Origin of the sequence: Streptomyces sp. NPDC046977 (assembly GCF_040644455.1) — a bacterium.
Classification (GTDB): Bacteria; Actinomycetota; Actinomycetes; order Streptomycetales; family Streptomycetaceae; genus Actinacidiphila.
On the sequence record NZ_JBEYWO010000017.1, the window covers coordinates 170,037 to 219,409 of the forward strand.

55 protein-coding genes are annotated in these 49,373 nt (G+C 73.5%); 31 read left to right on the forward strand and 24 right to left on the reverse strand.

Annotated features, from left to right (window positions below; genetic code table 11):
* Positions 1–69: 69 nt before the first annotated feature.
* Positions 70–441, forward strand: a complete 372-nt coding sequence (locus ABZ883_RS24600; protein ID WP_360909490.1) for a low affinity iron permease family protein — start codon at positions 70–72, stop codon at positions 439–441.
* Between the two features lie 8 nt (positions 442–449).
* On the opposite strand, the gene ABZ883_RS24605 is transcribed toward ABZ883_RS24600, so the two are convergent.
* Complete coding sequence (locus ABZ883_RS24605) at positions 450–2,480, reverse strand: phosphocholine-specific phospholipase C (protein WP_360909607.1); 2,031 nt, start codon at positions 2,478–2,480, stop codon at positions 450–452.
* A 275-nt stretch (positions 2,481–2,755) separates the two neighbouring features.
* Between ABZ883_RS24605 and ABZ883_RS24610 the strand changes: the two genes are divergently transcribed.
* Positions 2,756–3,217, forward strand: a complete 462-nt coding sequence (locus ABZ883_RS24610) for a DUF5709 domain-containing protein (protein ID WP_360909492.1) — start codon at positions 2,756–2,758, stop codon at positions 3,215–3,217.
* A 4-nt stretch (positions 3,218–3,221) separates the two neighbouring features.
* Here the strand turns inward: ABZ883_RS24610 and ABZ883_RS24615 are convergent, their stop codons facing one another.
* Entirely contained in the window at positions 3,222–4,817 is a 1,596-nt protein-coding gene (locus ABZ883_RS24615; RefSeq protein ID WP_360909494.1) for an MFS transporter, read from the reverse strand.
* Positions 4,818–4,938: 121 nt separating this feature from the next.
* On the opposite strand from ABZ883_RS24615, the gene ABZ883_RS24620 reads away from it, so the two are divergent.
* Both ABZ883_RS24620 and ABZ883_RS24625 read left to right on the forward strand, forming a co-directional pair.
* A complete protein-coding gene (locus ABZ883_RS24620; RefSeq protein ID WP_360909496.1) occupies positions 4,939–5,979 on the forward strand; it encodes an MsnO8 family LLM class oxidoreductase in 1,041 nt (346 codons plus the stop codon).
* Between the two features lie 206 nt (positions 5,980–6,185).
* On the forward strand, positions 6,186–7,355 hold the full coding sequence (locus ABZ883_RS24625; RefSeq protein WP_360909498.1) for a serine hydrolase domain-containing protein: 1,170 nt from the start codon (positions 6,186–6,188) through the stop codon (positions 7,353–7,355).
* A 29-nt stretch (positions 7,356–7,384) separates the two neighbouring features.
* Here ABZ883_RS24625 and ABZ883_RS24630 read toward each other — a convergent pair whose 3' ends face one another.
* From ABZ883_RS24630 to ABZ883_RS24640, 3 genes are all read right to left on the reverse strand, one after another.
* Positions 7,385–7,603: a hypothetical protein gene (locus tag ABZ883_RS24630; protein ID WP_360909500.1), complete on the reverse strand. Its 219-nt coding sequence runs from the start codon at positions 7,601–7,603 to the stop codon at positions 7,385–7,387.
* Positions 7,604–7,716: 113 nt separating this feature from the next.
* On the reverse strand, positions 7,717–7,956 hold the full coding sequence (locus tag ABZ883_RS24635; protein WP_360909502.1) for a DUF397 domain-containing protein: 240 nt from the start codon (positions 7,954–7,956) through the stop codon (positions 7,717–7,719).
* Positions 7,957–7,961: 5 nt separating this feature from the next.
* Entirely contained in the window at positions 7,962–8,825 is an 864-nt protein-coding gene (locus tag ABZ883_RS24640) for a helix-turn-helix transcriptional regulator (protein WP_360909504.1), read from the reverse strand.
* A 124-nt stretch (positions 8,826–8,949) separates the two neighbouring features.
* Between ABZ883_RS24640 and ABZ883_RS24645 the strand changes: the two genes are divergently transcribed.
* Positions 8,950–9,384: an ATP-binding protein gene (locus tag ABZ883_RS24645; protein ID WP_360909506.1), complete on the forward strand. Its 435-nt coding sequence runs from the start codon at positions 8,950–8,952 to the stop codon at positions 9,382–9,384.
* A 270-nt stretch (positions 9,385–9,654) separates the two neighbouring features.
* Positions 9,655–9,825: a hypothetical protein gene (locus ABZ883_RS24650; protein ID WP_319660588.1), complete on the forward strand. Its 171-nt coding sequence runs from the start codon at positions 9,655–9,657 to the stop codon at positions 9,823–9,825.
* 84 nt (positions 9,826–9,909) lie between these two features.
* Here the strand turns inward: ABZ883_RS24650 and ABZ883_RS24655 are convergent, their stop codons facing one another.
* Genes ABZ883_RS24655 through ABZ883_RS24665 form a run of 3 tightly spaced genes read right to left on the reverse strand, consistent with a single transcriptional unit; the run spans position 9,910 to position 11,192 of the window.
* Entirely contained in the window at positions 9,910–10,287 is a 378-nt protein-coding gene (locus ABZ883_RS24655) for a (2Fe-2S) ferredoxin domain-containing protein (RefSeq protein ID WP_360909508.1), read from the reverse strand.
* Entirely contained in the window at positions 10,284–10,670 is a 387-nt protein-coding gene (locus ABZ883_RS24660; RefSeq protein ID WP_360909510.1) for a PPOX class F420-dependent oxidoreductase, read from the reverse strand. The genes ABZ883_RS24655 and ABZ883_RS24660 overlap by 4 nt, the downstream gene beginning before the upstream one ends.
* Positions 10,671–10,679: 9 nt before the next feature.
* Entirely contained in the window at positions 10,680–11,192 is a 513-nt protein-coding gene (locus ABZ883_RS24665; RefSeq protein WP_360909512.1) for a GNAT family N-acetyltransferase, read from the reverse strand.
* Positions 11,193–11,261: 69 nt separating this feature from the next.
* On the opposite strand from ABZ883_RS24665, the gene ABZ883_RS24670 reads away from it, so the two are divergent.
* From ABZ883_RS24670 to ABZ883_RS24695, 6 genes are all read left to right on the forward strand, one after another.
* Positions 11,262–12,062 carry an exodeoxyribonuclease III gene (locus ABZ883_RS24670; protein WP_360909514.1) on the forward strand — a complete coding sequence of 267 codons (801 nt, stop codon included), beginning with the start codon at positions 11,262–11,264 and terminating at the stop codon, positions 12,060–12,062.
* 306 nt (positions 12,063–12,368) lie between these two features.
* Positions 12,369–12,992 carry a GntR family transcriptional regulator gene (locus tag ABZ883_RS24675; RefSeq protein WP_360909516.1) on the forward strand — a complete coding sequence of 208 codons (624 nt, stop codon included), beginning with the start codon at positions 12,369–12,371 and terminating at the stop codon, positions 12,990–12,992.
* 127 nt (positions 12,993–13,119) lie between these two features.
* Positions 13,120–15,825 (forward strand): pyruvate dehydrogenase (acetyl-transferring), homodimeric type, encoded by a 2,706-nt coding sequence (gene aceE / locus ABZ883_RS24680; protein WP_360909517.1) that lies wholly within the window; start codon positions 13,120–13,122, stop codon positions 15,823–15,825.
* A 141-nt stretch (positions 15,826–15,966) separates the two neighbouring features.
* Positions 15,967–16,446 carry a MarR family transcriptional regulator gene (locus tag ABZ883_RS24685; RefSeq protein WP_360909519.1) on the forward strand — a complete coding sequence of 160 codons (480 nt, stop codon included), beginning with the start codon at positions 15,967–15,969 and terminating at the stop codon, positions 16,444–16,446.
* 68 nt (positions 16,447–16,514) lie between these two features.
* Complete coding sequence (locus ABZ883_RS24690; protein ID WP_360909521.1) at positions 16,515–18,239, forward strand: MFS transporter; 1,725 nt, start codon at positions 16,515–16,517, stop codon at positions 18,237–18,239.
* 159 nt (positions 18,240–18,398) lie between these two features.
* Complete coding sequence (locus tag ABZ883_RS24695; protein ID WP_360909522.1) at positions 18,399–19,925, forward strand: glutamate synthase subunit beta; 1,527 nt, start codon at positions 18,399–18,401, stop codon at positions 19,923–19,925.
* Here the strand turns inward: ABZ883_RS24695 and ABZ883_RS24700 are convergent.
* Genes ABZ883_RS24700 through ABZ883_RS24715 form a run of 4 tightly spaced genes read right to left on the reverse strand, consistent with a single transcriptional unit; the run spans position 19,894 to position 23,966 of the window.
* Positions 19,894–20,931 carry a Gfo/Idh/MocA family oxidoreductase gene (locus ABZ883_RS24700; RefSeq protein ID WP_360909524.1) on the reverse strand — a complete coding sequence of 346 codons (1,038 nt, stop codon included), beginning with the start codon at positions 20,929–20,931 and terminating at the stop codon, positions 19,894–19,896. The genes ABZ883_RS24695 and ABZ883_RS24700 overlap by 32 nt on opposite strands.
* Positions 20,928–21,932, reverse strand: coding sequence for a Gfo/Idh/MocA family oxidoreductase (locus ABZ883_RS24705; RefSeq protein WP_360909526.1), 1,005 nt, complete (start codon positions 21,930–21,932; stop codon positions 20,928–20,930). The genes ABZ883_RS24700 and ABZ883_RS24705 overlap by 4 nt, the downstream gene beginning before the upstream one ends.
* A gap of 57 nt (positions 21,933–21,989) precedes the next feature.
* Entirely contained in the window at positions 21,990–22,766 is a 777-nt protein-coding gene (locus ABZ883_RS24710; RefSeq protein ID WP_360909529.1) for an SDR family oxidoreductase, read from the reverse strand.
* A gap of 9 nt (positions 22,767–22,775) precedes the next feature.
* Positions 22,776–23,966, reverse strand: coding sequence for a phytanoyl-CoA dioxygenase family protein (locus tag ABZ883_RS24715; protein WP_360909531.1), 1,191 nt, complete (start codon positions 23,964–23,966; stop codon positions 22,776–22,778).
* Positions 23,967–24,075: 109 nt separating this feature from the next.
* Between ABZ883_RS24715 and ABZ883_RS24720 the strand changes: the two genes are divergently transcribed.
* Positions 24,076–25,116, forward strand: a complete 1,041-nt coding sequence (locus ABZ883_RS24720; protein WP_360909533.1) for a LacI family DNA-binding transcriptional regulator — start codon at positions 24,076–24,078, stop codon at positions 25,114–25,116.
* A 28-nt stretch (positions 25,117–25,144) separates the two neighbouring features.
* On the opposite strand, the gene ABZ883_RS24725 is transcribed toward ABZ883_RS24720, so the two are convergent.
* On the reverse strand, positions 25,145–25,459 hold the full coding sequence (locus ABZ883_RS24725) for a hypothetical protein (protein WP_360909535.1): 315 nt from the start codon (positions 25,457–25,459) through the stop codon (positions 25,145–25,147).
* Positions 25,460–25,816: 357 nt separating this feature from the next.
* On the opposite strand from ABZ883_RS24725, the gene ABZ883_RS24730 reads away from it, so the two are divergent.
* From ABZ883_RS24730 to ABZ883_RS24740, 3 genes are read left to right on the forward strand one after another with little or no spacing between them, the layout of a single operon-like run.
* A complete protein-coding gene (locus tag ABZ883_RS24730) occupies positions 25,817–26,689 on the forward strand; it encodes an aldo/keto reductase (RefSeq protein ID WP_360909537.1) in 873 nt (290 codons plus the stop codon).
* A 28-nt stretch (positions 26,690–26,717) separates the two neighbouring features.
* Positions 26,718–27,566, forward strand: a complete 849-nt coding sequence (locus ABZ883_RS24735) for an oxidoreductase (RefSeq protein WP_360909539.1) — start codon at positions 26,718–26,720, stop codon at positions 27,564–27,566.
* Positions 27,547–28,170, forward strand: a complete 624-nt coding sequence (locus ABZ883_RS24740; protein ID WP_360909541.1) for a TetR/AcrR family transcriptional regulator — start codon at positions 27,547–27,549, stop codon at positions 28,168–28,170. The genes ABZ883_RS24735 and ABZ883_RS24740 overlap by 20 nt, the downstream gene beginning before the upstream one ends.
* A 44-nt stretch (positions 28,171–28,214) precedes the next feature.
* On the opposite strand, the gene ABZ883_RS24745 is transcribed toward ABZ883_RS24740, so the two are convergent.
* The 4 genes from ABZ883_RS24745 to ABZ883_RS24760 are packed head-to-tail and all read right to left on the reverse strand — an operon-like array spanning position 28,215 to position 31,644.
* Positions 28,215–28,625 (reverse strand): hypothetical protein, encoded by a 411-nt coding sequence (locus tag ABZ883_RS24745; protein WP_360909543.1) that lies wholly within the window; start codon positions 28,623–28,625, stop codon positions 28,215–28,217.
* Between the two features lie 30 nt (positions 28,626–28,655).
* The gene (gene opcA, locus ABZ883_RS24750; protein ID WP_360909544.1) at positions 28,656–29,651 is read right to left on the reverse strand and encodes a glucose-6-phosphate dehydrogenase assembly protein OpcA; all 996 of its coding nucleotides are present in this window, start codon (positions 29,649–29,651) and stop codon (positions 28,656–28,658) included.
* Entirely contained in the window at positions 29,648–31,183 is a 1,536-nt protein-coding gene (gene zwf / locus ABZ883_RS24755) for a glucose-6-phosphate dehydrogenase (RefSeq protein ID WP_360909546.1), read from the reverse strand. The genes opcA and zwf overlap by 4 nt, the downstream gene beginning before the upstream one ends.
* 47 nt (positions 31,184–31,230) lie before the next feature.
* Positions 31,231–31,644 carry an ankyrin repeat domain-containing protein gene (locus ABZ883_RS24760; RefSeq protein ID WP_360909548.1) on the reverse strand — a complete coding sequence of 138 codons (414 nt, stop codon included), beginning with the start codon at positions 31,642–31,644 and terminating at the stop codon, positions 31,231–31,233.
* 358 nt (positions 31,645–32,002) lie between these two features.
* Here ABZ883_RS24760 and ABZ883_RS24765 point away from each other — a divergent pair, with 358 nt between their 5' ends.
* Together ABZ883_RS24765 and ABZ883_RS24770 are read left to right on the forward strand one after the other, a co-directional pair.
* Entirely contained in the window at positions 32,003–32,197 is a 195-nt protein-coding gene (locus ABZ883_RS24765; RefSeq protein WP_018534760.1) for a hypothetical protein, read from the forward strand.
* Between the two features lie 103 nt (positions 32,198–32,300).
* Complete coding sequence (locus ABZ883_RS24770) at positions 32,301–33,890, forward strand: hypothetical protein (RefSeq protein WP_360909551.1); 1,590 nt, start codon at positions 32,301–32,303, stop codon at positions 33,888–33,890.
* 19 nt (positions 33,891–33,909) lie between these two features.
* Here ABZ883_RS24770 and ABZ883_RS24775 read toward each other — a convergent pair whose 3' ends face one another.
* Positions 33,910–34,413, reverse strand: a complete 504-nt coding sequence (locus tag ABZ883_RS24775; RefSeq protein WP_360909553.1) for a metallophosphoesterase — start codon at positions 34,411–34,413, stop codon at positions 33,910–33,912.
* A gap of 111 nt (positions 34,414–34,524) precedes the next feature.
* Here ABZ883_RS24775 and ABZ883_RS24780 point away from each other — a divergent pair, with 111 nt between their 5' ends.
* Both ABZ883_RS24780 and ABZ883_RS24785 read left to right on the forward strand, forming a co-directional pair.
* Entirely contained in the window at positions 34,525–34,974 is a 450-nt protein-coding gene (locus tag ABZ883_RS24780) for an ATP-binding protein (protein WP_360909555.1), read from the forward strand.
* 104 nt (positions 34,975–35,078) lie between these two features.
* Positions 35,079–36,095: a GlxA family transcriptional regulator gene (locus ABZ883_RS24785; RefSeq protein WP_360909557.1), complete on the forward strand. Its 1,017-nt coding sequence runs from the start codon at positions 35,079–35,081 to the stop codon at positions 36,093–36,095.
* Between the two features lie 23 nt (positions 36,096–36,118).
* On the opposite strand, the gene ABZ883_RS24790 is transcribed toward ABZ883_RS24785, so the two are convergent.
* The 3 genes from ABZ883_RS24790 to ABZ883_RS24800 all read right to left on the reverse strand — a co-directional run bounded on the left by ABZ883_RS24790 (position 36,119) and on the right by ABZ883_RS24800 (position 37,588).
* Positions 36,119–36,757 (reverse strand): HD domain-containing protein, encoded by a 639-nt coding sequence (locus tag ABZ883_RS24790; RefSeq protein WP_360909559.1) that lies wholly within the window; start codon positions 36,755–36,757, stop codon positions 36,119–36,121.
* 149 nt (positions 36,758–36,906) lie between these two features.
* Positions 36,907–37,215, reverse strand: coding sequence for a DUF4326 domain-containing protein (locus tag ABZ883_RS24795; protein ID WP_360909561.1), 309 nt, complete (start codon positions 37,213–37,215; stop codon positions 36,907–36,909).
* 70 nt (positions 37,216–37,285) lie between these two features.
* Complete coding sequence (locus ABZ883_RS24800; protein ID WP_360909563.1) at positions 37,286–37,588, reverse strand: antibiotic biosynthesis monooxygenase; 303 nt, start codon at positions 37,586–37,588, stop codon at positions 37,286–37,288.
* A gap of 171 nt (positions 37,589–37,759) precedes the next feature.
* Between ABZ883_RS24800 and ABZ883_RS24805 the strand changes: the two genes are divergently transcribed.
* From ABZ883_RS24805 to ABZ883_RS24815, 3 genes are read left to right on the forward strand one after another with little or no spacing between them, the layout of a single operon-like run.
* Positions 37,760–38,719: a helix-turn-helix domain-containing protein gene (locus ABZ883_RS24805; RefSeq protein ID WP_360909565.1), complete on the forward strand. Its 960-nt coding sequence runs from the start codon at positions 37,760–37,762 to the stop codon at positions 38,717–38,719.
* Positions 38,720–38,778: 59 nt separating this feature from the next.
* Positions 38,779–39,396 (forward strand): hypothetical protein, encoded by a 618-nt coding sequence (locus tag ABZ883_RS24810; RefSeq protein WP_360909567.1) that lies wholly within the window; start codon positions 38,779–38,781, stop codon positions 39,394–39,396.
* Positions 39,397–39,430: 34 nt separating this feature from the next.
* Positions 39,431–39,889, forward strand: a complete 459-nt coding sequence (locus tag ABZ883_RS24815; protein ID WP_360909569.1) for a hypothetical protein — start codon at positions 39,431–39,433, stop codon at positions 39,887–39,889.
* Here the strand turns inward: ABZ883_RS24815 and ABZ883_RS24820 are convergent.
* Positions 39,874–40,926 carry a GTP-binding protein gene (locus ABZ883_RS24820; protein ID WP_360909571.1) on the reverse strand — a complete coding sequence of 351 codons (1,053 nt, stop codon included), beginning with the start codon at positions 40,924–40,926 and terminating at the stop codon, positions 39,874–39,876. The genes ABZ883_RS24815 and ABZ883_RS24820 overlap by 16 nt on opposite strands.
* Positions 40,927–41,102: 176 nt before the next feature.
* Between ABZ883_RS24820 and ABZ883_RS24825 the strand changes: the two genes are divergently transcribed.
* A complete protein-coding gene (locus ABZ883_RS24825) occupies positions 41,103–41,312 on the forward strand; it encodes a hypothetical protein (protein ID WP_360909573.1) in 210 nt (69 codons plus the stop codon).
* A 114-nt stretch (positions 41,313–41,426) separates the two neighbouring features.
* Positions 41,427–41,642, forward strand: coding sequence for a hypothetical protein (locus tag ABZ883_RS24830; protein WP_360909575.1), 216 nt, complete (start codon positions 41,427–41,429; stop codon positions 41,640–41,642).
* Here the strand turns inward: ABZ883_RS24830 and ABZ883_RS24835 are convergent.
* Complete coding sequence (locus ABZ883_RS24835) at positions 41,615–42,607, reverse strand: hypothetical protein (RefSeq protein ID WP_360909577.1); 993 nt, start codon at positions 42,605–42,607, stop codon at positions 41,615–41,617. The two genes, ABZ883_RS24830 and ABZ883_RS24835, sit on opposite strands and share 28 nt — an antisense overlap.
* A 96-nt stretch (positions 42,608–42,703) precedes the next feature.
* Here ABZ883_RS24835 and ABZ883_RS24840 point away from each other — a divergent pair, with 96 nt between their 5' ends.
* From ABZ883_RS24840 to ABZ883_RS24850, 3 genes are all read left to right on the forward strand, one after another.
* Complete coding sequence (locus ABZ883_RS24840) at positions 42,704–43,387, forward strand: hypothetical protein (RefSeq protein ID WP_360909579.1); 684 nt, start codon at positions 42,704–42,706, stop codon at positions 43,385–43,387.
* Positions 43,388–43,425: 38 nt separating this feature from the next.
* Positions 43,426–43,620, forward strand: coding sequence for a hypothetical protein (locus ABZ883_RS24845; RefSeq protein WP_360909581.1), 195 nt, complete (start codon positions 43,426–43,428; stop codon positions 43,618–43,620).
* Positions 43,621–43,692: 72 nt separating this feature from the next.
* Positions 43,693–44,478 carry a hypothetical protein gene (locus ABZ883_RS24850; protein ID WP_360909583.1) on the forward strand — a complete coding sequence of 262 codons (786 nt, stop codon included), beginning with the start codon at positions 43,693–43,695 and terminating at the stop codon, positions 44,476–44,478.
* Here ABZ883_RS24850 and ABZ883_RS24855 read toward each other — a convergent pair.
* Positions 44,432–45,418: an EamA family transporter gene (locus ABZ883_RS24855; protein WP_360909585.1), complete on the reverse strand. Its 987-nt coding sequence runs from the start codon at positions 45,416–45,418 to the stop codon at positions 44,432–44,434. The two genes, ABZ883_RS24850 and ABZ883_RS24855, sit on opposite strands and share 47 nt — an antisense overlap.
* A 359-nt stretch (positions 45,419–45,777) precedes the next feature.
* Between ABZ883_RS24855 and ltaE the strand changes: the two genes are divergently transcribed.
* The 3 genes from ltaE to ABZ883_RS24870 all read left to right on the forward strand — a co-directional run bounded on the left by ltaE (position 45,778) and on the right by ABZ883_RS24870 (position 49,247).
* Positions 45,778–46,890, forward strand: coding sequence for a low-specificity L-threonine aldolase (gene ltaE, locus ABZ883_RS24860; RefSeq protein WP_360909587.1), 1,113 nt, complete (start codon positions 45,778–45,780; stop codon positions 46,888–46,890).
* A 169-nt stretch (positions 46,891–47,059) separates the two neighbouring features.
* On the forward strand, positions 47,060–47,707 hold the full coding sequence (locus ABZ883_RS24865) for a L,D-transpeptidase (protein WP_360909609.1): 648 nt from the start codon (positions 47,060–47,062) through the stop codon (positions 47,705–47,707).
* A 250-nt stretch (positions 47,708–47,957) separates the two neighbouring features.
* Positions 47,958–49,247 carry a family 16 glycosylhydrolase gene (locus ABZ883_RS24870; protein ID WP_360909589.1) on the forward strand — a complete coding sequence of 430 codons (1,290 nt, stop codon included), beginning with the start codon at positions 47,958–47,960 and terminating at the stop codon, positions 49,245–49,247.
* Positions 49,248–49,373: the final 126 nt, after the last annotated feature.

The window sequence follows — 49,373 nt, forward strand, 5'->3', positions numbered from 1 at the left end:
GCGCCCGGCCGTCCGGGGCAGCCGGGGGAGGACGCGGCGGTGCCGCAACCGACGCCCGAGGAGGACGGCATGACCTTTCAGCACCCGGTGGAACGCACCGACGAGCGCGGCCGCGGCGGCCGCTTCGAGCACCTGGCCGAGTGGGCCTCGAACTTCACGGCCTCCCCCGCCTTCTACGGGCTGTGCGTCGCCATGGTGACCGCCTTCGTCGTCGTGCACGTCCTCGGGGTGCCGCTGAGCTGGCAGTTGTTCACCGCGGACGTGATGACGGCCGTCACCCTGCTCCTGCTGGCGCTGCTGAAGAACTCCGAGCGCCGTGCGGAGCACGCCCTCCAGACCAAACTGGACGCGATCGCCGCCGCCCTGCTGGAGCAGGGCGGCAGCTCGCACGAGGCGCGGGACGCGCTGCGCAAGGTGATCGGCATCCACGAGGAGGCCTGAGGGGAGGGTCAGCCGGTGACGCTCGCGGCGCCGGTCTCCAGGTGGCCGGTGAAACGCCGCGACCAGGACGCGTCGGAGCCGACGGTGACCGTGAAGTCGTACCAGCCGGAGGAGTACGCGACGGCGTTGAACCAGTCGTCGGTGCTGCCGCCGGCGGGCACGGTGTAGGTCCAGGGACCGTCGGTGCGGTACTGGTTCGCCTTGATGGTGAAGGTGACGGCCGCGGCCGAGGTGTTGGTCATACGGAACCAGACCGCCTGCTTGCCCGTGTCGGGCGCCGCCGCGTACGACGGGACGACCTCGCAGGCCTTGCCCGCGGCCTTGGCGTCGCCGGTGAAACGGCGCAGGAAGCGGTTGGGGCCGACGAGGGTCAGGTCGTACTTGCCGTCGCCGTAGCCGGAACCGATGTTGAAGTAGTCGCTGCCGGTGCCGCCCGCGTCGATCGTGTACTGCCACGGCACACGGCTGCGGTAGGCGTTGGGGTGGATGGAGAAGTGCGCGGCGCCGGTGGCCTGGGCCCCCTGGTTGCTCATGGCGATCCAGGCGAGGATCGTGCCGCCGCTGCCGAACTCGAGCCGGTCCAGGTAGCCGTTCGGCTGGTACGGCAGCGCGCGGGCGGGCCGGGTGCCCGCCTCCTGGGCGGGCAGCGCGTTGGTGGTGGGCTTGGGGTTGGGCAGCGGCGCGCAGGTATTGATGCCGATGACGGAGGTCGCGGGCAGGGCGGGCAGGCCGCTCACCGGCGCGGTGAAGTCGAAGCAGCGGGTCAGGTCGCCGGTGACCCTGCGGCGCCAGTCGCTGATGTTGGGGCTGGTGGCGGGCGTGCCGAGGGCGGTGGTCCAGCGCTCCATGAAGCGGATGACGGAGGTGTGGTCGTACACCTCGGAGGACACCCAGCCGCCGCGGGTCCAGGGCGAGACGACGATCATCGGGACGCGGAAGCCCAGCCCGTACGGCGTGCCGCTCAGGAACTCCCCCGCGGTGCCGGCCGGCGGTGACGGCGGCGGGACGTGGTCGAAGTAGCCGTCGTTCTCGTCGTAGTTGAGGAACAGCACGGTCGAGTCGAAGACCGCGGGGTTCGCGCTCAGGGCCTGCAGCACCTGGTGCACGAAGTGCGCGCCGTCACCGGGCGGGGCGTAGGGGTGCTCGGAGAAGGCCTGGTTGGGGACGATCCACGAGACCTGGGGCAGGGTGCCGGCCAGGACGTCGGCCTTGATGGCGGCGACGATGTCGTCCGGGGTCGAACCGGTCACCCGCGGGACGGAGCCCATGCCGCGGTCGTGCAGCGGGGTGCCGGCGGCGGCCTGGGTGAACTGCTTGAAGTAGGCCAGTCCGTTGTCGCCGTAGTTGTCGTTCGCGTTCTGGTAGACCCGCCAGCTCACCCCGGCGTTCTGCAGGGCCTCGGCGTACGTCTGCCAGGTCAGGCCCGACTCGTCGCCGCCGTCGTGGCTGGAGGAGTCGACCTTCCCGCTCCACAGGTACGTCCGGTTGGGGCCGGTCGCGCTCAGCGTGGAGGAGTAGTAGGCGTCGCAGATGGTGTAGGCGTCCGCGAGGGCGTAGTGGAAGGGGATGTCGGCCCGGGTCATGTGGCCCAGGGAGCGCACATTGCCGACACCGGACACCCAGGAGTCCAGGGCGCCCTTGTTCCACGCCGCGTGCTGGGAGGACCAGCTGTGCGGCAGGTCGCCGTTGCACTGGGCGAGCGTCTCGGGGTCGACACCGCCGGCGGCGGGCGTGGCGCTGAGCCGCCACGGGTACTGGCGTCCGGTGCCGTTCGGCTGGTTGAAGACCGACTGGCCGCCGGACAGGGTGATCGTGGCGCGGTCGCCGAAGCCGCGCACACCCTTCAGCGTCCCGAAGTAGTGGTCGAAGCTGCGGTTCTCCTGCATCAGCACGACCACGTGCCGTACATCGGAGATGGTCCCGGAGGCGGCCGCCGCCGTCCGCTCCCGCGGCGCCGCGGCGCCCGTCTGCGTGACGGTGGCCCCCGCGGCGGCCCCCGCCGACAGGGCCACGAACTTCCGGCGACTGATACCCGTGATGCCCGTCATCCCACCGGTCCTTGTCGACTCGACGTCAGGTGCGTGTGATCGCAGGCAAGGGTGCCGCCGGACCGCGCGGGGTGCCAGGGGTTGGCGGCGGCGGGCACCGGTCCGCCGGGTGAATGGATCGGGAACACCTCCGCGACCGGGCTTTTTACCGCTTTCGGGTGGCGTCCGGCCTCCGAACGGAAGAGTCTGGGAGGCAGAGGGGGCACGCGGCCCGCAGAGCGGCGCGCCGACGTCGGTGGTGGCGGCGCGTGAGCGAGGAGACGGACATGAGCGACAACGACATGGGTGACGAGGTCTACCAGCCGGACGGGTCCGAGGTGCAGGACGACGCCGGACTGCTGGAACCCGAGGACACGCTGGACTACCACGGCGTCGACCAGGTGCTCGACGAGGGCTACTCACCGCCGGAGCGGCCCTGGGCGGTGAACAAGGCGGCCACCACCGCGGAGGGCCGCCTGCGGGGGGAGACGCTGGACGAGCGGCTGGCCGAGGAGCTCCCGGACCTGCCGTTCCCCACCGGTGACGGCATAGGCGACACGTGGGACACCGACGGCGAGCTGATCGACGACGAGGTCGGCGGGCCGCGCGCCGGCCGGCTGGTCGCCCCCGACGAGGGCGCGCACTACGAGACCGAGGGCATGGTCGCGTACGACATCGGTGTCGACGGCGCGGCCGCCTCCGCCGAGGAGGCCGCGATGCACCTGGTGCGGGGCACCGAGGAGTACTGACCGGTCAGGAGTCCCCGCGGGATTTCGGCGGCGACGACGGCGGGCCCGCTGCGGCGGGCCCGCATGCCGTGTCGTGCGGGCCCTTCGCGTCGCACTGGAGCGGCGGGGCCACGATCGCGCAGTGGTGGTGGAGGGGCGGCAGGTCCTTGGGGGCCGAGTCCGGCTCCTGCGGGCTCTCCTTCAGCACGTCGGAGCGGATGAACGTCCACGCCAGCACGGATCCCGCCACGAGCAGCCCGGCGCAGATCAGGACGGCGCGGCGGAAGCCGCTCCCGAAGGCGGCCGGAATCTCGTACTCGTCACCGGACAGCCCCACCAGCAGCGGCAGCGCGGCCACGGACAGCAGGCCGGCCGCGCGGGCGACGGCGTTGTTCACCCCGGAGGCAGTGCCCGCGTGCCGCACGTCGGCCGCCCCGAGGACGGTCGCGGTCAGCGGGGCCACCGTGCAGGCGAGGCCGAGCCCGAAAACGGCCACCGCGGGCAGGACGTCGGCCACGTACGAGGCGTCGGCGCCGATGCGCAGCATCAGCAGCAGTCCCACGGCGGAGACCGCGGGGCCGACCGTCATGGGGATACGCGGGCCGATCCGCTCGGCCAGCCGCCCGGAGCGCTCGGACAGCGCCAGCATGATGATCGTGACCGGCAGCAGTGCCGACCCCGAGGCGAGCGGGGAGAAGCGGGCCTCGGTCTGCAACTCCAGCACCAGGAAGAAGAAGACGCCGCCGAGCGCGGCGTAGACGGCGAACGTCACCAGGTTCGCGGCCGTGAACTGGCGGTTGGCGAAGAGGCCGGGCGGCAGCATCGGATGGCTGCTGCGCCGCTCGGTCCACACGAAACCGGCCAGCGCCGCCAGGCCCAGGAAGCCCGAGACCGCGACCGCGACGGGGTCGGCCTGGTGGCCGCCCGCGTCGATCAGGGCATACGTGATGCCGGCGAGCCCCACGGCGCCGAGCACGGCGCCCGCCACGTCGAAGCCGCCGGTGGCGGACTCGTCCCGGCTCTCCGGGACGTGCCGGGACGACACCGCGAGCACGAGCGCCGCCATCGGCAGATTGATGAAGAAGACCCAGCGCCAGCTGACGGAGTCCACCAGCCAGCCGCCCAGCAGCGGTCCGAGCGCCCCGGCGATGCCGCCGAGCCCCGACCACACGCCGATCGCGCGGGCCCGGTCGTCCGAGGCGAAGGACGACTGGATCAGCGCGAGCGATCCCGGTGTCAGCAGCGCACCGCCGATGCCCTGGAGGGCGCGGGCGGCGATCAGCACATGGATGTCGGGCGCCAGGCCGCACATCAGGGAGGCCAGCGCGAACCACACCGTGCCGATCATGAAGACCTTGCGCCGCCCGAAGCGGTCACCGAGGGCGCCGCCGAGCAGGATCAGCGCGGCCAGGGTGAGGGTGTAGGCGTTGACGGTCCACTGGAGTCCCGCCAGGGTGGCGCCGAGGTCGCGGCCGATGGTCGGGAGCGCGACGTTGACGACCGTGCCGTCCAGAAACGTCATGCCCGACCCGAGGACGACGGCGACGAGCACCCACCGCCCCGCCGGCTCCCCTAGCGTCAGCCCACCGGCCCGCTCTGTCGCGCGCGCGGCTTCCGTCATCGCAGCCTCCGGCCGTCCCCGCTGGTCTTCCCCGAGGCTACCCCGGCAGGGCAGCCCCCGCGTGCCTCACCAAGATCTTAGAGCGCGGGAATCCGGGGCCGCAGGGGGCGTTGAAGGAAACGTGACCTCACCGCTCCCGCCCACGCCCTCACCTGCGCTTCCGCCGTCCTTCCGGCTCTCGCTCCTCGACCGTTCCCCGGTGCGCAGGGGACAGGAGCCCGCGCAGGCGCTGCGCGACACCGTGTGGCTGGCGCAGCGGGCCGAGGAGCTGGGCTACCACCGCTTCTGGGTCTCCGAGCACCACGGGGTGCCGGGAATCGCGGGTTCCGCGCCCGCCGTGCTGGCCGCGGCCGTCGCGGGGGCGACATCCCGGATCAGGGTGGGCACCGGCGGGGTGATGCTCCCCAACCACCCGCCGCTGGTGGTGGCCGAGCAGTTCGGGGTGCTGGAGTCGCTGTTCCCCGGGCGGATCGACATGGGCCTGGGCCGCTCCGTGGGCTTCACCGACGGCGTGCGCCGGGCACTGGGCCGGGACGCGGGCGCGGCGGACGACTTCGCGGGACTGCTGACCGAACTGCTGGGCTACTTCACCGGCAGCCCGGACGTCGGCACCGCCGTGCACGCCCGCCCGCCGGAGGGCCTGCGCGTACCGGCGTTCGTCCTCGCCACGGGCTCGGGGGCGGCGCAGGCCGCGGCCTTCGGGCTGCCGCTGGTGATCGCGGGCCGCGACGAGGAGCGGATGCGGGCGGCGATCGACCGCTACCGCGCCGAGTTCACGCCCTCGGCGTGGGGCACGCGGCCGTATGTGGTGGTCTCCGCCCCGGTCGCGGTCGCGGGGACCACCGAGGCGGCGCGCCGCCTGCTGGTCTCCGAGGCCTGGTCGGCCGCGTACGCGCGTACCCATGGGGAGTTCCCGCCGCTGGGGCCGCCGGAGGAGATCCTCGCGGGCCCCATGACGGCGCGCGAGCGCGACCGCTTCGAGGAGTCGCTGAGCGGCGGCATCCACGGCACGGAGGCCGAGGCCGGTGCGGCGCTGGCCGGGCTGGTCGCGCGCACGGGGGCGGACGAGGTCCTGGTCAGCACGGCCGGGTACGACCGCGGCGCCCTGCTGGACTCCCACCGCCGACTGGCCCGGCTGGCTGGCCTGTCCGCACCGGCGTAGCGGGCGGTCAACCGGCCCGTCGGCGCCGGCCGTTGAGTGCGTGGCGCGCACATGGGCACGCCCCGACATCGACCGTGTGCGCCGGCGGTCGGCCGGGCGTGCGCGACGGGCGATCGCGGCCCCGGGCGGATCCCGCGCCCGCACCGATGAGTTCTGCGCCGCGAAGCGGTCTGCCTTCCCGACCGTCCTTTCGCGAAGGTGGACCGATGACCGATCTGCACGACCTCCTCAGCCCGTACGTCGCCGACGGAACCGTGCCGGGAGCGGTGGGCCTGGTGGCCCGCGGCGACCGGACCGAGGTGGCGGCCGTCGGCACGGCCGGTATCGCCGGCACGGCCGCGGCCCCGGCCCCGATGGCCCGGGACTCGATCTTCCGTATCGCCTCGCTCTCCAAGCCGGTGACGGCCGCGGCGGTCATGACGCTCGTGGACGACGGGCGGCTCACGCTCGACGACCCGGTGGCGAAGTGGCTCCCGGAACTGGCGTCGCCGGTGGTCGTACGGACCCCGCACAGCCCGGTGGACGACGTGGTCCCGGCCGGACGCCCGATCACCGTGGCCGATCTGCTGGACGCCCGCGCCGGGTACGGCTTCCCCTCGGACTTCTCACTCCCGGCCGTCGCCCCGCTGTTCGCCGAGCTGAAGCAGGGACCGCCGATGCCCCAGCACGTCGCGGAGCCGGACGCGTGGATGGCGGCGCTCGCGCGCATCCCGCTGCTGCGTCAGCCCGGCGAGGCCTGGCTGTACAACACCACGTCCGACATCCAGGGCGTGCTGGTCGCCCGGGTCGCGGGGCGGTCGCTGCCGGAGTTCCTGAAGGAGCGGATCTTCGAGCCGCTCGGCATGAGCGACACCGGCTTCGCGGTGCCGCGCGGCGACCTCGGCCGCTTCACCTCCTACTACCGCGCCGACCAGCCGGGCGGACTGCAACTCGTCGACGCGCCGGACGGGCAGTGGAGCAGCGTGCCCGCGTTCCCGTCGGGTGCGGGCGGACTGGTGTCGACCGTCGACGACCTGCACGCCTTCGGCCGCATGCTGCTGGGTGGTGGGATCGACGGCGGCGCGGCCGGCCGGCGGGTGCTGTCGCCGGAGTCGGTGCGGCTGATGACGACCGACCGCCTGACGCCGGCCCAGCGGGACGCCAGCCCGCTGTTCCTGGAGGGCCAGAGCTGGGGCTTCGGCGGATCGGTGGACGTCGCGGCCGTCGAGCCGTGGAACGTGCCGGGCCGCTACGGCTGGGTCGGCGGCACCGGTACGGCGGCGCACATCGTGCCGTCCACCGGCGCGGTCGCCGTGCTGCTCACCCAGCGGGAGCTGGCCGGGCCCACCCCGCCCGCGCTGATGCGCGCCTTCTGGCGGTACGCCGCGGGGCACTGAGGCCGCCGCGGCGTCGGCGACGTCGACGGTCAGTCGTCGTACGGGTGGGTGGGGCTCGACTCCAGCGTGTGGGTGAAAAGAACGAACTCCACCAGCCCGTCGGCGGCGGTGGTCACGCTCGCGGGGCGGGTGCCGGGGAAGCGCGAGGCGATGAGATCGGCGACGCGATGCGCGGTCGCCGCGTCGGCCGCGGTGATCCGTACATGGGCGACGCCCGGCTCGTACAGCGGTCCGATGTCATCGGCCATAGTGATGCTCCCCTTGTCCCGTCCGACCGGCGGATCACCGCCGGAGACAGCCCGTTGGTCGCCGCGGTTGCCCGCGCGGGCCGTTTTCACTCGAAGTGGTCATCCGGGAGGGCTCAGGACAACAGGAAGTCCGCCTTTCCGTCCTTCGCGCCCTGGATGAACATCTTGATCTCGAGGTCCGTGTAGATGAGCGCCGGCCCGTCGGGGTCGGTGGACTGCCGCAGCGCGACCCTGCCGTCCGCCAGTTTCATGGCTTCCACGCAACTTCCCCCGTTGCCGCCGCTCCACGGCTTGTGCCAGCCCTCGGTTCCGAGGTCCTGGGCACGCATGCCGTTGTATATGCGGTCGTCCATGTTCGTCAGATCTCCTTGCGGACGCCATCGAGGATGGCTGCGGTGCTGTGTGCGGGCGAGGCCTGCGCGCACATCCGGTCCAGGGCCTCCAGGAAGAGCGAGACGTCGTTCCGGTCGTCCAGGTAGGCGGCGCCGACCAGGCTCTCGGTGAAGACGACGTCCGGCAGTTCCTGGATCTGGAACCGGAAGATGTGGAAGGGCCCGTACATCGCGGGGTGCGGGCCTGCGGTGAAGGGCATGATCTGCAGCCGTACGTGCGGGAGTTCGCACGCCGCCACCAGTCGGTCGAGCTGGGCCCGCATGACGTCGGCACCGCCGATGTGACGCCGCAGCACGGTCTCGTCCATGACCACCCACAGCAGCGGCGCGCCGGGCCGGCACAGCAGCGCCTGGCGCTCCAGCCGCAGGGCGACGGCGCGTTCGGTGTCGGCGGCCGGCGCGTGCGGGCTGCCGGCCCGGAGCACGGCGCGGGCGTACTCCTCGGTCTGCAGCAGGCCGGGGACGTAGTGCGGTTCGTAGGCGCGGATGGTGCCCGCCTCGGCCTCGAGGCTGACGAACGCGCTGAACCAGGAGGGCAGGACGTCGCGGTAACGGTGCCACCAGCCGGGCTGGTTGCCCTCGCGGGCGAGGTCGACGAAGGTCTCGGCCTCGGCCCGCGGCACGCCGTAGAGGGCGAGCAGTTTCTCGACGTACGGGATGCGCAGGCCGACCTCGGCCTTCTCCATGCGGCGGACGGTGGCGTGCGTGACGTCGAGGGCCCGCGCCGCCTGCTCGTACGAGAGCCCGGCCTTCTCCCGCAGGTGGTGGAGTCGTTTGCCGAGAATGACGCGCAGGACGGTCGGCGCTCCGCCGGCCCTGGCCTCAGCCACGATCCCTCTCTCCCATGGCAGCAGTGTGCCATGTCAGGAATGGAACCGACACCCTGTACTGGCGAATGTGCAATTTGCAGAATGGCCCTTGCCTTCTGTGCAAGCTCTGGCCATAGTTACCCGTGTGCTTCATGCCCTCAGCGCCCGGGACACCTTCCGGCTTCGCCTGCCGGCGCACGCCTCGTCGGTCGGGATCGCCCGCCGCCAGGTGCGGTCGACGCTCGGCCACTGGGGCCTGGAGGCGCTCGGGGACGACGCCGGGCTCGTCGTCACGGAACTGTTCACCAACGCGGTGCTGCACAGCGGGAGCGAGCACGTCGCCTGCGTGCTGTGGACCGCGGGCGGACTGCTGCACGTGGAGATCGTCGACGAGGGCCGCGGCGACGCCGGCCCGCTGAGCCGCCGGGCGGCGGACGCCGACGAGAACGGCCGCGGACTCGCCCTCGTCGCCCATTTGGCCGAAGGCTGGGGTGTCAAACCGCCCACTCGTGGTACCGGTCGCGCGGTGTGGGCGACCCTTGCCTGCGGGCGCACCGGGGCCTCCCGGCGCACGGGCTGACACCTGCCGCGACCCGCACTCCGGTCGCGTCGCGGCCAATTGGCTGGTGGCACCCCGCGGGCGGGCTTACGCTGGGGGTCGACGGAACGGCCCCTGGGCGAGCATCACCGACCCACGGCCTCCGCCCCGGGAGGAGTCGCCCACCGCGGCCCCCGCCCGGTTCCGCAACCGGCGCCACCGCGTCCGCTCAGCCCATCAGCCCGACCGGGCGTAGGCGTCCGGCAGCGGCCGGGCCCGGCGTCCGGCTCACCCGACACGAAGGAGTGCGCGGTGACACCCGAGAAGTCAAAGCGGAACCAGCTCCCCAAGGAGCCCGACGATCAGCCCAACCCGCAGCGGGAGGTGCGCAATCTGGACGTCTGGGCCAGGTCCGCGCCGATCCTGCTCGCCGGGTACGAGGACGATCTGAACGAGCTGCACATCCTGCGCAGCATCGACTGACCCTTCGCCAGGGCTGGTTCCGGGCCGTACGGGCAACGACGCCCGTGCGGCCCCTCCTTGCGTCCTCGCGCCGCGAGGGCGGCGTCACCGGCCGCCCGGGCGGTTCGGCGGGCTGATGGCGTACAGCTCCAGCACCGCCGGCGGAGGAGCGATCCCCGGGCCGCCGGCCCGCACCCAAGCCGTGATGTCCTGGGCGGCGGCAGGGTCGTTGACGAGGCCGAGCCAGACCGGACGGCCGCCCGCCCTGCGCCCCTGCGGCGACGGCTGGACCACCACCGCGTTGGCCTGCTCGCACACGTCGAGGCAGTCGGTGACCCGCACCCGGCACACCCCGTCGAGCGCGTCGGTGAGGCCGGCCAGCTGGGCCGCGTGGTCGACGCCCGGCACCTTCTCCGTACCGCAGCAGCAGTCGCGGCAGACGCTGACCGTGCAGACGCCGTGCCGCGCCGGAAAGGCGCTCACGCGAGGGTGATCCGCACACCGACCGTGCCCGCGCGGCCGCGGCGCAGCCGGCTGCCGAAGACGGTGAGCCAACCCACCAGCCCGTACTTGCGGGCCACGAGCGAGCGGTAGCGCTCGGCGTCCCGCTCCCCCACGATCTCGGCACGGGCGGGCACCTGATCCCCCGTCGGATTGCCGCGCATGTCGCACGGGCCGACCAGGACGTCCGCGCGGTTGCGGATCCGCTTGACCTTGCCGGAGTCGGCGGCCGTCCACGCCCCCAGGGCGTCGCCGTCGCGCACCACCCACACCGGGGTCGGCACCGTGCGGCCGTCCCTGCGGTAGGTCGTGACCAGGAGGTACTTCCCCGCCGCGAGACGGGCGGTCCCGCTGTCCTCGATCATGCCCCCAGATTACGCGGGCAGGGCCTGCCCGGCAGCGGCCGGGCCGACACCGAGCAGGGACTTGCCGAGGCACACACTGAGCGGACTGTCCTTGTAGTGACCGAACTTGACGACCGGTGTGTAGCCGCAGGAGGTGTACAGGGCGATCGCCTCGGGCTGCATCGTGCCGGTCTCCAGCACCATGCGGGTGCGGCCCGCGGCGGCCGCGTCGCGCTCCAGTTCCGCGAGCATGCGCCGGGCCAGGCCCCTGCCGCGGGCCTGCGGGACGACGTACATGCGCTTGAGCTCGGCGTCGCCGTCCTCGAAGCCCTCCGGGGACGCGTCCTGGGCCCGCCAGCCGCCGGTCGCGACGGGCGCGCCGTCGAGGTAGCCGAGCAGGAAGCAGCCGCAGGGGGCGTCGAAGTGCGCCACGTCCAGTGGGGTGTCGTCGGGGCCGCCGTAGCGTTCCACGTACTCCTGCTGGACCTGTGCGGTCAGCAGCACGGCGTCGGGGTGGTCGTAGCGCGTCTTCCGGATCTGCACGCGCATATCGTACGTGCGTACGGAATCTGTCCGGCGGGAGGATCCCCGCCGACCGGTATCGTCCCCGTCATGCTCACCGTGACGACCGTGAATGTGAACGGGCTGCGCGCCGCGGCCAAGAAGGGGTTCCTGCCCTGGCTGGAGGCCACCTCCGCCGACGTGGTGTGCCTCCAGGAGGTGCGCGCGGAGCCGGAGCAGCTGCCGGAGGAGGTCCGCGCGCCACAGGGCTGGCACGTGGTGCACGCCCCCGCCGCGGCCAAGGGGCGGGCCGGGGTCTCGGTGTACTCGCGGCAGGAACCCGAGGCGGTGCGGATCGGCTTCGGCTCCCAGGAGTTCGACACGTCCGGCCGCTACGCGGAGATCGACCTCCCCGGCATCACCGTCGCCAGCCTCTACCTGCCCTCCGGCGAGGTCGGCACCGAGCGGCAGACGGAGAAGGAACGCTTCATGGAGGAGTTCCACGCCCACCTGGGCGCGCTCCGCGAGAAAAGCGCCGCCGGCGGCCGCGAGGCACTGGTCTGCGGCGACTGGAACATCGCGCACACCGAGCGCGACCTGCGCAACTGGCGTGCCAACCAGAAGAGCGCCGGCTTCCTGCCGGAGGAGCGCGCCTGGCTCTCGCGGCTGTACGACGGGGCCGGCTGGACCGATGTCGTCCGCCGGCTCCACCCCGAGGGCGAGGGCCCCTACAGCTGGTGGTCGTACCGCGGCCGGGCTTTCGACAACGACAGCGGCTGGCGCATCGACCTGCACGTGGCCACGCGCGGCCTCGCGGCCCGCGCCACGACGGCCCGCGTCGAACGCGCGGCCACCCACCCCGAGCGCTGGTCCGACCACGCCCCGGTCACGGTCGTGTACGCCCCCGCGTAGCGCCCCGCAGGGCGGCGCATCGACCCGCACGTGGCCACCCGCGGCCACCACCCCGACCGCCGGCCGGACCACGCCCCAGTCACAGCTGTGCAGGGCCAGGCACAGCGCCCCACAGGGCGGGTGCCCCTGGCACGGCATTCGTCCGAGGAGGCCGACCACGCCGGCCGCGCCGGACCTGAGACGGCTCTCCGCCGTGCGATGCGCCGCAGCAGGGGGGCATCCCCAGCGGCAGCCGCGGCGGACAGGGCGGCCCGGCAGGCAACCGCCGTATCGTCTAGGCATCCGCCGTCGTTTTGAGGAGTCCGCATGACGCCCCCCGTTGTCCACTCGCTGCGTGAGCAGATCCGCGAGTACATCGTGGAGGGCATCGTCAGCGGGCGCTGGAAGCCGGGCGAGCGGATCGTCGAGCGCGGCATCGCGGTCGAGCTGGAGGTGAGCCAGACGCCGGTGCGGGAGGCGCTGCGCGAGCTGGAGGTCATGCGGCTGATCGAGTCGGCGCCGAACAAGGGCGTGCGGGTGCGCAACATGACGGCGGCCGACCTGGAGGAGATCTACCCGGTGCGGGCCGGCCTGGAGCAGATCGCGGCCGAGCTGGCGGCGCCCCGGTTGCGGGCGGACCTGTCGGTCCTGGAGGCCGAGGTCGCCCTGCTGCACGCGGCCGACCGGGACGGGGACGGGCAGGCGCAGGTGCGGCACACCGTCGCCTTCCACCGGGAGCTGGTGCGCGCGTCCGGCAACAGCGTGCTGCTGCACACCTGGGAGTCGCTGGGCATCGAGGTCTGGACGGCGCTGTCGATCCGCTGGCTGGGGACCCGTCAGCAGGCGTACGCCGAGGAGCACCAGGAGGTCGTCGAGGTCTTCCGGCGCGGCGACCCGCGGGTGGGCGAGCTGGTGAGGGAACACGTGCTCGGGTGCGCGCCACGCACCTGAGGCTCCACCGGGCGCGTTCCTCCGTGTGCATACTTCTGTGACACGCGTCACAGTGCATTTGATCGATCATCGATCATAACTATGCTGGAAGCGGCCCCGCCCAGAACCAGTTGGAAGGCGGTCACCGATGACCGACGCCACGCCGAGCACACCCGCTCACCTGCCCGACCCCGACCCCGAGGAGACCGGCGAGTGGGCCGCCTCCCTGGACGCGGTCAGCCATGCCGCCGGCCCGCACCGCGCCGCCTACCTGATGCGCCGCACGCTGGACCACGCCCGGGCCACGGGACTCGACGTGCCCGGTCCCCTGGAGACGGCGTACGTCAACACCATCGCCACCGCCGACGAGCCCGCGCTGCCCGGCGACGAGGAGATGGAACGCCGCATCGCCGCCTGGAACCGGTGGAACGCCGCCGCGATGGTGACCCGCGGCAGCCGGCAGGGGCTCGGCGGGCACATCGCGACCTTCGCCTCCGCCGCCTGGCTGTACGAGACGGGCTTCAACCACTTCTTCCACGGCAAGCAGGCGCCGGGCGCCGCACTGTCCGGCGACGCGCGGCCGGCCTCCGGCGACCAGCTCTACATCCAGGGCCACGCCTCCCCCGGCATCTACGCCCGCGCCTTCCTGGACGGCCGGCTCACCGAGGCCGACCTGGACCGCTTCCGCCAGGAGGCGGGCGGCAACGGCCTGCCCTCGTACCCGCACCCGCGCCGGCTGCCGTGGCTGTGGGAGTTCCCCACCGTCTCGATGGGCCTCGGCCCGCTGAGCGCCATCCACCAGGCGCGGTTCAACCGCTACCTGCACCACCGCGGCATCAAGGACACCTCCGCGTCGCACGTGTGGGCGTTCCTCGGCGACGGCGAGATGGACGAGCCCGAGTCGACCGCGGCCCTGGCGCTGGCCGGCCGCGAGGGGCTGGACAACCTCACCTTCGTCATCAACTGCAACCTCCAGCGGCTCGACGGCCCGGTGCGCGCCAACTTCAAGATCGTGCAGGAGCTGGAGGCCCAGTTCCGCGCGGCCGGCTGGAACGTCGTGAAGTCGCTGTGGGGCTCCGCCTGGGACGAGCTGTTCGCGCTCGACACCACCGGTGCCCTGGTACGGCGGCTGCGCCAGGTGCCCGACGGCCAGTTCCAGACCTACGCCACCCGCGACGCCGCGTACATCCGCGAGCACTTCTTCGGCGCCGACCCGGCACTCGTCGAGATGGCCCGGCTGCTGACCGACGCGAAGATCGCCGAGTGCTTCCACACCTCCCGCGGCGGCCACGAGCCGCGCAAGGTGTACGCCGCCTACCGTGCCGCGGTCGAGCACAAGGGCGCGCCCACCGTGATCCTCGCCCAGACGGTGAAGGGCTATACGCTCGGCCCGGGCTTCGAGTCGCGCAACGCCAACCACCAGATGAAGAAGCTGTCCGGCGAGCAGTTCCGCGCCATGCGCGACCTGCTCGAGCTGCCCATCCCGGACAGCACCCTCGACACCGACCTGGTGCCCTACGTCCACCCGGGCGCGAACTCGCCCGAGGTGCGCTACCTCCAGGAGCGCCGCGCCGCCCTCGGCGGCCCCGCCCCGGCCCGCACCGTGCACCCCGTCGCGCTGCCCGAGCCGCCGGCCAAGGCCTTCGAGGCCCTCGCCAAGGGCTCCGGCGGCCAGGAGATCGCCACCACCATGGCGCTGGTCCGGCTGGTGAAGGACCTGATGCGGGACAAGGAGACCGGCCGCCGCTGGGTGCCGATCGTCCCCGACGAGGCGCGCACGTTCGGCATGGAGTCGCTCTTCCCGAGCGCGGGCATCTACTCGCCGCTCGGCCAGACCTACGACCCGGTCGACCGCGACATGCTGATGTACTACAAGGAGGCCAAGGACGGCCAGGTCCTCAACGAGGGGATCACCGAAGCCGGTTCGATGGCCGAGTTCACGGCCGCGGCGACCGCGTACGCCACGCACGGCGAGCCCATGATCCCGCTGTACATCTTCTACTCGATGTTCGGCTGGCAGCGGACCGCGGACCAGATGTGGGCGCTGGCCGACCAGCTCGGCCGCGGTTTCCTGGTCGGCGCGACCGCCGGGCGCACCACCATGACCGGCGAAGGCCTCCAGCACGCGGACGGCCACTCGCACCTGATCGCCTCCACCAACCCGGCGGCGGTCGCCTACGACCCGGCGTTCGCCTACGAGCTGGGCGTGATCGTCCGCGACGGCCTGCGGCGCATGTTCGGCCCGGACGCCGAGGACGTCTTCTACTACCTCACGGTCTACAACGAGACCAAGGTGCAGCCGCCGATGCCCGACGTCCCCGGCATCGAGGAGGGCATCGTCAAGGGCCTGTACCGCTTCCGCGAGGCCGGCACCGCCGGGCTGAGCGGTGACGCGCCGCGCCTGCAGCTGCTCGCGTCGGGCACCGCGATCCACTGGGCGCTGGAGGCGCAGCGGCTGCTGGCCGCCGAGTGGGGCGTGGCGGCGGACGTCTGGTCGGCCCCCTCGTGGACCGAGCTGCGCCGCGGCGGTCTGGCGTACGACGCGGCCCGGCTGCGCGGTGAGGAACCGCCGCTGCCGCACGTCACCCGGGTCCTGGAGGGCGCTCCGGGTCCGGTGCTCGCGGTGAGCGACTGGATGCGTGCGGTCCCGGACCAGATCAGCCAGTGGGTGCCGCAGGACTGGTACTCCCTCGGCACCGACGGTTTCGGGCTCTCCGACACCCGTGAGGCCGCCCGGCGCCACTTCGGTGTCGACCCGCAGGCGGTCGTCCTGGCGGCGCTCGCGGCACTGGCCGGACGCGGCGAGGTCAAGCGGGAGGCGGTCGAGGAGGCCCGCGAGCGGTACGGACTGTAGTCCGCCGGCGGGTCCTCCCCCGCCCCGAAGCCCCTGTGCGCCCTGACACGCACAGGGGCTTCGGCAGGTCCGGGGAGCGCTTCGCGCATGCCTCCGGCGCGCCCTCTGCCGAGATACATAAGCAAATGATATAAATTTCTTATGCATCTTCCTGGAGACGACGCGGCCCACGCCGAGGCGGTCGAGGTCGCCAAGGCGCTGGAGCGGCTGTACCGCATGCTGCGCAGGCTCAGCCAGCCGAGCGAGCTGTCGCTCACCACCGTGGCCACGCTGTCGACCCTGGAGCAGTCGGGTCCCTTCCGGCTGACCGAACTGGCGGCCCTGGAAGGGGTCACCCAGCCCGCGATGACGCAGGTGGTCTCACGGCTCCAGGAGGCGGGGTTCGCCGAGCGCCGGGCCGACCCGGCGGACGGCCGGGTCGTACTGGTCCACATCACCGACGCCGGCCGGGCGGCGATCGCCCGGCGCCGCGCGCTGCGGGCCGAACGCCTCTCGGAGTTGCTGGAGCACCTGAGCGCGGACGAGCGGCTGGCGCTGAGCGACGCGCTGCCGGCCATCGAGGCCCTGACCCGGCTGGGTTCACCGGCCGCGTCGCCCACGACCCGGCGCCCCGCCGGCTGACAGCGGCCGGCCGGCACCGCCCGACCGGCACCGATCGATCAGGATCCGTTCGACATCGGAGCAGCCTCATGAATGCGCACGCGCCATCGTCCCGTTCCGTGAATCCGTTCAAGCAGCCGAAGGCCGTGTTCGCGGTCGCCTTCGCCTGCGTGGTCTCGTTCATGGGGATCGGGCTGGTCGACCCGATCCTGCCCGCGATATCGAGCCAACTGGACGCCTCCCCGAGCCAGGTGACGCTGCTGTTCACCAGCTACCTGGTGGTCACCGCGGTCGCCATGCTGATCACCGGCTGGGTCTCCAGCCGGGTCGGCGCCAAGCGCACGCTCATCGCGGGACTCGCCCTGATCGTGGTGTTCGCCGCGCTCGCCGGCGCCTCGGGGAGCATCGGCGGCATCGTCGGCTTCCGCGCCGGCTGGGGCGTCGGCAACGCGCTCTTCATCGCCACCTCCCTCGCGGTGATCGTCGCGTCGGCGAGCGGCGGCTTCGCCGGCGCGATCATCCTCTACGAGACCGCGCTGGGCATCGGCATCGCGGTCGGCCCGCTGCTCGGCGGCGTCCTGGGCGAAGTGAGCTGGCGCGGCCCGTTCTTCGGCGTCGCCGTGCTGATGTCCGTCGCGCTCGTCGCCACCGTGGTGCTGGTCGAGCCGATGCCCCTGCCGGCCCGCAGGACCGGGCTCACCGAGCCGTTGAAGGCACTGCGCCACCGCGGTCTGCTGACGATGTCGCTCACCGCGCTCTGCTACAACTGGGCGTTCTTCACCGTGCTCGGCTACGCCCCGTTCCCGATGGGCCTCGGCCCCATCCAGCTCGGCCTGGTCTTCACCGGCTGGGGCGCCCTCGTCGCCCTCTTCGCCGTCTTCGGCGCGCCGTGGCTGCAGGCCCGCCTCGGGATCGCCAGGACGCTGTACGCCAACCTGGCGCTGTTCGCCCTGACCGTGCTGGCCATCGCGATCTGGACCGACCACCCGGCCGTGCTGATCGTCTGCGTGATCGTGGCCGGTGTCTTCATCGGCGTCAACAACACCGTCACCACCCAGGGCGTGATGACCGTGTCGCCGGTGGACCGCGGCGTCGCGTCGGCCGCGTACGGCTTCGTCCGCTTCATCGGCGGCGGCCTCGCCCCCTTCGCCGCGGGCAAGCTGGTCGAGGCCTTCAACGTCCATGTGCCGTTCTACATCGGCGCGGGCGCGCTCGTGCTGGGCATCGTGATCCTCTCCACGGCGCACGGACTGCTGGGCCGGTCCGAGCGGCTGCAGGCGGAGCAGGTCGCGCCGGGCGCCGAGCCGGGCGCCGCGCCGTCGCTGCTGCCGGTCGAGCACGAGGCAACCGTGGCGCACGACACCGCCAAGGGCGCGATCGTCGCGGCCGTCGACGGCTCCGCGCACGCCGGGCGGGTCGCCGAGGCCGCCGGACGACTGGCGACCCTCAACGGCCGCACGGTGTACGTGGTGCACGCGGAGGAGGCCGCCGTCTCCGGGGAGTCGGCGACCGAGGGCGAGGACCTGGAGTCCGCAAGGAACGCGGTACGCGGGCACCTGGACCGGCTCGCCGCGCAGGGCATACCGGCGGTCGGGCACGTCCTGCGGCACGCCACCGGCCACGGCGAGGTCGGCCGGCTCGTCGCCGAGCACGCCGAGGCCGCCGGGGCGCGCGCCATCGTCGTCGGCGCCCCGACGCACGGCGGGCTCTCCGCGCTGATGGACGCGAGCGCGGGTCAGGCGCTGCTGCGCCACGCGACCTGCGACATCGTGCTGATCAACCCGCGGTCCGCGGAGGTGGGCACCGCCGCCTGAGCCGCTCCGCTCCGGCCCGCGGGCCGGCCGCGTCCCCTTGCCGCCGCACCGGTCGAAATCCGTACGCAACGGACGTAGGGTGGCCGGACGGTGCGGTTCGCCGGGGGACGCGGCCACCGTGCCCTTCATGATCGTCACGCAGGCGCGCCGGAGGCGGCCATGGCGGACCCCAAGGGCTTTCTCACCACCCCTCGCCGTACTCCCGAACGGCGCCCGGTGGACGAGCGGGTGCGGGACTGGCATGAGGTGTACACGGGCCAGAGCCTGCTGCCGATCGTCTCCGCCCAGGCGGGCCGGTGCATGGACTGCGGCATCCCGTTCTGCCACGCCGCCTGCCCACTGGGGAACATGATCCCGGACTGGAACGACCTGGTCTTCCGCGAGGACTGGGCCGCGGCGTGCGAGCACCTGCACGCCACCAACAACTTCCCCGAGTTCACGGGCCGGCTCTGCCCGGCGCCCTGCGAGAGCGCCTGCGTGCTCACGATCAACGCCGACCCCGTCACGATCAAGAACGTCGAGGTGGCGATCGCCGACCGGGCCTGGGCCGACGGCCTCGCCGTCCCCCTCCCCCCGGAGCGGCACACCGGCCGCACCGTGGCCGTCGTCGGGTCGGGGCCCGCCGGGCTGGCCGCCGCGCAGCAGCTCACCCGGGCGGGCCACACGGTCACGGTGTACGAGCGCGACGACCGGCTGGGCGGCCTCCTCCGGTACGGGATACCGGAGTTCAAGATGGAGAAGCACCACCTGGACCGGCGGCTGTGCCAGATGCGGGCCGAGGGCACCCGCTTCCGCTGCGGCGCCGAGGTCGGCGGCGACCTCGACGCACACCGGGTGATCGCCGAGCACGACGCGGTGCTGCTCGCGGTGGGCGCCCGCGCCTGGCGCGAACTGCCCGTACCCGGACGCGAGTTGACGGGAATCCATCAGGCCATGGACTACCTGACGCTGGCCAACCGGGTGTGCGAGGGCGATCTCGCCTCGTCACCGATCAGCGCGGAGGGCAAGGACGTGGTGATCGTCGGCGGCGGCGACACCGGCGCCGACTGCCTGGGGACCGTGCTGCGCCAGCAGGCCGCCTCCGTGGTCCAGCTCGACATCAACCCCCTGCCGGGCTGGGACCGCCCCGAGCACGAGCCCTGGCCGGTGTACCCCCGGGTCTTCCGGATCTCCCCCGCCCACGAGGAGGCCCGGCTGCTGGGCCGCCGTGAGCACTGGGACACCGCCGAGCACGGCTGCGTCCCGCTGCCCGGGCCGCAGGGCGACATCCGGGTCTTCTCCGCCTCCACGTTCCGCTTCGAGGGGGACGACGACGGGCATGTCGCCTCGCTGCACCTCGTCGGTGTGGAGCCCACCGGGCGGCGTCCCCGGGCCGGCACCGAGCGGGTCGTCCCGGCCCAGCTGGTGCTGCTCGCCCTCGGCTTCTCGGGCCCCGAGCACGACACCGGCGTCGTCCCGCAACTGGGCCTGGAACTCGACGCGCGCGGCCGGATCGCCCGCGACGACGCCTTCGCCACCACCGTGGAGAAGGTCTTCGTCGCGGGCGACGCCGGGCGCGGTCAGTCGCTGATCGTCTGGGCCATCGCCGAGGGCCGCTCGGCTGCGGCGGCCGTGGACCGCGCGCTGCGCGGGACGACCTGCCTGCCGGCGCCGATCAGGCCGACGGACCAGCCGCTGGTGGTGTGACGGCCGCGGTGCGCGGGCGCGGCTCGAAGCCCGCCGCGCGGTAGACGTCGTCGATCAGCCGCATCGACTCCACCGCGTCGTCGGCGTCGGTGGCCACCCGGGTCCCGCCGCGCACCAGGCTCGCGAAGGCCTCCAGCTGGTACGTGTACGAGGTGCGCCGGCCCAGCTCCTCCACCCGCTCGCCGTCCGCCGTCCGCACCGTGAGCCGGTCGTCGAGGTGCGGCAGGACGAAGTTGGCGACGGTCGCCTCGCCGAGGCTGCCGACCACGCGCATGCTCATGTCCTCGGTCGCGGAGTCCATGTTGCAGCGCGCGGTGCCGGTGGCACCGCCGGGGAAGACCAGGTCGGCCTCGATCCACTCGTCCACGCCGGGCATCCCGGCGCGCTCGCCGCCGCGGGCGGCCGCCAGGCGCGGTGCCCCGCCGCCCCAGGGGGCGAGGGCGCGGTGCGCGTGCAGGGCGTAGCAGCCGAGGTCCATCATCGCGCCGCCGGCGAGCTCCAGCGACCAGCGGGGGTCGGTGTCCGGCGGGGCGGGGATGTTCACCGTGGCCTCGACGTGCCGCAGCTCGCCGAGCTCACCGGTCTCCAGCAGCTCGTGCAGGCGCCGGACCACGGGGTGGTACAGGTTGTGGAACGCCTCCATGAAGGCGACGCCCGCCTTGGCGGCGGCGTCCCGGACCTCGATCGCCTCCTCCAGGTTGCTGGCGGAGGGCTTCTCGGTGAGGACGTGCTTGCCCGCCGCGATGGCGGCGAGGTTCCACGGTCCGTGCAGGCCGTTGGCGAGCGGGTTGTAGATCGCCTCGATCTCGGGGTCGGCGATCAGGTCGGCGTAGGAGTCGTGGACACGCTCGACGCCGTTGGCGGCGGCGAACTCCTCGGCCCGGCCGCGGTCGCGGGCGGCGACGGCGACCAGGCGGTGGCCGGTGATGCGGGCGGGGTCGACGATGGCGCGCCCGGCGATGCGGGCGGCGCCGAGCACTCCGATGCGCAGGGGTTCGGTGCTCATGCGGTACGTACCTCTTCCATCCGTACGGGTCGGCGGTCGCGCAGTGACAGCGTGCAGGCTTCGGCGATCCAGCCCGCTTCGACCGCGTCCGCGACGCTACACGGCGACGGCCGGCGGCCCGCCACCACCTCGGTGAAAGCGGCCAGCTCGGCCTGGTAGGCGGCGCGGAAGCGGTCCAGGAAGAAGCGGTGCGGCGGTCCGGCGGGGAAACGGGCGCCGGGCTCGACGGAGCGCAGCGGCAGCCCGTCCTCCAGGCCCACCGCGATGCTGTCCTTCGTACCGTGCAGCTCCATCCGGACGTCGTAACCGCGCGGATTGTGGCGGCTGTTGGAGATCAGCGCGAGTGTGCCGTCATCGAGCGTGAGCACGGTCGCCGCGGTGTCGACGTCGCCGGCCGCGGCGATGTAGGCGGCGCCGCGGTTGCCGCCCGTCGCGTACACCTCGGTGACCTCGCGGCCGGTCACCCAGCGCACGATGTCGAAGTCGTGGACCGAGCAGTCGCGGAAGATGCCGCCGGAGACGGCGACATAGGCGGCGGGCGGCGGCTCGGGGTCGAGGGTGGTGGAGCGGACGGTGTGCAGCAGGCCCAGCTCACCGGCGGCGACGGCCTGCCGCGCGGCGGCGAAGCCCGCGTCGAAGCGCCGGTTGTAGCCGATCTGCACGGGGACGCCGCTGTCCTGGACGGCGCGCAGTACCTCGGTGCTCTCCCCGATGGTGCGGGCGACGGGTTTCTCGCAGAAGACGGGCACGCCCGCCTTGACCGCGGCCAGGATCAGCTGGGGGTGGGCGTCCGTCGCGGCGGCGACGACGATCCCGTCGACGCCCGCGGCGAGCACCTCCTCCGGTGAAAAGGCGACCTCGGCGCCGTGCCGGACGGCGGCGGCCTCGGCCGCGGCGGCGACGGGGTCGGTGACGACCAGGGACTCCACGACGGGTAGTGCGGCCAGGGTCTCCGCGTGGAGGGCCCCGATCCGGCCGAGGCCCATCAGGCCGATGCGCATGGGTGGTTGCTCCTTGGGACAGCGGACGGTGAACGGTGGGGTGCGCAGCGGGAGGGGTCAGTCCAGGCCGCCGAGAACGTTCTGGTCCCAGTCGAGGATCGACCCTGTGACCACACCACTGCGGTCGGACAGCAGCAGCACGACGAAGTCGGCGATCTCGTCGGCCCGCCCGAGCCGCCCCATGGGAAGCCGGCGGCCCGCCTCCTCGCGCCAGTCGTCGCCGGCCCCGTGGAAGGCCCGCTGTGTGGCGTCCTCGCCCTCGGTGTCGGTCCAGCCGATGTTGAGACCGTTGATCCGCACGCGGTCGAAGCGGTGGGCGTGCGCCGCGTTGCGGGTCAGCCCCGCCAGGCCCGCCTTCGCCGCCACGTAGGGGGCGAGGAACGGCTGCCCGCCGTGCGCGGAGGAGGAGATCACGTTGACGATCGCGCCGGGCGCCGAACGGGCGACCATGTCGGCGACGGCGGCCTGCATCGCGAAGAACGGGCCGCGCAGATTGACGGCAATGTGCGCGTCGAAGAGCTCGGGGGTGGTGTCCAGCAAGGTGCCGCGCGAGGTGAGCCCCGCGGCGTTGACCAGGCAGTCGACGCGGCCGTGGACGGCCACGACGGCCTCCACGGAGCCGCGGGCCTGCGCCGGGTCGGCCAGGTCGCAGCGCAGGTACGCGGACGTGGCGCCGGCGTCGGCCAGTTCGGCCGCCAGCGCCTCCCCCGGCCCGGGCCTGCGTCCCGTGACGGTCACGACGGCGCCCTCGCGGGCGGCGGCCCGGGCGACGGCGGCGCCGACCCCCTGGCTGCCGCCGTTGACCAGGACGATCTTGTCCTGCAGCAGTCCCATGCGGGTCTCCTAACGGCTCGTACGGCGCTCTGCGGCCGCCCGCAGTGCGGCGCGCAGGGTGTCCGGGCTCCATTCCTCGCCGAGCGCGCGGCGCAGCGTGTCGGCCTGCGAGGGCGGGGCGAGGCCGTCCACCGGCGGGTCGCGGTCGAGGTTCGTGGGGAAGGGGTAGCCCTCGGCGCACGCCGCGACGACGGCGTCGAGCGCGGCCCCGCCGGCACCCGCGGCCTTCATCCGCAGCAGTTCCGGGTACACGGCGTTCGTCATGGCCTCGCGGTCGACGCTCTCCATGGCACGCCCGAAGGCGGAGGAGATCTGGAGCAGGTTGGCCATCCGCCGGATGTCCGCGGAGCGGTTGTGGCCGGCCGCGTGGAACAGCGCGGGGTTGAAGAAGACGGCGTCGCCCTTCGCCAACGGCAGCTGGACGTGGTGCTCCTCGAAGTACGCCCGGAACTCCGGCAGCCGCCAGGCGAGATAGCCGGGCTCGTACTTCTGCGAGTGCGGCAGGTAGAGGGTCGGCCCGCTCTCGACGGGCATGTCGCAGTGCGCGACGGCGCCCTGGAGGGTGAGCACGGGCGAGAGCCGGTGGACGTGGGCGGGGAACCGGGCGGCGGTCTCGGCGGACAGGAAGCCGAGGTGGTAGTCCCGGTGCACGGTCTGCGCGGCGCCGCCGGGGTTGACCACGTTGATCTGCGAGGTGATCTGGTGGTCCGGGCCGAGCCAGGCACCGGCGGCGAGCGCGACGGCCTCGTTGGCGTAGTACGCGGCGAAGACCGCGGGGGCGGCCACGGCCAGCTTCTCCATGGCGTTCCAGACCCGGTCGTTGGCGCCGGGCCGGGCGAAGTGGTCGCCGCCGCCGGTGCCCGCGGCGCGCTGGTCGCGGATGATGCCCTCGAAGGCCTCGGTGGCCCGGTCGACGACGTCCGGGCCCGGGAAGGCCCGGCGGAGCACGACGATCCCGGGGCCGTCCATCAGGGCGCGGGCCAGCTCGGCCTGGGCCTCACGGCGGCCTTCCGGCGTGGCGGCCAGGGCGAGCAGCCGCTCGCTGTCGTACAGCGGGACGCCGTGCTCGACGGCCTCGGCGTGCGGGTGTTCGCGAGGATCGGTGGCCTGCTCGGTCAGTGCGCGCAGGGCGTCGAGGTCGCAGTCGTCCTCGGACAGCCACATCCGCGGTCCCGCGGCGGTGAGGGACGTGAAGGACATCGGGGGTCCTTTCAGCGGGCTGGGTCGGGCGGGTTTTCCTGAAAGTCTAGGAACGGCAGTCCATCGATCAACCGCAGAGAACCATCAAAAACCCCTCAGGAACCAGCCCATGGGCCACCCCTTCCCGATCCGCGAGATCGCCCGCCAGGCCGGTCTCAGCGAGGCCACCGTCGACCGCGTCCTCAACGGGCGCGGCGGGGTCCGCGAGAGCACCGCGCGCGAGGTCCACCAGGCCGTCGCCGACCTGCGGCGGCAGCACGCGCAGATCCGCCTGGGCGGCCGCACCTTCATGATCGACATCGTGATGCAGGCCCCGGAGCGCTTCTCCACGGCGGTACGCGCCGCGCTGGAGGCCGAACTGCCGTCCCTGCGGCCCGCGGTGATGCGCTCGCGCTTCCACTTCCGGGAGACCGGGCCGGTCGCGGGACTGGTCGCGGGCCTCGACCGGATCGCCGAGCGCGGCTCGCAGGGCGTGCTGCTGAAGGCACCGGACGTGCCCGAGGTGACGGCCGCCGTCGGCCGGCTCGTGGCGGCGGGCATCCCGGTGGTGACGCTGGTGACGGACCTTCCGGCGAGCGGGCGGCTGGCGTACGTCGGCATCGACAACCGGGCGGCGGGCGCCACGGCCGCCTATCTGGTCGGGCAGTGGCTCGGCGACGGGCCCGGCAATGTGCTGGTGACCATCAGCCGGGGCTTCTTCCGCGGCGAGGAGGAGCGCGAGATGGGGTTCCGTTCGACGCTGCGGGCCCTGCGGCCGCAGCGCGCGCTCGTGGAGATCACGGACAGCGACGGCCTGGACGACACGTTGCGCGAGCTGGTGCTCGGAGCGCTGCGCCGGGACCCGGAGATCCGCGCGGTCTACTCGATCGGCGGCGGCAATACGGCCACCGTGGAGGCCTTCGACGCGCTCGGCCGCGAGTGCCGGGTCTTCGTGGCGCACGACCTCGACCAGGACAACTCGCGGCTGCTGCGCGAGGGCCGTCTGTCGGCGGTGCTCCACCACGACCTGCGCCAGGACATGCGGCACGCCTGCCAGATCGTCATGCAGGCGCACCGTGCGCTGCCCGGCGCCGCGCACGCGTGGCCCTCGCCCATCCAGGTCATCACGCCGTACAACACCCCGATGGCGTTCCCCCGCCCGGACCACTGACCCGGCCACCGGCCGGACGGGCCGCGGATCAGGACCCGGGGGCCACCATCACCCGGGTGTGGAGCATCGGGATGCCCTCGTCCGGGGAGCGGGTGTACGAGGTGCGCACCGAGACGACCCGGACCTCGTGGTCGTGCACGGCGATGTCCTGACCGGTCGCCGGGATCGGGATCGCCCCGCTGCTGCCCATCACGGCCAGCACCGCGTGGCCCGCCCCGTCGCCCGGCTCCCACGCGAACTCCATGGTGTGCCGGACGGGGGTGTCGTGGTAGATGCTCGCCCCGCGGGACAGCTCCTTCTCGCGGTCACTGATGTGCCGCAGCGCGGCGGGCATCTGATCCATGGCGTGCGTCCTCTCGTCCCGCGGTCCACCGGTCACTGTCGGCGATTGTCGCCGACAGCGCGCCCGCGCGCCCGCCGAGCGTTCGGGCCCCCGGCTCCTGCCCGCCCCGCGCGCCGCCCCGGATCCGGCCCATGGCTGGACGCCCTCCCTGTGCGGCGCGCACCTCAGGAGGCGGGGACGGCCGGCATCTTCTGGACGGCCTGGCGGCTCACCCCGAGGGCCCGGGGACCGCGCTTCCCCGATGCGGGCGAGGGTGGGCCCGTACGTGGAGTGGTCCTTCACACGCCCGTCCCGCCGTGCGTCGCGGAAGCGGGCGGCCGGATCCATACTGTACGTACAGTTCTCAGGAGGTTCCTCATGACATCGATCAGCGCGGACACCAGCGCCCGCGACTCCGGCACCTTCGTCATCGGCGGCGACCTGCCGGTGCACCGGCTGGGCTACGGCACCATGCAGCTCACCGGCGAAGGTGTGTGGGGCGACCCGCGGGACCCGGAGGAGGCCGTACGCGTCCTGCGGCGCGCGGTGGAGCTCGGCGTCACGTTCATCGACACCGCCGACGCCTACGGGCCGTTCACCGCCGACCTGCTGCTGCGCAAGGCGCTGCACCCGTACCCCGCGGACCTGGCGATCGCCACGAAGGTCGGCTTCGTGCGGACCGGTCCGGGCGCGTGGGTCCCCGTCGGCCGGCCGGCGTACCTGCGGCAGCAGGTGGAGCTGAGCCTGCGCCACCTCGGGGTGGAGCGGATCGCCCTGCTCCAGCTGCACCGCATCGACCCCGAGGTCCCCGTCGCCGACCAGGTCGGCGAGCTCGCCGCGCTCCAGCAGGAGGGCAAGATCCAGCACATCGGGCTCAGCGAGGTCAGCACCGCCGACCTCGACGAGGCCGCGCGGACGGCACGCATCGTGTCCGTGCAGAACCGCTACAACCTGGCCGACCGCGCCGCCGAGGACGTCCTCGCGTACGCCGAGCGGCACGACATGGCCTTCATCCCCTGGTTCCCGCTCGCCACCGGCGAACTCGCCAAGCCGGGCGGCCCCCTGGAGCGCATCGCCGCCGACCAGGGCGCGTCCCCGTCGCAGCTCGCCCTCGCGTGGCTGCTGAAGCGCTCGCCCAACATGCTGCCGATCCCGGGCACGTCCCGCGTCGCCCACCTGGAGGACAACATCGCGGCGGCCGGAGTCACCCTGACCGACGCGCAGTTCGACGCAATGACCGCGGCGGTCTGACCTCCGCGGCCGCAGAGAGGCGGCAACCATGAGCAGCTGGTTCATCACGGGTGCCTCCCGGGGCCTCGGCGCGGAGATCACCCGCGCCGCCCTGGAGTCGGGACATGTCGTCGCGGCCACCGCGCGCGATCCGCGGGCGGTGCTGGCCCTCTTCCCCGACGCGGGCGACGCCCTCCTCGCGCTGCCGCTCGACGTCACCGACGAGCAGCAGGCCCGGGCAGCCGTCGAGGCGGCGACCAAGCGGTTCGGCGGCATCGACGTCCTGGTCAGCAACGCGGGCCGGGGCGTGCTCGGCGCGGTCGAGGAGGTCTCGGACGCGGCGGCCAAGGCGGTCTACGAGACCAATGTGTTCGGCACCCTCAACGTGCTGCGCGCCGCCCTCCCCGGGATGCGCGCACGCCGCTCGGGGCACATCCTCACCATCAGTTCGGTGGGCGGCTTCCACAGCACGCCCGGCTGGGGGGTCTACGCCTCCACGAAGTTCGCCGTGGAGGGCCTGTCGGAGGCGCTCGCCGCCGAGGTCGGCCCGCTGGGCATCCAGGTGACGATCGTGGAACCGGGCCGCTTCCGCACGGACTTCCTCGACCGTTCGAGCCTGCACACCGAGGCCACCCTGATCGAGGACTACGCCGCGACCGCCGGCGGCACGCGCGACACCGCCGCGGAGCACAACCACAACCAGCCCGGCGACCCCGCGAAGGCCGCCCGCGTCATCGTCGACGTCGCGGGCAGCGACAAGGCGCCGCTGCGCCTCCAGTTGGGGGCGGACAGCGTCGAACGGATCGAGGCCAAGCTCCACTCGATGGCGGACGAGCTGGAGCGGTGGCGCCCGGTCGCCGTCAGTACGGATCACGACGATGTCGCTGCCACCGGCTGAGTCGCACCCCCACCCCGCCCTCCCCGTCCCGTCGCCGCACCCGCGCAGCGTCCGGGCGCGGGAGGCGGTCCTGGCCGCGGCCGCCGACCTGCTCGCCGAGGGCGGGCTGGCGGCGGCCACGGTCGACGCGGTCAGCGCCCGGTCGGGCGTCAGCAAGATGACGATCTACAAGCACTGGCCCTCGCGCACCGCCGTCGCCGCCGAGGCGTTCGGCCGGCGGATGGCCGACACGATCCCACTGCCCGACAGCGGGGACGCGGTGGCCGATCTGCGCGAACAGGTGCGCCGCGTCAGCCGGTTCTTCGCCGGGGACAGCGGCAGGGTCTTCCGCCAATTGCTGGCCGCCTGCGCCACCGACGCCGGCGGCGCACCCTATTTCCGCGCCTACTTCCTCCAGGCCCGCCGCGAGGCCGTGGCCCAGTTGTGGGAACGCCTCGTCGCCGAGGGCAGGGCCCGGCCCGGGGTCAGCGCGGGCACCGCGACCGATCTCCTCTTCGGACCGCTCGTCTTCCGCCTGATGACCGGGCACGCCCCGCTGGACGCGGAACAGGCCGAGGCCGTCGCGCTCGCCGCGCTGCACGGGCTGCTGGCGGACGGCGCCTGAGGGAGGCGAACAGGGCAGGCGTACAGGCGCGCGCCAGGGGCGTGTCAGCGCGCGGTCAGCGCCCTGTCAGCACGGAAGGGCAGCCTTCGGGTCATGGAGACCATCAGCCGGGACCCGATCCGCCGCGGCCGCCGCCCCGCGTCCGACGACTCCCCCGCCGAGCCGGGCGCCGAGCCGGGCACGCTCGGCGCCTTCGCCCGCTTCACCCTGTGCGGCGGCGGTGTGGGCCTGGCGTCCTCGTGGGTGCTGGTCGCGCTGTCCGGGCCGGTGCCGTTCGCGGTGGCGAACGCGGTGGTCACGGTGGTCTCGACCGTGCTGGCGACGGAGCTGCACGCGCGCTTCACCTTCAGGAGCGGGCGCGCCGGGTGGCGGGCACACACGCAGTCGGCGCTGACGGTCGTGGTGTGCTGGCTGTTCACCACGGCCGCGATGGTCGCACTCGAGGCGGTGTGCACGGCACCCGGCGTACTCCTGCGGCAGTCGGTCTACTTGGCGGCCTCCGGTGCCGCCGGGGTCGCGCGCTTCGCGGTGCTGCGGGCGGTGGTCTTCGCGCGGTGCGGAGGCTCGGCGCCCTCGGTGTGGCGCAGGGCCGTGGCGTACATCTCGTCCGGGTCGAGGCGGCGCAGTTCCTCGGCGATGAGCTCGGCGGTGCTGCGCACCATCAGCGCCAGATGCCGCTTGGGCTGCCCGGGGATGGAGAGGGTGGCCAGCGGGCCTTCCGGGCGGTCGATGTGGATGTCGCCGCCGGGGGTCCGCAGGCGTACGGCCGTGACGACCGGGCCGTCGGTGACGACGCGGTCCACGGGCACCCCCAGCCGGTTGCCGAGCCAGCGGGCGAGGAGTTCGGCGCTGGGGTTGTCCGCCTCGCTCTCCACCGCGGCGGACGTGACGGTGGCGCGGGCCTGGTCGAGCGCGGCGGCCAGCATGGACCGCCAGGGCGTCAGCCGGGTCCAGGACAGGTCGGTGTCGCCGGGCCGGTAGGAGGCGGCGCGGGCGTCGATCTGCTCCAGCGGTCGCTCGACCGCGTACGCGTCGGTGATCCGGCGCTGCGCGAGCGCGCCCAGCGGGTCCTCGGCCGGGTGGCCCGGGGCGTCGACCGGCCACCAGACGACGACGGGCGCGTCGGGCAGCAGCAGCGGCAGCACCACGCTGTGGGCGTGGTCGGCGAGTTCGCCGTGCAGCCGCAGCAGGACGGTCTCGCCGGTGCCGGCCTCGCCGCCGACCCGCACCTCGGCGTCCAGGCGGGCGCTCTTGCGCTCGCGCGGGGAGCGGCCGGGGCGCTTGATGACCACCAGGATGCGGGAGGGATGCTCGCGCGAGGCGTCGGAGGCAGCCTTCAGGGCGTCGTAGTGGTTGCCCTCGTCGGTGACGATGACGAGGGTCAGCACCATGCCGACGGCCGGACTGCCCACGCTCCTGCGGGCGCGCACCAGCGCCGAGTTGATCTTGGACGAGGTGGTGTGGGTGAGGTCGATGTTCATGGCCGGCGCCAGCTCCTGCCGTCTCGTGCGAGCATCTCGTCCGCCGCGTGGGGACCCCAGGTCCCGGCGGTGTACTGCTCGGGCTTGCCGTGGGTGTCCCAGTGCTTCTCGACCGGGTCGAGGATGCGCCAGGACTCCTCCACCTCCTGGGGGCGGGGGAAGAGGTTCGCGTCGCCGAGCAGCACGTCCAGGATGAGCCGCTCGTACGCCTCCGGGCTGGACTCGGTGAAGGACTCGCCGTAGGCGAAGTCCATCGACACGTCGCGGATCTCCATCGAGGTGCCGGGCACCTTCGAGCCGAACCGCACGGTCACGCCCTCGTCCGGCTGCACCCGGATGACCAGGGCGTTCTGCCCCAGCTCCTGGGTGTCGGTACGGCTGAACGGCAGGTGCGGGGCGCGCTGGAAGACCACCGCGATCTCCGTGACCCTCCGCCCGAGCCGCTTGCCGGTACGCAGGTAGAACGGGACGCCGGCCCAGCGGCGGTTGTCGATGCCGAGTTTGACGGCGGCGTAGGTGTCGGTCCCGGAGTCGGGGTCGATGCCCTCCTCCTCCAGGTAGCCGAGCACCTCCTCGCCGCCCTGCCACCCGTGCGCGTACTGCCCGCGCACCGTGTGCTTGCCGAGGTCGTCCGGGAGCCGCACGGCCTGCAGCACCTTGAGCTTCTCCCAGAGGAGGGCCTTGGCGTCAAAGCCGGCGGGCTCCTCCATCGTGGTCAGCGCCAGGAGTTGCAGCAGGTGGTTCTGGATGACGTCGCGCGCGGCGCCGATGCCGTCGTAGTACCCGGCCCGTCCGCCGATGCCGATGTCCTCGGCCATGGTGATCTGCACATGGTCGACGTAACTGCGGTTCCACAGCGGCTCGAACATCGTGTTGGCGAAGCGCAGCGCCAGGATGTTCTGGACCGTCTCCTTGCCCAGGTAGTGGTCGATCCGGAACACCTGGGCGGGCGGGAAGACCTCGTGCACCACGCGGTTGAGCTCCTGCGCGCTGGCCAGGTCGTGCCCGAACGGCTTCTCGATGACCGCCCGGCGCCACGAGCCGTCGGGGGCCTCGGACAGCCGGTGCTTCTTCAACTGCTGCACGACCTGCGGGAAGAACTTCGGCGGCACGGAGAGATAGAAGGCGAAGTTGCCGCTCGTGCCCCGGGCCTCGTCCAGTTTCTCCACGGTGACACGGAGCTTCTCGAACGCCTCGTCGTCGCCGAAGTCACCGGGCACGAAGCGCATCCCGGCCGCGAGTTCCTGCCACACCTCCTCGCGGAACGGGGTGCGCGCGTGCTCCTTGACAGCGTCGTGCACGACCTGGGCGAAGTCCTCGTCCGCCCAGTCGCGGCGGGCGAAGCCGACGAGCGAGAAGCCCGGCGGCAGCAGCCCGCGGTTGGCGAGGTCGTAGACGGCGGGCATCAGCTTCTTGCGGGACAGGTCACCGGTCACACCGAAGATCACCAGGCCCGAGGGGCCCGCGATGCGGGGCAGCCGCCGGTCGGATGGATCGCGCAGCGGATTGATCCAGCTGTCGGTTTCCGTCATGGGTCCACTTCTCTTCGCGGTCCGTCGGGTCGTCGCGGCGCGCGGCATCAGGCAGCGCCGAAGAGTTCCAGCAGGTCGTTCTTGCCGAACATGCGGGCGGTGTCGATGGCCGAGGGGGTGCCCGCCGCCGGGTCGGCCCCGGCGTCGAGCAGAGCGCGGATCACCTCGTCCTCGCCCTTGAACACGGCGCCGGCCAGCGGGGTCTGGCCGCGGTCGTTGGGACGGTCGGGGTCGGCGCCGTGCCGCAGCAGGGCGGAGACGGTGCCGGCGTGGCCGTGGTACGCGGCGAGCATCACCAGCGTGTCGCCCCGGTCGTTGGTGAGGTTGGCGGGCACACCGGCGTCGACGTAGGCCACCAGGGTCTCGGTTCCGCCCTGCCGGGCGAGATCGAAGACCTTGGCCGCCAGTTGCAGCACCTCGGGGTCGTGCGCCGGTTCGGCCTGCGGGGTCGGCTCGCTCATCGTTCCTCACTCGAATGGACGGGGGAGTGCGCGGGGTCCGTGTGATCCACCTTATGCAGCGTCAACCACCTTCACACCCACCGCATGCCACGACGCACCGGAGCGGGTGATCCGGGAAGCCATGGCCGGACCCTGACAGCGGCGATCACTCGTTCGGGGGACTTCACTGCTCCGTCGGCGGGGCCTGCCACATGACACGCCGGACGACCGGCAAGGATCACGCCGGAGAAACCGCACCTAAGGGCTGATCAGGGGAATTTTTCCAGAAATCACCCATTTGCTGGTTTTCAGATCTTATTACTTACTGTAATTCTGGAACAACTCATGGTGACAGTCCCCATCACACAGGAGTAGCCCCATGATCCTGTCCATTTCAGGCGTCGTCCTGCTCGGCATCATCGTCTTCCTGTTCTTCCGCAAGGACGGCCTCAAGGCCTCCCACGCACTCGTCTGCGCCCTGTTCGGCTTCTACCTCGCGGGCACCGCCATCGCCCCGAGCATCAAGGCCGGAGGGGCGAGCCTGGCGAGCCTGCTGGGCGGGATCAAGTTCTAGCCGGGCCGTCACAGCACGGTCCACGCACCGGGCCCGGCGCGCCTTCGCACCGGGCCCGTCCCCGTTGTCGTTCCCGTCCCGCACCGATCCTCTGGAGCTCCTCGTGGCCCGGCGCCCCCTCCCCACTCTGCTGAGCAGCCGCCTCGCGCTCTCCCGCGGGCGCGACATGGCCCGCGGCGTCGCCGACAGCGCCACCGACGTGCTCCACCCGCTGATCGTGATCTCCCGCGGGATGCGCCGCCAGGTCGGCTGGCTGCGGGCCTGGTGGGGCAAGACCCCGCAGGACCGCCGCGGCCCCGCGCTGATGGCCTCCGTCGGGGCGGGCTTCCTGGTCCTGGTGCTCCTGCCGTACGGCGCCTACCTGGCCGTCGCCGCTCTCATGGGCTCCGCGGCATGGATGGGCCGCGACCGCACCCCCGCGCCGACCGGTCCCACCGGCGCGGAGAACGACCGGCTGACCGCGCTGTACGAGTCGCTGGTGCCCTACCTGTCGGACGCGGGCGACCCCAGCCCGCTGTACGCGCACGACGGGAGCTGGGAGAACGTCTTCGACGACTACGAGTTCGAGGACGGACGGCTGACCCGGCTGCACCTGAAGTACCCCGCCTACTTCACCGACGGGGAGGCCGTGTCGCGGGCCCGGGTGGAACACGTCCTGCACGCCAAGGCCGGGCGCGGCCGGGAGTACCGCTTCGACTGGAACGAGGAGGAGAACCACCTCACCCTCAGCGCCCTCCCCCCGCTGCCCACCGGCATCGCCGCCCAGCGCTTCGTCACCGCGCCCGGCGAGACCGTGCTCGGCTTCACCGACCCCGAGGCCGTGCAGCGCACCGTGCCCGTCACCGACGGCGAGGAGGTCCGCGACGCGCCGCCGGTGGTGTGGCGCACCGGGCCGCGGTCGGCCGAACCGCACCTGCTCGCGCTCGGCCGACCCGGCACCGGCACCACCACGCTCCTGCGCTCCATCGCGCTCCAGGCCCTGCCGGACGGCGACCTCGTGGTCATCGACGGCAGCGGGACCGGCGAGTACGCCTGCCTGAACGGACGGCCCGGCGTCCTGGCGGTGGAGAGCGGGCTCGCCGGCGCGCTGGCCACCCTGGAGTGGGCCGCGCACGAGACCGAGCGTCGCCTCATCGCCGTCAACCGGGCCCGGCAGGCCGGCCGGGGCGCGCCGGACGACGTGCGGCGGCCCCTGTGGATCCTCGTCGACGGGCCGACCGCGCTGACCCAGCTCGCGCACGCCGAGGGCCGCCCCGACCCCCAGGAACTGCTGGACGTACCGCTGCGGCACGGGCGCGGCGCCGGGGTCACCGTGGCCGTCGCCGACCAGCTGGACACCGCCGACGCGCTGTCGCAGGTGGTCGTCGCGCACACCCGGGCACGGGTGCTGCTGGGGGCGGTGACCGCCGAGCAGACGCAGGCCGTGCTGGGCGCGCCCCAGGGAACGACCTCCGCCGCGCAGGTCCCCCCGGGACGCGGCTACGCGCGGCTGGGCTCGGGTCCGGTGCTGCGCATGCAGGTGCCGGCCACACCGGACCCGTACGACGAGGAGACCAGCGACGCCCACCGGCAGGCGGTGCTGTCCCTGCTGCCCGCGGCCGGCGTCGCCTCCGTCGCGGACCCGGCCGCGGTCGTCGACGCCCCCGCCGGGGCACGTATGCGGAAGGCCGGCGGTCCGGCGCTGGAGCACTGACGGCGGCGCGGGGGCCCGGTCAGGTGCGCGACGGCAGCCGGTGCAGCTCGACCCGCGTCAGCGTGCCGCCCGCCACCTCCGCGGTCAGGTACGTGCAGTGCGGCTGCCGCCTGCGGTCGGTCGGGGAGCCGGGGTTGAGCAGCCGCATGCCGCCGGGTGCCGTGGAGTCCCAGGGGATGTGGCTGTGGCCGAAGACGAGCACGTCCACCCCGGGGAACCGTTCCTCGCAGCGCCGCTCGCGCCCCTGCGCGGGGCCCGTCTCGTGGACGACGGCGAAGCGCAGGCCGCCGAGTTCCGCGTGCGCGACCTCCGGGAGCCGGGCGCGCAGCCCGGGGCCGTCGTTGTTCCCGTGGACGCCGATCACGCGCCGGGCCCGCTCCTGGAGCAGGTCGAGGGTCGCCTCGTCCACCCAGTCGCCCGCGTGGAGGACGACGTCCGCGTGCGCGATCCGGTCCACGAGTTCGGACGGCAGCGCCTTGGCACGTTTGGGCACGTGCGTATCGGACATCACAAGTAGACGCACCCGTCCACGCTAACCGCCCGGATCCGTCGGAGCGCGACACACGCCCGGCGTGGGCGGCACTCCCCCGCCGTCGTGGGGAGCGCGGATCTCGATCGCTGAAGGGCCGGGGTCATGTCCGCAGACATCCTCTCCACACAATCGGCGGAACTGGTGCAGCCGGCCGAACCGGCCTACGTGAGCACCGCCCGGCACTTCACCGCCGAGATGCTGGTGATGTGGGGTCTGGCCGCGGAGGACCGGGACTGCGCCGAGCTGATCGTCGACGAACTCGCCGCCAACGCGGCGCGGCACGGCCGTGCCGAGATGTCGGTACGGCTGACCATCTGCGGGCGGGGGCTGGTGATCACCGTGACCGACACCGGTGACAGCAGGCCGGTGACGCCCGGACCGGCCGACGGCACGCCCGCGGACGAGCACGGGCGCGGACTGGACATCGTGCGCCGGCTCGCCGGCTCGACCGCCATCCACGACGACGAGCACACCCACCGCGTGGTCACCACCCGGTGCCTGGCGCCGCTCCACCGCCCCGTCACGGCCAACGGGCACGCCCAGCCGGTGTGACGGCAACCGCCCCGGCCGCCGGACCGGCCGCCGGGTGATGATGGTCGCGACCCCCGCGGTCCGGCACCTCCGGGCCCGGAGCGAGCGGCAGAGAGGCATTCGGCGTGAACACCGGCACCACGTCCCCCGACCGGACGGCACCGCACCGCGTCCTGGTCGTGCTCTTCGACGGGGTGCAGCTGATGGACGTCGCCGGGCCGCTGGAGGTCTACACCGTGGCCAACGACCACGGCGCGGGCTACCGGACGTACACGGCCTCGCTCGACGGCAAGCCGGTGACCAGCACGGCCGGGCTGCCGCTGGTGCCCGACATGGCGCTGGACGCGGTGGACTTCGCCGTGGACACCCTCGTCGTGCCCGGCCGGTCGGACTGGTGGGCGGCGGTCTCCGACGCCCCGCTCGTCGAGGCCGTCACCCGGCTCGCGGAGAACTCCCGCACCGTCGCCGCCGTGTGCGCCGGGGCGTTCCCGCTGGCGGCGACCGGGCTGCTGGACGGGCGCCGGGCCGCGACGCACTGGCGGCTCGCGGCCGATCTGGCCGCGCGCTACCCCGCCGTCGAGGTGGACTCCGACGCGATCTTCGTCCGCGACGGCCGCTTCATCACCTCGGCGGGGATCACCGCGGGTATCGACCTGGCGCTGGCGCTCGTGGAGTCCGACCACGGGCCGGAGCTCGCCCGGGCCGTCGCCAAGTACCTGGTGGTCTTCATGGCGCGGCCCGGCGGGCAGTCACAGTTCAGCGTCCGCCAGACGTCGAGGAACACCGCGCACTCGGTGCTGCGCGACGTGCTCGACGAGGTGGCGGCCGATCCGGTGGGCGACCACAGCCTGCCGGCGCTCGCCGCGCGGGCGGGGGTGTCACCGCGTCATCTGACCCGGCTCTTCCGCGGCGAGACCGGCGGCACCGCGGCGGAGTACGTGGAACGCGTCCGGGTGGAGGCCGCCCAGGCACTGCTGGAGGCGGGCAACGACGCCCTCGTCACCGTCGCCCGGCGCAGCGGGTTCCGGTCGGAGGAGACGATGCGGCGCGCCTTCCGCCGCAGGCTGGGCGTCAGCCCGGGCAGCTACCGCGACCGCTTCCGTACCACCCTCCCCAACGGGTCCTCGCCCGAACGGGGTTGAGCCGCCGGGCGGGGCCGCCGGGCTCACTCGGGCCAGGGCGACTCCAGGATGGTGTCCACGAAGTTGCCGCGGACGAAGCCCGGCACGAACCGCTCCAGGACGTCGGCCTTGACGTTGCCGAAGGTGGTGTCCGGGCGCGGCGCGATGCCGTGGGTGAACTCCTTCAGGATGTTGTTCTTGAAGTCGGGGCGCGGGTGCACGGCGACGACCGCCTCCCGCTGCTCCGCGGAGATCTCGTCGTAGCCGATGCCGAGGACGTCCACCTCGACCCCCGAGGTGACCAGGGCGACCTCCGGCGCCATGTGCCAGGGGATCTCCGGCGTGGTGTGCAGTGCGATCCCCTCCCACACCAGGCGGGCGCGGCTCTTGTCGACCCCGTGCTCCAGCAGGAAGCGGCGGGCCTCGTCGGCCCCGTCGATCTCGAAGCGCTGGTCCGTCCGTGCGAACCTCTCGGTCAGCCCGAGGTCGTGGAAGAGGGCCCCGACGTAGAGCAGTTCCGGGTCGTAGTCCCAGCCGCGCAGGCGGCCGCGCAGCGAGGCCCAGAAGAAGACCCGGCGCGAGTGGTGGAAGACGACCGGCGACGCGGCGTCCCGCACGAGCTCGGTGGCGTCGTGCACCAGTCGGGTCTCGGGTACCTCGACGTCCGCGATGATCTCGGCCATGGCGTGTCTCCAGGAAGTTCGTGGTGTCGCCCCGCGCAGGTCCGGGGCACCGACAGCTCCAGTCTGCGTCGCACGGGGCGCGCCGGCCCGGGTCCATGAGGACACGTGACCCACGGATCGGGACATGACCGGCGCGCCCGCGCCAACCGTCAGTCGCGGTCGGCCAGTTCCGCGATGACCTGGGCGTGGCACGGCTCGGGCACGCACCAGCAGCCCAGCCGCCGGCCGCGCAGGGCGGGCAGCAGCGCGAGCAGGTCGGGCCGCGACAGCAGGTGGTCCCGATACATGTCCAGGACCTCCTCCCGCGTGCCGTCCGGACCCGGCCGGAAGGGGCTGGCCAGCGGGGATCCCGGCAGGTGCCAGCCGCCGCGGTGGGCGGGGCGGCCGACATAGACGACGTCCGCGTAGGCGGGGTCGTCGCGGTGCCCCTTGAGATTGACGACCGTGGTCCTGGTCATGGCCTGCTCCTTCCCGGCGTCCGGGAGCGGCGAACGGTGGACGGTGGACGGTGGACGGTCCTGCGAGGGGTCAGGGCAGCTTGGCCGCAAGCACGTCGACCCGGCGGATGTCGGGCGGGGACGCCAGCCTGGAACCGGCCGCGGCCTCCTGAAGGGCTTCGGCGATGCGCCCCTCGAGGTGCGCGGTGCGCCCCGTCTCGTCCTCGAAGGAGTCGAAGACCCCGAAGACGGTCGGGCTCTCACGGAACGAGAACCAGGTGACCGTCCCCTGCTCCGCCCGGGCGAGCTCCAACGCGTCGCGCAGCATCGTCTCGACCTCGGCGGCGTGCTCGGGCCTGGCCTCGATGCGGACCAGCAGACCGATCTTCGTCATCACGTGCTCCGATTCGTGGGTTCCTGGGTTCCTGGGTTTCTGAGTTTCTGGGTTCCTGGGTTCCTGGGTTCCTGGGTTTCTGACGGGAAGTGCGCCGAACACCGAGAACGCTAGGGGCGCCGGACGTCTCCCCCCAGTGTCGGAAACGGCGTGTTCGATAGCATTCCCGTCATGGACATAGCCGTGGTGGTGTACGACGGGGTCTTCGACTCGGGGCTCTCCGCGATCCTCGACGTCCTCCAAGCGGCCAACGCCATGCGCGGGGAGCTGCCGCAGCCGCCGCCGGAGTGGAACGTGACGACCGTCGGCTTCCGCCGCCGTGTGCGCACCGGGGCCGGTCACACCGTCGCCGCGGCGCCGGTCGCGGCGGCCGCGGGGGCGGACCTGCTGCTCGTACCGGCCCTCGCGGAGCGCCGTCCGGACGCCCTGCTGGAACGGGTGGCGGGGGACGGCACGGCGCCGGTGCGGCGGCTGGTGGCCCGTACCCGGCGGGAGGGCGTGCCGATCGCCTCGGCGTGCACGGGGACGTTCCTGCTCGCGGAGTCCGGCGTCCTGGACGGGCTGCGCGCCACCACCAGCTGGTGGCTCGCGCCGGTCTTCCGGCAGCGCTACCCGGCCGTCACGGTGGACGAGACCCGTATGGTCACCACATGCGAGGGTGTGACCACCGCGGGCGCCGCCTTCGGCCACGTCGACCTGGCGCTGGCCATCGTCCGCATGAGCAGCCCGGCGCTGGCCGACCTCGTCGCCCGCTACCTCGTCGTCGACCACCGGCCGTCCCAGTCCGCGTACATCATTCCCAGCGCGCTGGCCCAGAGCGACCCGGTCGTCGCCGCCTTCGAGCGGTGGGTGCGGGACCGGCTCGACGAGCCGATCGCCATCGCCGAGGCCGCACGGGCGCTCGGCGTCGGGGAACGCACACTCCAGCGCGCGGTGCGCCGCGTGCTCGGCGTCTCCCCCGTCCGCTTCGTCCAGGACCTGCGCGTGGAGCAGGCCTCGCACCTGCTGCGCACCACCGGCCTCCCCGTGGAGGCCGTCGCCCGCAGGGTCGGCTACGAGCACGCCAACACCCTGCGGGTGCTGCTGCGCGAACGCGCCGGCACGACGGCCGGCGCCCTGCGCGGCCGCTGACGCGCGCCCGCGCGATATCGCCGCGCGCCCCGGCCCGCCCCGGCGCTACGGTGCGCACCATGAGCACGGACATCCACGGCGGTATCGAATTCCGGCACCCCAAGGCGGGCACCGACGACTACGACGGTGAGCCATGGGTCATGGCCATGGACCTGTGGCCGCTGTACGACGAGCAGGACTACGCGGCCTTCGGCCTGCTGTTCGGCGTCCGCAACCGTGCCGGGTACCGGCCCCTCGCCGCGGGACGCGGACTGCCCGACGACCTGTCCGGCGGACTCGCGCCCTCCCTGCGCGGAGCCGACGGCCTCGAACTGGACGACGCCTCCTGGGTCACGTGGTCCGAACTGGAGGCTCTGCCGCCCACCGCCGCCCCTGGTCATTTCGCGGGGCGGCTGACCTGGACGCAGACCGCCCCGCCGCGCTCGCTCCAACAGTGGCTGGTTCCGGCCGAGTGGCCCGCGGACGTCCTCGCGGTCACGGGTCCGCCGCCGCCGGGGCTGCGCGAGGACCGGAGCACCGAGTGGTCCGTCCCGACGGGGACCTGCCACTACGAACCGCTGACCGCGGGCGTGGTGCTGGGCGAGGAGTCGCACTGGCCGCATGTCTTCGCCGTGATGCGGGCGATGGCGGGGCGTTTCGGCGGCGACGGGGTGCGGCTGGTCGTCGGGTTCCTCTGACGCCGGGGCCGGGCGTACCGCCTACGCTGAGGGTGTGCTCGCGAAGCGGCGCAGGCGTGGCAGCACGAGGGCCGTCTGCCTGGTGTGGTCGCTGCTCACCGTGCTGCTGCTGGCGGTGGCGGCGTTCACGGCGGCCCATGGGGCGTTCGACGTCGGGGCACTGGGCCGCGAGGAGCACGTGGTGCTCCTGGAGTGCGAGAAACGCATCGGGGAGCGGGGGCGGGCGCCGACGGAGTGCACCGGGCGGCCGATCGGCACGGAGGCGCACCCGGCCGTGTCGCACAGCCCGGTGATGGTCCGCTACCAGGGCAGGCCCGGGGAGGTCGTGTCCGTGGTGCACACATGGTGGGGTACGCATGTGGCCACCGATCACAGCGTCCTGACCTGGGCGCTCGGCATCCTCCTGCCGGTGATCCCGCTCGGGGCCGCCGTGCTGTGCGGGGGCGGGGCCACCCGGGAGGCTCGCCGGCGGCGGTCTCAGGGCCGCAGGTAGCGCAGGACGCCGAGCATGGCGTCCTCCGGGATCTCGGCCGCCGGGCCGGCCACGCAGTCGTCGAGCCGCTTGCGCAGCCCCTCGGCGTCCAGGCCGGAGCCGATCATGACCAGGCGGGTGGCCCGGGACTCCCCGCGGGCCCAGGCGGAGGACGTGAAGCGCAGGAAGCCGCCCACCGCGTGCAGCGTGAACTTCTGCGGGTGGCCGGGAGCGGCGAAGCGGACGAAGCCCTTCATGCGGAACAGCCCGGCGGGACGGGTGTCGAGGAACTCGGACAGGCGGCGCGGGTGCAGGGGCGCCTCGGAGGTGAACTCGACGCTCTCGTACGCGGCGTGGAGATGGCCCTCGTGGTCGCCGTGGTCGCCGTCAGCGTGGTCCGCGTGGTCTGCGGACAGTTCCTCGAAGGAGAGCTGACGCGCGGGCGCGTCGTCCGCCGGGCGGGGTCGCGGGTCGAAGAGCAGGTCGGGCCGGACGCGGCCGTGGGCGGCCTCGACCAGCGGGGTGTCCGGGGCGAGGGCGGTGAGGGCGGCGCGGACCCGGCCGAGCGCCTCCGCGTCCACGCGGTCGGTCTTGTTGAGGACGACGAGGTCGGCCGCCCGCACATGGCGGTCCAGTTCGGGATGGCGGGCCCGCACCGCCTCGAACTCGGCCGCGTCGACGACCTCCACGAGGCCGCCGTAGGTGATGGCGGTGTTCGTGCTGGCCAGGAGCAGCCGGATCATGCCCTGCGGTTCGGCGAGCCCGCTGGCCTCGATGACGATGACGTCGATCCGGGCCTGGGGCCGGGCGAGCCGGGCGAGCATGTCGTCCATCTCGGTGGCGTCGACGGCGCAGCACAGGCAGCCGTTGTCGAGGGCGACCATCGAGTCCACCTGGCCCGCCACCGACAGGGCGTCGATATTGATGCTGCCGAAGTCGTTGACGATCGCGCCGATGCGGGTCCCGCCGCTGGAGCGCAGCAGGTGGTTGAGGAGCGTGGTCTTTCCCGAACCGAGGAATCCCGCGAGGACGACGACCGGAATCCGTTGCTTGGCCAAGACTTCCTCTCCGGGGACGGCTGTGCACCGACACGGCCACTCATCGTAAGCCCCGTGCACCTCGCGGTGCTTCGTGCGGGTGAACGCCCGGCGGCAGCAGAACCGGCGCACCGGCGCGGCAGTCTTCCGACGCGTCCACCGTGACGGCGGCAGACCGAGACGGACGGAGGGGACGCATGGCACAGGGAACGGACGCCACACCCGGGACGGGGCACGGCACGGTGCTGGTGTGCATAGCGGCGGAGGACGAGGAGGCCGCGTACCGCATCGTCGACCTGATCTCCGGGCACCACCCGGCGACTGTGCCGCAGCTGCGGCACACCCCGGACGGGATGGTGGCGTGCGCGCTGCGGGCGCACACACGGCGTGTGATCGGCGACGGGTGACCGTGCGACAGCGCCGGCTGTGAGCAACGGCCCGCGGCGCGGCGGTGGTTGACGTCGCGTCGCGGGCCGGTCGCACCCGGTTGCGAAGCGCTCCGACCGGGCACCATCGAACATGTGGCGGCATTGTGGCGTTGCGATGTCTGCGGGCGGGGGGACGACACCGTCCGCGACTGCGGCATCCCGCACCTCCCGCTGGCCGTCTGCGATCCGTGCTTCGCGGAGATGGCCCGGGCCCGGCGGTCCCCGCAGCCGCGGCCGCTCGACGGCCGCGAGCTGATGGCCGCGCTGCTGGAGGCGGTGGCTCAGGAGGACATCCGGCGCTCCTCCTGAACGGGGTGCACCGCGAAGGTCGACGGGAGTACGGAACGGCCTCTTCCGGCGCCCGCGGGCACCGGGCGGGCGGGCACGGTGGCGGCGGCGGCCGACAGCCCCTCGGCGCGCAGCGCCACCGCGCGCACGGGGGCCTGGTGCGCGCCCAGTGCCTCGTGCATCGCGAAGGCGGCCTCCGCGAGCTCGCCCGGGTCGGAGGTGGCGGCGGGCAGCGTACGGCTGCGGCTGACGGAGGACCCGCCGCCCAGCCGGACGGTGAGGGTGAGGCCGGTCGCCGTACGGGCGGTGGCGCGCAGCCGCTCGCCGAGGCCGAGGCCGAGTTCGATCACGGCCCGGCTCAGCGCGCCCCGGTCGGTGGCGTCGGCCGTGAAGAGGCGGTCGGCGGCCAGTGAGCCGGGCGGCGACTCGGGGACGAGGGGGCCCGCGTCGACGCCGTGGGCGCGGTCCCACACCGCGCGCCCGGGGCCGGCGCCGAGGATCCGCTGCACCTCGGCGGGCGGCGCGGCGGCCACCCGGCCGACCGTGCCCAGTCCGGCCGCGACCAGTGCGCGCACGGCACCGGCGGTGATCCCGGGCAGGGCCGCGACGGGCTGGGGGCGCAGGAAGTCGGCGACGGCGTCCGGATCGGAGTCCACGACCCGGATGCGGCCGCCCAGGACGTCGGACGCGGCGATGTACGCCACCGTGCGGCTGCCGGCGACACCGATCGTGAGGCCCACGTCGTACAGCGCGGAGGCCCGGGTGCTGATCATGAAGGCGAGCTGTTCCGGCAGCAGCCCGTAGAAGCCCACCGCGGGGCGTACGTCGGCCACGACCGCGTCCGGCCGCTCGACGCGCACGACCGGGGTGAACTGGCCTACCAGTCCGGCGAGGGCGGCGAGTGTCGCGGGGTCCGTGCCGCCGCAGCGGATGTAGAGCACGCAGGGACCCGGGTCCTGGTCCTGGTACCGCTCCGGTTCGACCATGGTCTTGCCCGCCTCCGCCCTTCCGTTCGAACAGCTGCTCGAATTTCGAGTGTAGGGCATTCCCGGGTCCGGCGCGGGGCACATAGGCTGCGGTTCATGCCCCTGACCGCCGCGCAGCGCACAGCCCTCCTGGAATCCGACGTCAACACGGGGCTGCTGGGCGCGCGGGAGGCGACCTGCACGGCGCTGGCCAAGCAGGGCCTCGCGGTGCGGTACGGGCGCACCGGCGGCCACTACCTCACCCCGGAGGGTCTGCGTGTCCGCGCCGAACTCGCCCGCACCAAGCTCCCGTCGCAGGAGCCGGAGACAACGCCGGAGCCGGCGCGGCAGGCGTCCGGCGCGTCCGGTTTCCTCGCGGACGACGGGCACGGCCCCGGTGCCGGGGGCGGTGCCGGTTCGCGTGCGGCGGAGGTCGCCGCGGCCTGGTCCGGCCTGCTGGAGATCCGGCGCGTCCTGCAGGACGGCGACACCGGCAGCCCCGCGCCCTGGGAACGCGACCGCCACGTCCACGCCGTCGCCCTCGCGCTGGAGGCCGCGGGCCTCCCGCCGTCAGCCCGCGACGGCTCCGGCCGCCCCACGCGGTCCGGCTACGCGGTGGCCCCGGCCGCCGCGCAGGACGGCGTCGCCGAGGTCTCCTGGCCCTCTCCGGGGGACGAGCCGGCCGGGCCCGCGCTCGATCGGTGCCGCGCGCTGCTCGAACCCCACGGCTGGCAGTGCACGCTCCACCGCGACCGCGGCGGCCGGGCCGCCTTCCTGCTGGTTTCGCCCCGTCGCGCCTGAAGGAGCACGATGGAGGGATCAAGCGAAGGAGGAGCGTCATGAGCAGCTCCCGAGCTTCCGACACCGATCCCCGCGTCTACCTCCAGACGCCGTCCCAGGCGGAGGGCGAGCGGGAGTACGACCCCGCCGAGCGCAGCACCATGGAGATCCACCCCGACGTCCCCCACACCACCCCTTCCCAGGCGGAGGGCGAGCGCGTGGAGGACGACGACCTTCCGCCGACGGCGATGTGAGGCGCGGCGGCGCCTCGGAAGGGGCCGCCCGACCGCCCCCGGCGCGTCCGGGCGAGACGTGAAAGGACACTCATGGACATCCGCGACCACCCCACCGGACCGATCGCCGCCGAGGCCGCCTTCACGTCCGACTTCGACCTGCCCGGCCACCTGTCGGCCCAGGAGATCGACGGCCTGGCGGAGGGCGACCGTCCCGCCATGGACGACCGCCCCGGCATGCACCACAAGTACGTGCCCCTGCGCAGGGACGAGGAACTCGGCGTCAACCAGGTCGGCGGCCGCTACGTCTTCGACACCTGGGAGAACGCCGTCGCCTATGTGCGTTTCACCGAGCAGCTCGAACTGGAGCCGGGGGTCCCGTTCTGGAGCCGGCCGTTCTTCAGCCATGTCGACCGCCGCGTCTGGCGGGTCGTCGGCGCCCACGACCTCACGCCGCTCGCCACGACGCACCACGTGAGCCGGCTGGAGCGCTGGTCGTGGGCCGGGCAGGCGGACGACGCCGGGGTCCTGGAACGTGTGTGGCCCGCCGTTCTCGAGGAGGCCGCCGGGCAGGGACTGGCGAGTGTCTGGCTGCTGCGCGCGCCGGACGAGCGGCAGATGGGCCTGTTCCGCGTGCGCGCCGCGGAGTCCACGTCGGACAGGGCCGCCGTGCACGCGGCCCTCGCCGCGCTGGAACACCTCGACTCGGCCGAGGCGGCCCGCGCCGCCGCCGAGCTCGGCGCGCACAAGGTGTTCGACCGCACGAGCCTGAACCTGTCCCTGTGGCTGCCGCTGTCGCGCAAGGCGGGCGGCGCGCCGTCGGGCCACCCGTTCAAGGCGCTGTACTCCGGGCCGCAGGCGCTCCAGCACTCCTCCTGACCCCGCGGGAGAGGGCCGCAAGGGCCAGTCCGAGCACGCCGAGACCCGTCCAGGACAGCGGCGTGAGGCGCTCGCCCAGGACGGCGACGCCGAGCAGGGCGGCGACCGCGGGCTCGGCGAGCGTGAGGGTGGTCGCCGCGGCGGCAGGCGTGCGGCGCAGACCGTGGCCGAAGAGGCGGTAGGCGAGGAACGTCGTCAGCAGCGCGAGGTGCAGGACGACGGCGGCACCGCGCGCGGTCGGCAGCCACGCCGCCGCTCCCGAGGCGAGGACGACCGGCAGCGTGAGCGCCCCGGCCGCGCCGAAGAGGACGCCCATCACCGCGCCGGGGGCGTGGCCCTCCCCGATGAGGTGGCCGCCGACGAGCGAGTAGAGCGCGTACGACAGCCCGGCCAGCGCGGCGAGGGCGACGCCCGTGGGATCGGTGCGTTCGGCCGTGTCCGTGCCGCCCCCGCCCAGGACGAGCAGCGCGCAGCCGAGGACCGCTGCCGCGGTGGCGGCGGTCCAGCGCGGGTCCGGCCGGTGGACGACGCGGGCCGCCCAGGCCAGCAACCCGGTGAAGACCGGCGCGCTGCCGAGCGCGATCACGGTGGCGACGGCCACGCCCGTGCGGGCGACCGCCGGGTAGAACGCGAGCGGATACCCGGCCACGGCGAGGGCGCCGACGGCGAGCAGCGGGCGGCGGCCCGGCGCGGTGGAGCGCAGCAGCGCCGCGGCGCCGCGGGCACCGGCCAGCAGGAGCAGGCCGCCGAGGACGAGACCCGCGCCGCCGACCGCCGCGGGCGCGGCGCCGGTGGGCGCGAAGGATGCGGCGGTCCCGGTGGTGCCCCACAGCAGCGCTGCGGTCAGGATCGGCAGGGCGCCCTGGGTGAACCGGGAGCGGGCGGCGGGCGGTCGGGCCGTGAGCGGGCGTGCGGAAGCGACGGGAGGGAGTTCGGGCACGGCGGTGGCCTTTCGTCACGAATCGGAAGGAGCGGATTCGCAGCGGGCGCACTGTCGCGGCCCCGGGCGGCGCGCGGCTCGCCGGGGGCGCGGGTCTGCGACGGGTCCCGGTCGTGTCGTCCCATGAACTCCCCCGGACCGAAGGCCGGCGGAGTGCACCCCAGCGCCAGCCGGGGTGGGGGCACCTCCCAGCGGTAGCTGGGGTGGGGGCACCTCCCAGCGGTAGCTGGGGGAGATCAGGCCGTCAGTGAGTGCGCCCGGTCAGGCGCACAGGGGCGGCAGGACGGCGTGCCAGTAGGGGTTCACCCCGCGATCGTACCGGCCGCGGGTCGCCCGGGCGGGCGTGGCAGGGTGAGGGCATGCGCACTACCGATGCCACCGATGCCCCCGCCACCGCCGCAGACGTCGGCGCGTCCGGCGACGAAGCCCCCGCCCGTGTCCTGGACCTGCGCAGCGACACCGTCACCCGGCCCGGCGAGGCCATGCGCCGGGCGATGGCCGACGCCCCGGTGGGGGACGACGTCTTCAAGGAGGACCCCACCGTCAACGCCCTCCAGGAGCGGATCGCGGAGCGCCTGGGTTTCGAGGCCGCGCTGTTCGTGTCCTCCGGCACGCAGAGCAACCTCTGCGCGCTGCTGACCCACTGCGGTCGCGGGGACGAGTACATCGCCGGGCAGTCGGCCCACGTCTACCGCTGGGAGGGCGGCGGCGCGGCCGTGCTGGGCGGCATCCAGCCGAATCCGCTGCCGCACCGGGCGGACGGCACGCTGGACCCGGCGGACATCGCGGCGGCGGTCAAGCCGGACGACCCGCACTTCCCGCGCACGCGTCTGCTCTGCCTGGAGAACACCATCGGCGGCCGGCCCGTCCCGCTGGACTACCTGCGCACGGCCACCGGTCTCGCCCGGGAGCACGGGCTGGCCACCCACTTGGACGGGGCGCGGCTGTTCAACGCGGCGGTGGCAGCGGGCGGCGACCCGTTCGAGCAGGCGCGGCTGATCGCGGGGAACTTCGACAGCGTCTCGGTGTGCTTCAGCAAGGGCCTCGGCGCCCCGGTCGGTTCCACGCTGCTGGGCTCCCGGGAGTTCGTCGCACGCGCCCTGCGCTGGCGCAAGGCGCTGGGCGGCGGGATGCGGCAGGCCGGTGTGGTGGCGGCGGGGGCCCTGTACGCCCTGGAGCACCACGTGCCGCGACTGGCCGACGACCACGCGCATGCCGCGCTGTTCGCGGAGGGCCTCAAGGACGTTGCCGCCCTGGAGGTCGAACCCGCGCAGACCAACATGGTCTTCGCCGAGCCCGCGCCGGGGCTGACCGCCGACGAGGTACGGGCACGCCTCGCGGAGCGCGGGGTGCTGTGCGCCGCCTACCCGGGCCGGCTGCGCTTCGTGTTCCACCTGGAGATCACCCGCGAGGACACGGAGCGGGCGGTGCGCACGGTGCGCGAGGCGCTGGAGGGATCCTCAACCCGCTGATTCCGTAGCGCAGTTGACGATGTGCGCCGTCCCGTCACCGCAACCTCCCGCCGCTCCCGGATGTCCTAGGGAGTGAGGCCGTCGCACGGCGGCCGGGCGGGGAAGGGGAACCATGGGAGCGGGATTGTCAGCGGGACGGCGCGCGGGAGCGGTCCTCGCGGTGGCCGTGATGGCGGTGACTCCGGTCGTCGCGGGGGGCGGCACGGCGCACGCCGCCTCGAAGTGCACGGCGAGCAAGGGGCCGTACCAGAAGGAAGTGGAGAAGTTCCTCGGGCGGCCCGTGGACGGGAAGCAGTCGTCGGCGGACTGCAACGCGATACGCGCGTTCCAGACGAAGAAGGGCATCTACCCGAACGCGGGCTACGCGGGGCCGGTGACCTGGGGTGTCATGAAGATCATGAACGCCCAGAAGGCGGCGGGCCGGACGCCGAACAAGGCGGGCAAGTGCCCCACGAACAAGGGGCGCATCGCCTGCGTCGACCTGACCCGGCAGCTGAGCTGGATCCAGGACGGCAAGACCCTCAAGTTCGGGCCGGTGCCGGTCCGGACGGGCCGCAACGGCTACGAGACGCGGACCGGCCTGAAGAAGATCTACTGGCGGCACATCAACCACTACTCGACGATCTACCACGTCGCGATGCCGTACAGCCAGTTCTTCGACGGCGGCGAGGCGTTCCACTCGATCGCGGGGAGTGTGTGGTCCCCGCCGGGTTCGCACGGCTGCGTGAACATGCGCTCGGCGGACGCGAAGAAGTACTGGAGCATGCTCAAGACCGGTGACGACGTCTACGTGTACGGGCGCAAGCCCGGCACCTGACGGACGGCCGCCGCGGCGTGCGGCGGGACAGGGTAGCGGTGCGGGGCGGGCCCGCGCGGGGATTCCCGCGCGGGCCTTCTTCTTGGTCCAGACCTCTTGACGGGCTCTTGACCCGGCAGTTCAATCACGGCGTGAACTAAGCCTTGAACAAAGGCGGATGGGCCGTACGCGTCCCCCATGACCACGGCGCGAGGCCCCTCCCGCGACCGTTCACATGTCAGGTACATGCCCCCCACGAAAGGCATCGCGCGTGAACACAGTCCCCCCACGCCCCCGCCGGCGCCCCCGCGCCCGCGGCCTGCTCGCCGCAGGCATCACCGGCCTGCTCGCGCTGGCCGCCCTCACGACCACGGGCCCCGCGAGCGGCGCCCCGGCGGCGGCACCCGCCGCCGCGGCGGCCGTCACCACCTTCGCGGACGAGTTCGACGGCGCGGCCGGCAGCGGCGTCGACGGCGGCAAGTGGCAGATCGAGACCGGCGACAACGTCAACAACCACGAGCGGCAGTACTACACCGCGGGCAACCGCAACGCCGCCCTCGACGGCCAGGGTCATCTCGTCATCACCGCCCGCAAGGAGAACCCCGCCGGCTACCAGTGCTGGTACGGCAGTTGCCAGTACACCTCGGCCCGGCTGAACACCTCCGGCCGCTTCACCACCACCTACGGTCATGTCGAGACCCGGATGAAGCTCCCCCGCGGCCAGGGCATGTGGCCCGCGTTCTGGATGCTGGGCAGCAACATCGGCGACATCGGATGGCCCGCCAGCGGCGAGATCGACATCATGGAGAACGTCGGCTTCGAGCCCGGCTCCGTGCACGGCACGCTCCACGGTCCCGGATACTCCGGGTCCGGCGGCATCGGCGCCGGCTACACCCTCCCGGGCGGCCAGGCCTTCGCCGACGCCTTCCACACCTTCGCCATCGACTGGAGCCCGGACTCCATCAGCTGGTCGGTCGACGGCACCGTCTACCAGCGCCGCACCCCCGCGGACCTCGGCGGTCGGCAGTGGGTGTTCAACAAGCCGTTCTTCGTCATCCTCAACCTCGCGGTGGGCGGCTACTGGCCGGGCGACCCGGACGGCAGCACCTCCTTCCCGCAGCAACTCGTCGTCGACTACGTACGCGTCACCACCTCCGACGGCGGTTCCGGCGGGGGCGGCACCGGGCGCATCACCGGCCTGGCCGGCAAGTGCGTCGACGTCGCCGGCGCCAACCCGGCCAACGGCACTCCGGTCCAGCTCTACGACTGCAACGGCTCGGCCGCCCAGCAGTGGACGGCCGCCGCGGACGGCACCCTGCGCGCCCTCGGCAAGTGCCTGGACGTCAAGGACTTCGGCACCGCCGACGGCTCCCAGCTCCAGCTGTGGGACTGCGCGGGCGGCACCAACCAGAAGTGGGTCCTGTCCGCCGCCCACGACATCGTCAACCCGCAGGCGAACAAGTGCCTGGACGTGACGGGCAACAACTCCGCCAACGGCACCCGGCTCCAGTTGTGGACGTGCACCGGCGGCGCGAACCAGAAGTGGACGCTGGGTTCCTGAGCCCTTGGGTCCCCGCCGACCCCGCCCGGGGGGGGGGGGGGGGCGGGGGCCGGGCGGGCGCGGCGGGCCGCCGGCGCGCCCGCCGCGGCGCCCGCGGCCCGCCGGGGGGGGGGGCGGGCGCGCCGG

Excerpts from the sequence above, each read along its gene's own strand:
- ABZ883_RS24660 (WP_360909510.1), bottom strand. The coding sequence starts at position 10,670 with ATGATCGAGGACAGCGGGACCGCCCGTCTCGCGGCGGGGAAGTACCTC.
- ltaE (WP_360909587.1), top strand. The coding sequence starts at position 45,778 with ATGCGCACTACCGATGCCACCGATGCCCCCGCCACCGCCGCAGACGTC.
- ABZ883_RS24810 (WP_360909567.1), top strand. The coding sequence starts at position 38,779 with ATGAGCACGGACATCCACGGCGGTATCGAATTCCGGCACCCCAAGGCG.
- ABZ883_RS24720 (WP_360909533.1), top strand. The coding sequence starts at position 24,076 with ATGGGCCACCCCTTCCCGATCCGCGAGATCGCCCGCCAGGCCGGTCTC.
- ABZ883_RS24625 (WP_360909498.1), top strand. The coding sequence starts at position 6,186 with ATGACCGATCTGCACGACCTCCTCAGCCCGTACGTCGCCGACGGAACC.
- ABZ883_RS24865 (WP_360909609.1), top strand. The coding sequence starts at position 47,060 with ATGGCGGTGACTCCGGTCGTCGCGGGGGGCGGCACGGCGCACGCCGCC.
- ABZ883_RS24800 (WP_360909563.1), bottom strand. The coding sequence starts at position 37,588 with ATGACGAAGATCGGTCTGCTGGTCCGCATCGAGGCCAGGCCCGAGCAC.
- ABZ883_RS24780 (WP_360909555.1), top strand. The coding sequence starts at position 34,525 with ATGTCCGCAGACATCCTCTCCACACAATCGGCGGAACTGGTGCAGCCG.
- ABZ883_RS24805 (WP_360909565.1), top strand. The coding sequence starts at position 37,760 with ATGGACATAGCCGTGGTGGTGTACGACGGGGTCTTCGACTCGGGGCTC.
- ABZ883_RS24600 (WP_360909490.1), top strand. The coding sequence starts at position 70 with ATGACCTTTCAGCACCCGGTGGAACGCACCGACGAGCGCGGCCGCGGC.
- ABZ883_RS24695 (WP_360909522.1), top strand. The coding sequence starts at position 18,399 with ATGGCGGACCCCAAGGGCTTTCTCACCACCCCTCGCCGTACTCCCGAA.
- zwf (WP_360909546.1), bottom strand. The coding sequence starts at position 31,183 with ATGACGGAAACCGACAGCTGGATCAATCCGCTGCGCGATCCATCCGAC.
- ABZ883_RS24710 (WP_360909529.1), bottom strand. The coding sequence starts at position 22,766 with ATGGGACTGCTGCAGGACAAGATCGTCCTGGTCAACGGCGGCAGCCAG.
- ABZ883_RS24715 (WP_360909531.1), bottom strand. The coding sequence starts at position 23,966 with ATGTCCTTCACGTCCCTCACCGCCGCGGGACCGCGGATGTGGCTGTCC.
- ABZ883_RS24635 (WP_360909502.1), bottom strand. The coding sequence starts at position 7,956 with ATGGACGACCGCATATACAACGGCATGCGTGCCCAGGACCTCGGAACC.
- ABZ883_RS24685 (WP_360909519.1), top strand. The coding sequence starts at position 15,967 with ATGCATCTTCCTGGAGACGACGCGGCCCACGCCGAGGCGGTCGAGGTC.
- ABZ883_RS24835 (WP_360909577.1), bottom strand. The coding sequence starts at position 42,607 with ATGGTCGAACCGGAGCGGTACCAGGACCAGGACCCGGGTCCCTGCGTG.
- ABZ883_RS24610 (WP_360909492.1), top strand. The coding sequence starts at position 2,756 with ATGAGCGACAACGACATGGGTGACGAGGTCTACCAGCCGGACGGGTCC.
- ABZ883_RS24795 (WP_360909561.1), bottom strand. The coding sequence starts at position 37,215 with ATGACCAGGACCACGGTCGTCAATCTCAAGGGGCACCGCGACGACCCC.
- ABZ883_RS24765 (WP_018534760.1), top strand. The coding sequence starts at position 32,003 with ATGATCCTGTCCATTTCAGGCGTCGTCCTGCTCGGCATCATCGTCTTC.
- ABZ883_RS24845 (WP_360909581.1), top strand. The coding sequence starts at position 43,426 with ATGAGCAGCTCCCGAGCTTCCGACACCGATCCCCGCGTCTACCTCCAG.
- ABZ883_RS24840 (WP_360909579.1), top strand. The coding sequence starts at position 42,704 with ATGCCCCTGACCGCCGCGCAGCGCACAGCCCTCCTGGAATCCGACGTC.
- ABZ883_RS24630 (WP_360909500.1), bottom strand. The coding sequence starts at position 7,603 with ATGGCCGATGACATCGGACCGCTGTACGAGCCGGGCGTCGCCCATGTA.
- ABZ883_RS24675 (WP_360909516.1), top strand. The coding sequence starts at position 12,369 with ATGACGCCCCCCGTTGTCCACTCGCTGCGTGAGCAGATCCGCGAGTAC.
- ABZ883_RS24670 (WP_360909514.1), top strand. The coding sequence starts at position 11,262 with ATGCTCACCGTGACGACCGTGAATGTGAACGGGCTGCGCGCCGCGGCC.
- ABZ883_RS24735 (WP_360909539.1), top strand. The coding sequence starts at position 26,718 with ATGAGCAGCTGGTTCATCACGGGTGCCTCCCGGGGCCTCGGCGCGGAG.
- aceE (WP_360909517.1), top strand. The coding sequence starts at position 13,120 with ATGACCGACGCCACGCCGAGCACACCCGCTCACCTGCCCGACCCCGAC.
- ABZ883_RS24705 (WP_360909526.1), bottom strand. The coding sequence starts at position 21,932 with ATGCGCATCGGCCTGATGGGCCTCGGCCGGATCGGGGCCCTCCACGCG.
- ABZ883_RS24825 (WP_360909573.1), top strand. The coding sequence starts at position 41,103 with ATGGCACAGGGAACGGACGCCACACCCGGGACGGGGCACGGCACGGTG.
- opcA (WP_360909544.1), bottom strand. The coding sequence starts at position 29,651 with ATGAACATCGACCTCACCCACACCACCTCGTCCAAGATCAACTCGGCG.
- ABZ883_RS24690 (WP_360909521.1), top strand. The coding sequence starts at position 16,515 with ATGAATGCGCACGCGCCATCGTCCCGTTCCGTGAATCCGTTCAAGCAG.
- ABZ883_RS24760 (WP_360909548.1), bottom strand. The coding sequence starts at position 31,644 with ATGAGCGAGCCGACCCCGCAGGCCGAACCGGCGCACGACCCCGAGGTG.
- ABZ883_RS24725 (WP_360909535.1), bottom strand. The coding sequence starts at position 25,459 with ATGGATCAGATGCCCGCCGCGCTGCGGCACATCAGTGACCGCGAGAAG.
- ABZ883_RS24700 (WP_360909524.1), bottom strand. The coding sequence starts at position 20,931 with ATGAGCACCGAACCCCTGCGCATCGGAGTGCTCGGCGCCGCCCGCATC.
- ABZ883_RS24615 (WP_360909494.1), bottom strand. The coding sequence starts at position 4,817 with ATGACGGAAGCCGCGCGCGCGACAGAGCGGGCCGGTGGGCTGACGCTA.
- ABZ883_RS24850 (WP_360909583.1), top strand. The coding sequence starts at position 43,693 with ATGGACATCCGCGACCACCCCACCGGACCGATCGCCGCCGAGGCCGCC.
- ABZ883_RS24790 (WP_360909559.1), bottom strand. The coding sequence starts at position 36,757 with ATGGCCGAGATCATCGCGGACGTCGAGGTACCCGAGACCCGACTGGTG.
- ABZ883_RS24740 (WP_360909541.1), top strand. The coding sequence starts at position 27,547 with ATGTCGCTGCCACCGGCTGAGTCGCACCCCCACCCCGCCCTCCCCGTC.
- ABZ883_RS24730 (WP_360909537.1), top strand. The coding sequence starts at position 25,817 with ATGACATCGATCAGCGCGGACACCAGCGCCCGCGACTCCGGCACCTTC.